Annotated in this window: 38 protein-coding genes and 3 tRNA genes (1 of these 41 running past the window's edge); 23 read left to right on the top strand and 18 right to left on the bottom strand. The window is 64.9% G+C overall.

Features of this window, described 5'->3' with window-relative positions; translation table 11 throughout:
- Positions 1 to 2306: replicative DNA helicase (dnaB, locus tag AC1HIY_RS14020; RefSeq protein WP_479577370.1), on the bottom strand; the 2306-nt coding region annotated here is incomplete at its 3' end.
- 27 nt (positions 2307 to 2333) lie between these two features.
- Entirely contained in the window at positions 2334 to 3131 is a 798-nt protein-coding gene (locus AC1HIY_RS14015) for a uracil-DNA glycosylase (RefSeq protein ID WP_479577368.1), read from the bottom strand.
- A 211-nt stretch (positions 3132 to 3342) separates the two neighbouring features.
- On the opposite strand from AC1HIY_RS14015, the gene AC1HIY_RS14010 reads away from it, so the two are divergent.
- Positions 3343 to 3786 carry a rhodanese-like domain-containing protein gene (locus AC1HIY_RS14010; protein WP_479577367.1) on the top strand — a complete coding sequence of 148 codons (444 nt, stop codon included), beginning with the start codon at positions 3343 to 3345 and terminating at the stop codon, positions 3784 to 3786.
- 19 nt (positions 3787 to 3805) lie between these two features.
- Here AC1HIY_RS14010 and coaBC read toward each other — a convergent pair whose 3' ends face one another.
- From coaBC to rplM, 10 genes are all read right to left on the bottom strand, one after another.
- A complete protein-coding gene (coaBC, locus tag AC1HIY_RS14005) occupies positions 3806 to 5050 on the bottom strand; it encodes a bifunctional phosphopantothenoylcysteine decarboxylase/phosphopantothenate--cysteine ligase CoaBC (protein ID WP_479577366.1) in 1245 nt (414 codons plus the stop codon).
- Positions 5051 to 5088: 38 nt separating this feature from the next.
- Positions 5089 to 5655, bottom strand: coding sequence for a guanylate kinase (gene gmk, locus AC1HIY_RS14000; protein WP_479577365.1), 567 nt, complete (start codon positions 5653 to 5655; stop codon positions 5089 to 5091).
- Positions 5656 to 5667: 12 nt separating this feature from the next.
- On the bottom strand, positions 5668 to 6549 hold the full coding sequence (locus AC1HIY_RS13995) for a YicC/YloC family endoribonuclease (protein ID WP_479577364.1): 882 nt from the start codon (positions 6547 to 6549) through the stop codon (positions 5668 to 5670).
- A gap of 102 nt (positions 6550 to 6651) precedes the next feature.
- Positions 6652 to 6741 (bottom strand) — tRNA-Ser (locus AC1HIY_RS13990).
- Between the two features lie 75 nt (positions 6742 to 6816).
- Positions 6817 to 7386 (bottom strand): ribosome recycling factor, encoded by a 570-nt coding sequence (gene frr / locus AC1HIY_RS13985; protein WP_479577363.1) that lies wholly within the window; start codon positions 7384 to 7386, stop codon positions 6817 to 6819.
- A gap of 60 nt (positions 7387 to 7446) precedes the next feature.
- Positions 7447 to 8232: a UMP kinase gene (gene pyrH, locus AC1HIY_RS13980; protein ID WP_479577362.1), complete on the bottom strand. Its 786-nt coding sequence runs from the start codon at positions 8230 to 8232 to the stop codon at positions 7447 to 7449.
- Positions 8233 to 8359: 127 nt separating this feature from the next.
- Positions 8360 to 9190 carry a translation elongation factor Ts gene (gene tsf, locus AC1HIY_RS13975; protein WP_479577361.1) on the bottom strand — a complete coding sequence of 277 codons (831 nt, stop codon included), beginning with the start codon at positions 9188 to 9190 and terminating at the stop codon, positions 8360 to 8362.
- Between the two features lie 104 nt (positions 9191 to 9294).
- Positions 9295 to 10275 carry a 30S ribosomal protein S2 gene (gene rpsB, locus AC1HIY_RS13970; RefSeq protein ID WP_479577360.1) on the bottom strand — a complete coding sequence of 327 codons (981 nt, stop codon included), beginning with the start codon at positions 10273 to 10275 and terminating at the stop codon, positions 9295 to 9297.
- Between the two features lie 141 nt (positions 10276 to 10416).
- Positions 10417 to 10815: a 30S ribosomal protein S9 gene (gene rpsI, locus AC1HIY_RS13965; RefSeq protein WP_479577359.1), complete on the bottom strand. Its 399-nt coding sequence runs from the start codon at positions 10813 to 10815 to the stop codon at positions 10417 to 10419.
- Between the two features lie 50 nt (positions 10816 to 10865).
- Positions 10866 to 11309, bottom strand: coding sequence for a 50S ribosomal protein L13 (gene rplM, locus AC1HIY_RS13960; RefSeq protein ID WP_479577358.1), 444 nt, complete (start codon positions 11307 to 11309; stop codon positions 10866 to 10868).
- Positions 11310 to 11809: 500 nt separating this feature from the next.
- Here rplM and AC1HIY_RS13955 point away from each other — a divergent pair, with 500 nt between their 5' ends.
- Both AC1HIY_RS13955 and AC1HIY_RS13950 read left to right on the top strand, forming a co-directional pair.
- Entirely contained in the window at positions 11810 to 12445 is a 636-nt protein-coding gene (locus AC1HIY_RS13955; RefSeq protein ID WP_479577357.1) for an RNA polymerase sigma factor, read from the top strand.
- Positions 12446 to 12716: 271 nt separating this feature from the next.
- Positions 12717 to 13712, top strand: a complete 996-nt coding sequence (locus AC1HIY_RS13950) for a tetratricopeptide repeat protein (RefSeq protein ID WP_479577356.1) — start codon at positions 12717 to 12719, stop codon at positions 13710 to 13712.
- Positions 13713 to 13795: 83 nt separating this feature from the next.
- On the opposite strand, the gene dnaN is transcribed toward AC1HIY_RS13950, so the two are convergent.
- Together dnaN and dnaA are read right to left on the bottom strand one after the other, a co-directional pair.
- Positions 13796 to 14926, bottom strand: coding sequence for a DNA polymerase III subunit beta (gene dnaN, locus AC1HIY_RS13945; protein ID WP_479577354.1), 1131 nt, complete (start codon positions 14924 to 14926; stop codon positions 13796 to 13798).
- Positions 14927 to 15140: 214 nt separating this feature from the next.
- On the bottom strand, positions 15141 to 16667 hold the full coding sequence (gene dnaA / locus AC1HIY_RS13940) for a chromosomal replication initiator protein DnaA (RefSeq protein ID WP_479577353.1): 1527 nt from the start codon (positions 16665 to 16667) through the stop codon (positions 15141 to 15143).
- An 825-nt stretch (positions 16668 to 17492) separates the two neighbouring features.
- Here dnaA and AC1HIY_RS13935 point away from each other — a divergent pair.
- From AC1HIY_RS13935 to AC1HIY_RS13885, 11 genes are all read left to right on the top strand, one after another.
- On the top strand, positions 17493 to 17984 hold the full coding sequence (locus AC1HIY_RS13935) for a YceD family protein (RefSeq protein WP_479577352.1): 492 nt from the start codon (positions 17493 to 17495) through the stop codon (positions 17982 to 17984).
- A 64-nt stretch (positions 17985 to 18048) separates the two neighbouring features.
- Entirely contained in the window at positions 18049 to 18240 is a 192-nt protein-coding gene (rpmF, locus tag AC1HIY_RS13930) for a 50S ribosomal protein L32 (protein WP_479577351.1), read from the top strand.
- Between the two features lie 188 nt (positions 18241 to 18428).
- Positions 18429 to 19436, top strand: a complete 1008-nt coding sequence (gene plsX, locus AC1HIY_RS13925; protein ID WP_479577350.1) for a phosphate acyltransferase PlsX — start codon at positions 18429 to 18431, stop codon at positions 19434 to 19436.
- A 65-nt stretch (positions 19437 to 19501) separates the two neighbouring features.
- Positions 19502 to 20536 (top strand): beta-ketoacyl-ACP synthase III, encoded by a 1035-nt coding sequence (locus AC1HIY_RS13920; protein ID WP_479577349.1) that lies wholly within the window; start codon positions 19502 to 19504, stop codon positions 20534 to 20536.
- 69 nt (positions 20537 to 20605) lie between these two features.
- Positions 20606 to 21565, top strand: coding sequence for an ACP S-malonyltransferase (gene fabD, locus AC1HIY_RS13915; protein WP_479577348.1), 960 nt, complete (start codon positions 20606 to 20608; stop codon positions 21563 to 21565).
- A gap of 2 nt (positions 21566 to 21567) precedes the next feature.
- Positions 21568 to 22317, top strand: coding sequence for a 3-oxoacyl-[acyl-carrier-protein] reductase (gene fabG / locus AC1HIY_RS13910; protein WP_479577346.1), 750 nt, complete (start codon positions 21568 to 21570; stop codon positions 22315 to 22317).
- A 126-nt stretch (positions 22318 to 22443) separates the two neighbouring features.
- Positions 22444 to 23964, top strand: coding sequence for a DEAD/DEAH box helicase (locus tag AC1HIY_RS13905; RefSeq protein ID WP_479577345.1), 1521 nt, complete (start codon positions 22444 to 22446; stop codon positions 23962 to 23964).
- A gap of 66 nt (positions 23965 to 24030) precedes the next feature.
- Positions 24031 to 25062 (top strand): ChaN family lipoprotein, encoded by a 1032-nt coding sequence (locus tag AC1HIY_RS13900; protein ID WP_479577344.1) that lies wholly within the window; start codon positions 24031 to 24033, stop codon positions 25060 to 25062.
- A 114-nt stretch (positions 25063 to 25176) separates the two neighbouring features.
- On the top strand, positions 25177 to 26904 hold the full coding sequence (locus tag AC1HIY_RS13895; RefSeq protein WP_479577343.1) for a dipeptidyl-peptidase 3 family protein: 1728 nt from the start codon (positions 25177 to 25179) through the stop codon (positions 26902 to 26904).
- A 285-nt stretch (positions 26905 to 27189) separates the two neighbouring features.
- Positions 27190 to 27459 carry a hypothetical protein gene (locus AC1HIY_RS13890; RefSeq protein WP_479577342.1) on the top strand — a complete coding sequence of 90 codons (270 nt, stop codon included), beginning with the start codon at positions 27190 to 27192 and terminating at the stop codon, positions 27457 to 27459.
- 636 nt (positions 27460 to 28095) lie between these two features.
- Positions 28096 to 30570, top strand: a complete 2475-nt coding sequence (locus tag AC1HIY_RS13885) for a S9 family peptidase (protein ID WP_479577341.1) — start codon at positions 28096 to 28098, stop codon at positions 30568 to 30570.
- A gap of 18 nt (positions 30571 to 30588) precedes the next feature.
- Here the strand turns inward: AC1HIY_RS13885 and AC1HIY_RS13880 are convergent, their stop codons facing one another.
- On the bottom strand, positions 30589 to 31677 hold the full coding sequence (locus AC1HIY_RS13880; protein WP_479577340.1) for a PP2C family protein-serine/threonine phosphatase: 1089 nt from the start codon (positions 31675 to 31677) through the stop codon (positions 30589 to 30591).
- A 401-nt stretch (positions 31678 to 32078) separates the two neighbouring features.
- On the opposite strand from AC1HIY_RS13880, the gene AC1HIY_RS13875 reads away from it, so the two are divergent.
- Together AC1HIY_RS13875 and AC1HIY_RS13870 are read left to right on the top strand one after the other, a co-directional pair.
- The gene (locus AC1HIY_RS13875; RefSeq protein WP_479577339.1) at positions 32079 to 33317 is read left to right on the top strand and encodes a T9SS type A sorting domain-containing protein; all 1239 of its coding nucleotides are present in this window, start codon (positions 32079 to 32081) and stop codon (positions 33315 to 33317) included.
- A gap of 50 nt (positions 33318 to 33367) precedes the next feature.
- The gene (locus AC1HIY_RS13870) at positions 33368 to 33544 is read left to right on the top strand and encodes a hypothetical protein (RefSeq protein ID WP_479577338.1); all 177 of its coding nucleotides are present in this window, start codon (positions 33368 to 33370) and stop codon (positions 33542 to 33544) included.
- A 110-nt stretch (positions 33545 to 33654) separates the two neighbouring features.
- On the opposite strand, the gene AC1HIY_RS13865 is transcribed toward AC1HIY_RS13870, so the two are convergent.
- Together AC1HIY_RS13865 and AC1HIY_RS13860 are read right to left on the bottom strand one after the other, a co-directional pair.
- A tRNA-Val gene (locus AC1HIY_RS13865) sits at positions 33655 to 33728 on the bottom strand.
- Between the two features lie 88 nt (positions 33729 to 33816).
- Positions 33817 to 33889: transfer RNA gene (locus AC1HIY_RS13860), tRNA-Gly, on the bottom strand.
- A gap of 191 nt (positions 33890 to 34080) precedes the next feature.
- Here AC1HIY_RS13860 and rpmH point away from each other — a divergent pair.
- The 7 genes from rpmH to AC1HIY_RS13825 all read left to right on the top strand — a co-directional run bounded on the left by rpmH (position 34081) and on the right by AC1HIY_RS13825 (position 42186).
- Positions 34081 to 34236, top strand: coding sequence for a 50S ribosomal protein L34 (rpmH, locus tag AC1HIY_RS13855; RefSeq protein WP_456426625.1), 156 nt, complete (start codon positions 34081 to 34083; stop codon positions 34234 to 34236).
- Between the two features lie 66 nt (positions 34237 to 34302).
- Entirely contained in the window at positions 34303 to 34704 is a 402-nt protein-coding gene (locus AC1HIY_RS13850; RefSeq protein ID WP_479577337.1) for a ribonuclease P protein component, read from the top strand.
- A gap of 117 nt (positions 34705 to 34821) precedes the next feature.
- Positions 34822 to 36645 carry a membrane protein insertase YidC gene (gene yidC / locus AC1HIY_RS13845; RefSeq protein WP_479577336.1) on the top strand — a complete coding sequence of 608 codons (1824 nt, stop codon included), beginning with the start codon at positions 34822 to 34824 and terminating at the stop codon, positions 36643 to 36645.
- Positions 36646 to 36717: 72 nt separating this feature from the next.
- Complete coding sequence (gene mnmE / locus AC1HIY_RS13840; protein ID WP_479577335.1) at positions 36718 to 38109, top strand: tRNA uridine-5-carboxymethylaminomethyl(34) synthesis GTPase MnmE; 1392 nt, start codon at positions 36718 to 36720, stop codon at positions 38107 to 38109.
- 306 nt (positions 38110 to 38415) lie between these two features.
- The gene (gene mnmG, locus AC1HIY_RS13835) at positions 38416 to 40335 is read left to right on the top strand and encodes a tRNA uridine-5-carboxymethylaminomethyl(34) synthesis enzyme MnmG (protein WP_479577334.1); all 1920 of its coding nucleotides are present in this window, start codon (positions 38416 to 38418) and stop codon (positions 40333 to 40335) included.
- Between the two features lie 47 nt (positions 40336 to 40382).
- Entirely contained in the window at positions 40383 to 41030 is a 648-nt protein-coding gene (locus AC1HIY_RS13830) for a 16S rRNA (guanine(527)-N(7))-methyltransferase RsmG (protein ID WP_479577333.1), read from the top strand.
- Between the two features lie 157 nt (positions 41031 to 41187).
- Entirely contained in the window at positions 41188 to 42186 is a 999-nt protein-coding gene (locus AC1HIY_RS13825) for a helix-turn-helix transcriptional regulator (protein ID WP_479577332.1), read from the top strand.
- 143 nt (positions 42187 to 42329) lie between these two features.
- Here AC1HIY_RS13825 and mfd read toward each other — a convergent pair whose 3' ends face one another.
- Positions 42330 to 45529: the 3' portion of a transcription-repair coupling factor gene (gene mfd, locus AC1HIY_RS13820; RefSeq protein WP_479577331.1), read on the bottom strand. 172 nt of this gene lie beyond the right edge of the window; only the last 3200 of its 3372 coding nucleotides appear in the window; its start codon lies off the right edge, out of view — the gene reads right to left on this strand; the stop codon is at positions 42330 to 42332.

Here is a 45529-nt window from a genome sequence, read left to right as displayed (position 1 = left end):
CCCGACTCGCGAAGGTCCGAGAGCTGGGGGCGCTTGTCGCCGCCGCGGGTTTCGACGGCGCGGCTGAGCTGGGAAAGGGCGATGACCGGCACGTTGAGTTCTTTGGCCAGCGACTTGAGCGAGCGCGAGATCTGGGCGATTTCCTGTTCGCGGTTGGCGTTCTTCGAGGTGTGTGTGCCGTGCATGAGCTGGAGGTAGTCCACCACGACCAGCCCGATGTCGTGCTCGGCTTTGAGGCGGCGGCACTTGGCGCGCAGTTCGAGGATGCTCAGCCCCGGCGTGTCGTCGATGAAGATGGGGGCGGCGGAGAGCTTGCCGGCGGCGCGGGCCAGGCGGGGCCAGTCGTCCTCGCTCAGCCGTCCCGTGCGCGCCGCCTGCGCGTCGACGCGGGCCTCGGCGGTGAGCAGGCGCTGCGCCAGTTGCTGCGCGCTCATCTCCAGCGAGAAGATCGCCACGCCGGCGGCGTGCTTCGGGTGAAGCGCCGCGTTCCGGGCGCAGGCCAGGGAGAAAGCCGTATTGTGGGTCACCGTGCCGTCGGCCAGCAGGAACAGATGGTTGCCGTCCAGCACGAACCCGTAGTACTCGTCCACCTGGTCCGGCTCGACCCGTATGCCGGAAACCGTCCAGTCACGGCCGTCGGTCCGGGGCGAGGCCTTTTTGCGGGCGATACGGACGGGAATTTCCTCGACGTTGCCGTTGAACCGGACCCGCCAGGCGATGCCCTCGAAGCCGGTCTGAGGGATGTGCGTACGTTTGGCTTTGATCGAGCAACGGTAGCCGAGCGTATCACAGAGGTACTTGATCTGCTGCGCGAACCGCTTGTTCGTCTGGGTGATCTCGTAGGTCCCCCCGTGCCCGGCATTGAGATGGCCGTCGCTGTCGATCAATCCGGCGAGCAGGCGGAGGCGGTTGGCGCGCGAGTTGGCAAGGTAGACGTGGGGGATGTGTTTGTCGTTGAGGACGCCGAGTTTGCAAAGGGCCGCTTGAACCGAGGAGAACCGTCCACGTCCGCGTCCGCCGGTGATGAGGTAGGCCGGGCCGGGCCGGTGGGTGTCGTAGACGCTCACGCGTTCCCCACGGGCCTCGGCGCGCTCGAAGAGATATTCGACGACCGCCGGATCCCTGGAGTATATGCGGGCGCTATCGCTTTTTCCGTCGCCGAGCCAGAGGCCGAGCAGGTACGGATCGAGCGGCAACGGCTGTTCGGGAAAATCAACGGCGACCTTGTAGCCCTTGTGATCGCTCTTCCACTTGTCGGAGCGCCGGAGGTAATCTCGCACGGAAATGTGGGTGACGGCGCCGCGCGGCTCGCGTCCTTCCCGGCAGCTTTTTTTCAACGAGAGGATGTGGCTCTCATTGACCCGATAGTCCATGCCGAAGGTCTGCCGCACCCAGTACATCATCTCGCGCCCGCGCGCCAGCGAGAGCACGGTGCGCGGGGTGGAGTCGTCGCCCATCAGCCGGTCGCCCACGCGGACGTCTTCGACGGGTTTGAGCGTGCCGTCGTACATCATCACGAGCGTGCCTTTGCCGAGGCATTTGCCCATGGACGGCCGGGCGGCGATGATGATGAGGTCGGAGTTCTGCCAGCCGCCGGTCATGTCGTCGAGGCGGGAGAAGCCGCTCGGCACGCCGGTGATGCCCCCCTCGCGCCCGTGGATGGCCTCGAGCTGCGCCAGCGTCGATTTGAGCACCTCGTTCATCGACGTGGCGGCCTTGCGAAGCTGCGTCTCCGAGATGCGGAAGATCTCGGACTCGGCCTGATCGAGCAACTCGAAGGCGTCCGCGCCGGGGTCGTATCCCTGCCCGATGAGCGCGGTCATCGTCTCGATCATCTTGCGCAAAAGCGATTTCTCGGCGATGATGCGCGCGTGATACTCGACGTTGGCCGCCGAGGCCACCTTCGTGGTCAGCTCCGAGAGATAGTACGCCCCGCCGACGTCGTCAAGCTCGTTCCGGCGTTTGAGCTCTTCCGTCAGCGTGATGAGATCCACCGGGTTGCCGCGCTCGAAGAGGCTCAGGACGGCCAGGTAGATTTTCTGATGCTTCGGGATGTAGAAGGCGTCGGGCTGCAGGATCTCGATGGCGCGGGGGATCGCCTCCTGCTCGATGAGCATCGCTCCGAGCACCGACTGCTCCACGTCGACGGCCTGCGGGGGGACGCGCCCGGACGAGCCGCCCGCTCCTCCGCCTCCCGGCGGACGCGTGCGACGCCGTCCGCTGCCGACCAATTTCTCGATCGGATAGGGCCGGCCCTCTTCGTCGATGTTGAAGGGCCGCTGCTGAAAATCGTCTTGATCCGCCATGCCGGAGTGCCTCTCACGTCGGATGCATCAGCCCACGAGCTGATCGTATCGGGTACGAAGCAGCTTAACGTCTTCCCACGTCGGACGTTTCCACTGCGGATTGCGAAGCAGCGCCGCCGGATGGTACGTCACCATGAGCGGCAGGCCGTGGAAGTCGTGGAACTTGCCCCGGAGCGACGCCAGCGACGCCTTTCGCCCGAGAAGCGCGTTTCCGGCCGTGCGGCCCACGGCGAGCAGAATTCTGGGCTTTACGAGGGCGATCTGTTTGTACAGGAGCGGGAGGTGAGCCGCCGTCTCCTCGGGCAGCGGATCGCGGTTGCCGGGCGGACGGCTCTTCAGAATGTTGGTGATGTAGACCTCGTCCCGACTGAAGTTGACGGCCGCCAGGATTTTGTTGAGCAACTGACCGGCGCGGCCCACGAACGGTTCCCCCCGACGGTCCTCGTCCGCCCCCGGCGCCTCGCCGATGATCATGAGGTCGGCGTGCGGATTGCCGACGCCGAAGACGAGGTTTTGCCGCGCTTCGTCGATGGGGGTGAGGACGTGGGTGCGGGCATATGCTTCCACCTCCTCGAGCGTCTTCATGGCGCGGAGCGGGGAGTCCTCCGGGATCAACGCCTCGATGCGTTCATACGGCGAGCGGGCAGGGTCCCGGCTCGGATCGATGGGGTTGCCGAAAAGGTCGTGCGTGGGCATGGCGGCTTCGGACGATGGGTGGGGAGATGCCGGCGCGACGTTTTCGGGCGCGACGAGTGGGACGAACGGACCCCCGAGGGCCATTTCGTATCGGAGGGCGGCGCGCAAGGTCTGCAGGGGCGTCGGCATGATGAGGCGCGGGGTGGTGGGGAAGGTCCGTAAACTAGGCGCGCGGCGGCGGTACCTCAAGGCCGCGCGCGCGCGGCGCAGCAATTTTTATGCACCACTTTTGCACGGCGTATCCACAGCTTTCGTGACTTCGTCATGGAAGCATCCGGCCCGTCCGGCGTATACTCGTCCGAATCCAACGTTTTATTTCCACCATACCCCGCCATCCACCATGACCAGACGACTCGTCCCTTTTCTGTTCCTCTCGATCCTCGTGCTCGGCACGTCGTGCCGCAGCGGCGCGAACTCCGGCGCACCATCGTCCGAAACGGCGACGGCGGAAGCGCCGGTCGTCGTGCGCGAAGTGACGCAGGAGCAGGTGCTCCAACTCCGCGAGACGCCCCGGGAGGACGTGCTCATCCTCGACGTGCGGACGCCCGCCGAGTTCGCCCAGGGCCACGTGCCGGGCGCGAGGAATATCCCGCACACCGACCTCCCCGCCCACCTCGACGAACTCGCGCCGTACAAGGACAAGGAAATCATTCTGTACTGCCGGAGCGGTCGCCGCGCGGGGATCGCCGCCGACATTTTGAAGAAGAACGGCTTCTCGAACCTCGCCCACATGGAAGGCGACATGATGGGGTGGATGGCCAAAGGGCTTCCGATGGAGCACTAAACGCCGGGCCCGAAGGGGCTCAGGAGTTTTCGGGGACGTCGGCGTGCATCGCTGCCGTGACGCGGTCGAGGATGGCCTCGGCGACGGCGCGTTTCGGCATCAGCGGCAGGGCTTCGGTGCGGCCGCTCCGGTGGAGGAGCGTGACGCGGTTCGTCCCCACGCCGAAGCCCGCGCCCTCCTCTTTCGGATTGTTGAGCGCGATCCAGTCGAGGTTCTTCCTTTCGAGCTTGCGTCGGGCGTTGGCGAGGCCGTCGTCGGTCTCGAGGGCGAAGCCGACGAGTGTCTGTCCGGGGCGCTTCTCGCGGCCGAGCGCGGCGAGGATGTCGGGCGTCGGGCGGAGGTGGAGCGTCATCGCGTCGCCGGACTTTTTGAGCTTCGAGGCGGCGGTCGTCTCCGGGGTGAAGTCGGCCACGGCGGCAGCCATGAGGACGAGGTCGGCGTCTTTGCGCGCCTGAACGGCGGCGTGCATCTCCTCGGCGGTGACCACGTCGACGCGGGTGACGCCGGGGGGGGTGTCGAGCGTCGAGGGGCCGCTGACGAGCGTGACGCGGGCTCCGCGCCGGGCGGCGGCTTCGGCCAGCGCAAAGCCCATGCTGCCGGTCGAGTGATTCGTGAGGAAGCGCACGGGATCGAGCGCCTCGCGCGTGGGCCCGGCGGTGACGAGCACCTCCATGCCTTCGAGCGAAGTCCCGCGCGCCGACAGCTTTTCCACGACGCGGGCGAAGATCTCTTCCGGTTCCGGCATGCGCCCGTGCCCGACGAGGCCGCTCGCGAGCGCGCCGAACCCCGGCGGCATCACCTCATAGCCGTACGAGCGCAGCCGCTCCAGGTTGGCCTGTGTGGCCGGGTGGAGGTACATGTCGTGGTCCATCGCCGGGCAGACGAGCATCGGGCAACGCGCCGCCAGCGCCGTCGCCGTGAGCATCGAGTCGCTGAAGCCGTGGGCGAGCCGGGCGAGGGTCTGCGCCGTGGCCGGAGCGACGACGAACAGGTCGGCCCATAACCCCAGTTCGACGTGCTTCGTCCACGTCCCGTCCTCGTTGTCGGGAAAGATCTCGATGAGCACCTCGCGCCCGGAGAGCGTACCGAGCGTCAGCGGCGTGATGAAGCGTCCGGCGTCCGGCGTCATGAGCACCTGCACGTCCGCGCCGGCTTTCTTGAAGAGCCGCACGAGCGTCGCCGCCTTGTACGCCGCGATGCCGCCGGTGACGCCGAGGAGGAGCTTCCGGCCTTTCAAGGGCTGATCTTCGACGGGGTCGGGCATGGCGTCTCTCGGAAAGGGGACAGGCGGCAAAACGGACGTCAGCGCTCCAAAAACGAGCGGATGAGACGGATGGTTTCTTCGGTGGCGCGGTCGAGGTCGTCGTTCACCACCACGGCGTCGAAACGGTCGGCGTACTCGAGTTCGTGCGCGGCGCGTTCGAGACGGTGGCGGAGCGTCTCCTCGGATTCCGTGTTCCGCCGCCGCAACCGCTCGGCCAGGACCTCCAGCGAGGGGGGACGGATGAAGATGACCAGCGCATCGTCGCCGAAGATCTTCTTCACGTTTTCGGCGCCCTTCACCTCGATGTCGAGCAGGACGGGGTTTTTCTTTGCGGCGTCCCGCACTTCGCTCGCCAGCGTCCCGTAAAAACGCCCCGGGTACACCTCTTCGTATTCGAGCAGATCGCCCGCGGCGATGTGGCGGCGGAACGCCTCTTCGGAGATGAAATGGTAGTGCACGCCGTCTCGCTCGCCGGGACGGGGCGGGCGCGTGGTGACCGACACCGAGAAGCGCATCTCGGGGAAGGCTTCGAGCACCCGTCGCGCAATGGTCGTTTTGCCGGATCCACTCGGCGCGGTGAGGACGATGATCTTTCTCTGACTCATGCGGGCGACGGCCTACTCCGTGTTTTCCACCTGTTCGCGGATCTTCTCGAGCTCCTCCTTCATCTCCACCACGAGGTGGGCGATGGCCGCGTCGTTTGCTTTCGAGCCGATGGTGTTGATCTCCCGGTTGATCTCCTGCGCGAGAAAATTCAACTTTCGCCCGACGGGCTCGTCGCTTCCGAGCGCTTCGCGGAAGAGCGCAAGGTGGGAGCGGAGCCGGACGCATTCCTCCGTGACGTCGAGCTTGTCGGCGAGGAGCGCGATTTCGAATTCGAGCCGTTCCCGGTTGAGCCGTTCGTCGTGAAAGAAGGCTTCGAGGCGCTCGGTGAGCCGCGCGCGCGCCTGTTCGATGCGTTCCGGAGCGGACGTTTCGACGTGGTCGAGCCGTTGCTCGATGGTGTCGATGCGGAGCCTGAGGTCGGCTTCGAGCGCCCGGCCCTCCTGCCGCCGCATGGCCCGCATCGCCGCGACGGCTTCGTCGAGCGCCGCGCGGATGACCTCCCATGCGCGTTCGGCCTTCGCGGGCGTCTCCTCGGGGGGCAGGAAGACCTCCGAGAACTTGAGCAGGTGCTCCATGCGGATGGGCTCGTCGATGCCGGCGGCGTCCCGGAGCGTCTCGAGGAGGCGTCCGTAGGCGCGGGCGGCCTTCGGGTCCACGCGGACGGGCAGCGCGTCGTCGAGCGCCTGCTCCACCTGAACGTTCACGCTCAGGCGTCCACGCGCGAAGGCCTTTTTGATGAGGTTCTGGATCTCGCTCTCGTATTCGGCGAGCGAGCGGGGCATGCGCACGGACACCTCACAATACCGGCTGTTCACCGAGCGCATCTCCACGGAGGCCGTGATGCCTTTCGCCTCGGCGGTTCCGCGCCCGAAGCCCGTCATGCTCGAAATCATAGGTCTGCGGTTCAAGGTTCGCGTTCGAAAAAGTCGGGCCGAAGCCATGCTCGGACCGGAAACGAAAGAGCCGGAGTGCGCGCGCATTCCGGCTCTTCGATGCGGAGAGGGTGGGATTCGAACCCACGGTACCGGGTCTGCCGGTACACACGCTTTCCAGGCGTGCCCCTTAAGCCGCTCGGGCACCTCTCCGGGAGGGGTCAGTCGCTGTCAGTATGCGCATTCGGGCGACTTGTTTCGCGAGGGGCGAGCGCCCGCCTCTGCGCTTCAGACCTCCATGATCTCTGCTTCCTTGTGATGCAGCAGCGTGTCCACCTTCTCGATGTAGCGGTCGGTCAGTTTTTGGAGCCGCTCCTCGCCCTCGAAGCGCATGTCTTCCGGGAGGTGCTCCTCCTTCTGGGTTTTCTTGATCTCGTCCTTGGCGTGACGACGGATGTTCCGGATCGCGATTTTGGCTTCCTCGCCCCGGTGGCGCGCCGTCCTGGCGAGGTCCCGCCGGCGCTCCTCCGAAAGCGGCGGCACGGGGATGCGGATCATGTTGCCGTCGTTCGACGGGTTGAGCCCGATGTTGGCCGCCATGATGGCTTTTTCGATGTCGTTGAGCGCCGAGCGGTCCCAGGGCTGGACCACGAGGAGGTCGGGCTGCGGCGCGCTGACGCTGGCCATCTGGTTGAGCGGCGTCTGCGTGCCGTAATAATCCACCCGGATGTTCTCGAGCATCGCCGGTGTGGCGCGCCCGGCGCGGATGGCGCTCAACTCATGACGCAGGTGCTCCAGCGTCTTTTCCATGTGCTCCTCGGCGTCTTCGAGAATCAGCTCGATGTCTTCGTGTAGCATGTGCGACCTCCGGACTACGGTTTCGTGGGCAAGGGCGGACGAACGGGTCAGCGGGCCGGGTCAGCGGGCCGGTTCGGCTTCCGTTCCGTTCCAGTGGACCAGCGTGCCGATGGGTTCGCCCCGAACGATCCGCATCAGGTTGCCCGACGTTTTCATGTTGAACACGATGATCGGTTTGCGGGATTCCTGGCACAGCGTGAAGGCCGTCAGGTCCATCACGCGCAGGCCCCGCCGGATCACCTCGTCGCCGTAGATCGTCTCGAACCGCTCCGCCGTGGGGTCCTTCTCGGGGTCCGCCGTGAAGATGCCGTCGACGCGGGTGCCCTTGAGGATGACCTCGGCGTCGATTTCGAGCGCGCGGAGCGCGGCGGCGGTGTCCGTGGTGAAGTACGGGTTGCCGGTGCCCGCCCCGAAGATGACCACGCGGCCCTTTTCGAGGTGGCGGATGGCGCGCCGCCGGATGAACGGCTCGGCGATCTCCTCCATCTTGATGCTTGACTGCAGGCGCGTCCACACGCCGGTCTGTTCGAGCGCATCCTGCAGGGCCATCGCATTGATCATCGTGGCAAGCATGCCCATGTAGTCGGCGTGGGCGCGCGTCATGCCCGCCGAGGCGTTCACGCCCCGGAAGATGTTCCCCCCGCCGATGACGATGGCGATCTCCACCCCCGCCTCGACCACCTGTTTGATCTCGGTGGCGTAGAGCGAGAGCATCTCCGCATCGATCCCGTAGGCTTTCGATCCCAGAAGCGCCTCGCCGCTGAGCTTGAGCAGCACGCGTCGGTAGCGCAGGGAGGGGTTCCGTTCGGTCGAGCCGTTGGGCATGTGCGACGTTTCTTCTTTCATGGATGGCGGGAAGCTACAGCCTGGGCGGGTTCTTTGCAAAAGGGCGCGCGGGATGTCGGCTTCAAAAAAGGGCGCGCCCCGCATGCTGCGAAACGCGCCCTTGTATGGTGTCGGCCGGGCGTCGGGCTCAGCCGCCGAGAGCAAAGCGGACGTATCGTTTCACCCGGGCGTTGGCCTGCTTGAGCATCTCTTTCACCGTCATCGAAGCATCCTTGACGAAGGGCTGCTCTATGAGGACGTTGTCCTTGAAAAAGCGCTTCAGCTTGCCCCGGGCGATGTTGTCGATGATGTGCTCGGGCTTGCCCTCGTTGCGGGCGGCCTCGCGGGCGATCTCCATCTCTTTCTCCTGCACGTCGGCCGGCACGTCCTCGGGCGTGAGGGCGATCGGGTTGAGCGCGGCCACCTGCATCGCCACGTCGCGGCCCGCCGTTTCCAGGTCGCCTTCGCCGACCACCTCGACGAGCACGCCGAGGCGCGCGCCGGGATGGATGTACGAGACTACCCGGCCCTCATCGGCGGCCACCACGGCAAAGCGCCGGACGTCGATCTTCTCGCCGATCTTGCCGGTGAGGTCCGTCAACGCCTCGCCGAGCGTGCGGCCGTCTTTGAACGGCAACGCGAGCAGCGCCTCGCGGTCGGCCGGGCGCTCGCGCAGCACGAGCGCGGCCACCTCCTGTCCGAACGCCTGGAAGTCCTCATTGCGCGCCACGAAGTCCGTCTCACAGTTGAGTTCGACCATGGCGCACGCGCGATGGTCGTCGGTGCACGCGGTGATGATGAGGCCCTCGTTGGCCTCGCGGTCGGCGCGCTTGGCGGCCACTTTCTGGCCCTTCTTCCGGAGAATGTCGATGGCGGCCTCGAAGTCGCCGTTGGCTTCCTGAAGCGCCCGCTTGCAATCCATCATGCCGACGCCGGTGATGTCGCGCAGGCGCTTAACGTCTTTTGCCGTGATAGTCATAGCTTCTATGGGAAATACGTTCTTGCGAGATCGAAGAGGCGGAAGGACCAGGCGCGGTTTCGCCCAACCCTCCGCTGTTTCAAGAAGTCGGGACCGTGTAAGGATCAGCCTTCTTTTGCGGGCTCGCCGGAAGCCTCGGCCTTTTTCGGAGCTTCGGCCTCTGCGGGCGTCGTCTCCGTGGGAGCTTCGGGCTGCTTCGGCGCGGCTGCTTCGGCGGTGGCTCCTTCTTTTTCTTTCGGCGCAGCGCCCTTCCGGGGTTTTTTCTTGGAGGAAGCCTTCTTTTTCGCTTCGGCTTCCTTCTGGGCTTCCGCCTCCATCTTGATCCGAGCCTTCTCCGCCTTGGCCGTCTCCTCCTGGATCTGTTTCTCCTTGTGCCCCTCGCTCACGGCGCCGGCAATGACCGAAGTGACCAGTTCGATCGACTTCAGGGCATCGTCGTTTGCCGGGATGGGATAGTCCACGAGGTCGGGATCACAGTTCGTGTCGACCATCGCGATGATGGGGATGCCGAGTTTGCGCGCCTCCTTGACGGCGATGTGTTCGCGGTTGATGTCCACGATGTACAGCGCGCCGGGCAGGCGGGCCATGTCCTTGATGCCCGTGAGCACCTTTTCCAGCTTCAAGCGCTCGCGATGTTTCATCAGGCGCTCTTTCTTCTTGAGCTGATCGAGCGTGCCGTCTTCCTCCATCTTGATGAGCTCCTCCATGCGGCGGATGCTCTGGCGAATGGTCTGGAAGTTGGTCAGCGTTCCGCCGAGCCAGCGTTCGACGACGTAGGGGGAATGACATGCCTCGGCCTGCTGGCGGATGATTTCGCGGGCCTGTTTCTTGGTGCCCACGAAAAGGATCTTCTTGCCCCGGCGGGCGAAGCGGGTGGCGGCATCGGCGGCCCTGTCGAGCAGCTTCTGCGTCTGGGTCAGGTCGATGATGTGGATGCCGTTGCGCTCCATGAAGATGTACGACTTCATCTTCGGATTCCAACGGCTGGTCAGGTGCCCGAAATGGGTGCCGGCCTTGAGCAGCTGTTCGATGGTGACCCGGTGGGTCGACGATTGGGCTTGCTGGACGTCCTGGGTATCGCTCATGAGGTCAGAGGGTTGGGTTAAGAGCCGCTACGGCCCTCGCCTGCGCCGTGAAACTGCCGGTGCAGTCACCCCACAGCGCATCAGGCCGTATGTGTGATAGCTACAGAGAGCCGGCCCGAATGACGAACCGGCTCCGTAGGATTAACGCTTCGAGAACTGGAAGTTCTTGCGCGCCTTGGGCTGTCCGTACTTCTTGCGCTCGACCATGCGCGGGTCGCGCGTCATATAGCCGGCGTCGCGGAGCGGTTTGCGCAGTTCTTCGTTGAAAGCCACGAGGCCGCGGGCGATGCCGAGCCGGATGGCCTCGGCCTGTCCCGTGAGGCCGCCGCCCTTCACGTTGACGACGACGTCGAATTGTCCCTGCGTCCCGGTCGCTCCGAACGGGGCCTGGATGACGTTGCGTCGCCACTTGAGCGGAAAGTACGTTTCGATATCGCGTTTGTTGACGATGATCTTGCCGCTTCCGTTCGGGCGGAGGTAGACGCGGGCGACGGAGGTCTTGCGGCGTCCAACGGCGTTATATTGAGCCAGTGCTGCCATTTTTTAGCCTGGAAGTATAACGTGATGGGTCAATGATCTTTGGAGAAAGCTCAGAGCGTGAGCTCCTGGGGCTGTTGTGCTTCGTGCGGATGCTCGGCTCCCGCGTAGACCTTCAGCTTCTTGAACATCTGGCGGCCGAGCGGACCTTTCGGAAGCATGCCGCGAACGGCGTTCTCCACGATGAACTTCGGGCGACGCCGGCGCATCTCCTTCGGCGTTCGCAGACTGACGCCGCCGGGGTACCCGCTATGGCTGAAGTACTGCTTCGCCGTCTCCTTCTTGCCGCTGAAGCGAACCTTGTCGGCGTTGATGACGATGACGAAGTCCCCCGTGTCGAGGTGCGGGGTATAGCCCGGCTTGTGCTTGCCGCGAAGGATCGTCGCCACACGCGAAGCGAGGCGACCGACGATCTGGTTCTCGGCGTCAATGATGTGCCAGCGACGTTCGATCTCGCCGGCTTTGGGGCTGTAGGTCTTGAAGCTGTTGGCATCCATGAGAATCTCCGGCTCATGCTGCGGGCGCCGTTTCCACCGAAAAGGCGGGGCGCCGGGCGCTCTATCATAAAAATATCCGGGCGAAATCGACCGGATGAGGATCTCTCGGTGAGGCGGACGGCCTCGGCGTTTCATGATCGGCGTCGAGAGGGACGCCAGTCTCGCAAAATACGACCTTCCGAGGCTTTTGTCAAACCCTGCCGGGGCGCTCCCGCATCCCTGACCGGGGCCCCGAATCGCTCGATGGCCGTAACACGCGGGACGGCCCCTTCAAGTTTTCCCCCGGGGGGAATATTCCCTCAATCTTGACGGAACGCCGGGGCTTTTGTCTGCCCCGAGAAGGCCCGGCGGGTGGTCTCCGAGGGTCTCGTCGCTGCCCGGGCGCTTCTCGGGAATGCCTGCGCACGATGTAGCCCCGTCTTTGTATATTGTGATGGCCCGGCCGGTTTCCCTGCTCCTACCCCACCCACTTTGACCGGCTCGGCTCTCGGTAGTAGCCTATGATTCCCTCGCAAGCACTCCGTTCGCTCGATGCCGTCGCTTCGCATCTACCCTTTCACCTGAACGACATCGTTCGGGCGAACGAGGCCTTCCAACGGTGGTGTGAAGACAAAGCGGAGCCCTCGCGCCGCATCATGGATCTGTGGACGTACTGTTACGTGCGGCGGTACTACCTGCTCAAGTTCATGCGCGATCCCGGCTACCACGCGTCGGATTTTGACACCCTCGTGGAATCGACGTATCAGAAGATCGAACGAAGCCGCGACCGCCTGGAGTGTGATGCCCCCTTCGCCAGCTGGGTGAGCGTGATCTGTAAGAACACGTACCTCAACTATGTGACGCGTCGCCGGAAACATCTCTCTATCGATGATCCGGATCGCACGGTCCCGCTCGTCTATCATGAGCCCTATGATCGGGGGATGATTTTACTGGCGATATTGGGGGCCATCGAGCGCCTGCCTCCGTCTTTGCAAGAGGTGGCCACCCTGCGTTTCGTCGAGGGACTGTCGTATCCCGAAATCGGCGCGGCAACCGACAAGGAGCTTCCCATCATTCGCGCGTATGTGAACAAGGCCCGCAGGAGATTGCAGGCCGACCCGGCGCTCCGCGCGCTGATGGAGGAGGAAGAAGTTTGAACTTTTGGTTAAGGAGGTTATGGCTGTATGATGCTTTGTGTTTTAGGGAGGAAAGACTTTTGCCACCGTATCCCTTACGCTCAACTCCATGCCGCGCACAAGATCGCGAAAGGACGCCGTCCCCCCCTGCGGCGCAGCGCATCGTGCCGGGGGAGAACGGATTTACGAACGGTTTCCCTGCCGTCGCATGTTTTGGACAACGGCACGGGCGCCCCGAAGAAAAGCCGCGCGCATGGATAGGCTCTGGGCCAATCAACCAGGCTCCTGAATCATGAAGCCAATCGAGGAAAGAATTCTGTTGTACAGCGAACTCTCGCCGGAAGAGCGGAGCGAAGTGGATGCCTACGTTGCTTCGCATCCGGAACTGTCCGAGTTGCTCGCGGGGGTTCGCGCCTTCGAGAACCTGGTGAAGGAGGCGCAGGCGTTCGCCGGACAGCCGCCCGGCGATTCGGTGCTGGCCTACTACGTGGCGATGCGTTTCCTGGAAAGCCATCCGATGCCCGAGGGCCTCCGAGGGGTTTTCGCTCGCCTCGAGGCCGCGCTGGAAAACGACGCCGCGCTCCGCGAACGGTATGGAATCTTCGAGCGGAGGATGCGGGAGTTAGAGGCGGCGAGCGATGCCGTTGCCCAGTTCGAGCGGCTGGCCGGATACACCCTGGAGCCGCCGGGCGAGGGCGAACGTCCCCCCGCGCTCCGCCCGCCGAAACCGCGCCGCGTGGCCGACCGCGCCTCCCGACGTCCGGCGCGTCTCCACCGGCTGGCCCGCCTCCCGGCGCGCTGGGCCGTGGCGGCGTCGCTGGCCCTCGTCGCGCTCTATGGTGTGCTCTTCGTCATCAGTGAAGCCTCGCGCCCTGCCCTGGACCGCACCCTTCACCTCGACGAGGATGCGGGCGCGTTCTATGGCCTCCACGTGCGCTCCGGAAACGGGGGGTTCATGACCGGCCCCGCCGACAGCCTGTACTTCCGGGCCATGGATGCGCTCGGGGAAGCGCGCACGTCTACCCTCGGGCTCTTTCCGCACTATGATGCGGAGCGGCTCCGCGAGGCCGCCGGCTACCTCAAGAAGGTGGTCGAAATGGAGGAGCCGAACACTTTCCTCTATCTGGAGGCGCAGTTCTTCCTCGGAAAGATTTATCTGGCGCAGGGCAACCTCTCTGAAGCCGAGGCGGCGTTCGAGGCCGTGGTGAACGGGCAGGGGAGCCGCATGGACGAGGCCCGCGAGATGCTCCGGAGGCTTCGCGCCTCGTCTGCCCGGGGCGCGCCGTGAGGCCGGTGCTTACGAGGACCCCACAAAAAACGCCCGGCCCCCGCGAGGCCGAGCGTTCGAAAGAAGGGACGGAGTGAGCGGGTTCAGGCATACGTGTTCAGCATCACCGGCATGATGAGCATCATCATTTCTTCGCCTTCGTGCTGCTCGTGCGGCGTCACCACCCCGGCGCGGTTGGGGGAACTGAACTCGAAGGTTGCCTCCTCCGAATCGATGTTGCTCAGCACTTCGGTCAGGTATTGCGCGTTGAAGCCGATCACCATGTCCTCGCCGTCGTATTCGCACAGGACCGTCTCGCGGGCTTCGCTGGAACGCTCGATGTCTTCGGCCGAAATTTCGACCTGATCGGACTTGAGCGAGAGGCGGATCTGGTTGGTCATGCTCGAGGAATAGAGCCCCACACGCTTGACGGCGGCCAGCATGGCGTCGCGGTTGACCACGAGCCGACGGTCGTTCTCGACCGGAATTACGGCTTCGTAATTGGGATAGGCCTCGTCGATCAGGCGGGCCAGCACGCGGGAGTGGCCGAAGTCGAAGCCGGCATAGCCCTCACCGACGGTGATGGTGCAGGCAGCGTCGGTGGCGATGCGCCCGGCCAGCGTCATCGCTTTTTCCGGCACGATGAACTCGACCGGCGCGGCGCTGGTCATCTCGCTGAGCGTCAGCTTCACCAGTCGGTGGCCGTCCGTGGCGACGGCCCGCCCCTGATCCGCGCCGATCTGGAAATAAATGCCCATCATGGCCGGACGCAGGGCGTCCTTGCTGACCGCGAAGTGGGTCTTCTGAATCGCCCGGCGAAGCAGCTTTCCTTCCGTCTCGATCCGCACGTTGCCCGAGAGTTCCGGCAGCGCGGGATAGTCCGCGCCATCGTGGCCGACCATCTTGTAGTGGCCCTGATCGGTGCGCAGCGTGACGTTGAACTGATCGTCGGCGGTGAACACGATGGGCAGGTCGGGCAAGGCGCGGAGGGTGTCGAGCAGGCGCTTGGCCGGCACGGCGATCCGGTTGCCGGCGGCGGTGCCGTTGCTCTCGAAAGGCACGCTCATGCGCTTTACAATCGAGATTTCCAGGTCGGTTGCGCTGAGCTGGAGCATGTCGTCATCCCGCTCGAAGAGGATGCATTCGAGGATCGGCAGCGTGCTCTTCGAGGGAACGGCTCCACTGACCGTGGTCAGCGCTTTGAGGAGTTCAGCACTGGAGGCGGTGAACTTCATGGCTTGCGTGTGGTCTCGTGAAAAGGGGGCGTAATTTACGCACGACCGGCCCCACAAATCCACCCGGGGCGCGAGCTTTCCGGCCGCGGCGCCCGTCGCCCGGCGCGCACGGCGACGAGGAGAGAGAAGGGCGCGCCTAAGTCTTAATCAAAAACCACTCCGAAGATCCTCAGACGTCCGAAAAAAGCAGGCTTCGCCGACGCCCGCGCTTCCGTCAGCGGCTGCGGACCTCGATCTTATGGTGAATCTCCTCGATCATGTCTCGAAACTTGGGGTCGGTCTCGATCTGATTCTGGACGCTCTGGCAGGCGTGGATGACGGTTGAGTGGTCGCGTCCTCCGAAGTGCAGCCCGATCGTTTTGAGGGAGTGCTGGGTGAGCTTTTTGCAGAAATGCATCGCCACCTGGCGCGCCTGCACCACCTCGCGCTTGCGCGTTTTGGCGCGTACGAGATCCTCCGGGATGCCGAAATAGTCGCACACCACGTTCTGGATCTGCTCGATGGTCAGGCTGACGCGCGCATCCTTGATCAGGTCGCGGAGCACCTCTTTGGCCAGGGGCAGGTCGATCTCGCGTTTGTGAAGCGTGGCATGGGCGAGCAGGCGAATCAACGCGCCTTCGAGTTCGCGGATGTTGCTCTTGATGTGATGGGCGACGAACTCGATGATCTCATCATTGATGACGATGCCGTCGTCTTCGGCCTTGCGTTTCAGGATGGCGATGCGGGTCTCGAGTTCGGGCATCTGGAGGTCGGCGGAGAGTCCCCACTGGAAGCGGGAGAGGAGTCGCTCCTCGATACCCTGGATGTCGCGCGGGGGGCGGTCCGCCGAGAGCACGATCTGCTTGCCGCTCTGGTGGAGCGCGTTGAAGATGTGGAAAAACTCTTCCTGGGTCTTCTCTTTCTTGCCGAAGAACTGCACGTCGTCAATGATGAGCAGGTCGATCTGACGATAGAAGAGAGAGAAGTCGCTGGCCCGGTTGTTCTGAATCGCCTGGACGAACTCCGTGGTGAAGCGCTCGCTGGAAACGTAGAGGACCGACTCGGCTTTTCGGTTGGCTTTGAGGTAGTTGCCGATGGCCTGGATGAGGTGCGTCTTCCCGAGACCGACCCCGCCGTAGACGAGAAAGGGGTTGAAGCTGGTCGCGCCGGGCTGCTGTGCGATGGCCAGCGCCGCACTGCGGGCCAGGCGGTTGCAGTCCCCTTCAATGAAGCGCTCGAACGTATAGTTCGGGTTGAGCTTGCTGTCGATGTCGGCCTTGCGGATGCCCGGGATGACAAAGGGGTTTGCAATGGGCTCGGTGGGGGAGCCGGGCACGGCGCTGAAGGACGGGGCCGTGCCCGGGGCCGAGTACCCCGGCGTGACCGGCGGAAGGTCCGGCGGCGGAGAAGAAGAGGATGGGGCCGCCGGTTCGTTGGCGGGGCGACGCGCGGGCAATTGCATCGACGCGCCCTCATAGCCCGTCTCGGCGTCATCTTTCTCGATGACGATATCGTAGAAGAGCCGGCCCTGGGGACCGAGGACCTTCGTGATGGTCTTGCGAAGCAGGGCAAAATAGTGCTCTTCCAGCCATTCATAATAGAACTGGCTGGGAAGCTGGACCGTCAGCTTGGTCAGCTCGCCTTCCTGCTCGAGACCGACCGCCTTGAGAGGGGCGAACCACGTCTTGAAACTTTGCCTGCTGATGTTGTCGCGAATGATCTCGAGACACTGTTTCCAGACCGATTCAGGGCTTTGCTCCATACTTGTGAACCTGCCTACGCAAAAAACCGGGCGCACAGGCGCCAGGCTCGGTACAACGTGCCAAGGATTGAAGCGAGGAGCGGCAGCCTGGAAAACGAAGCTCCGAAAAAACACCTACGGGTGACATATTCACCAGTTATCAACATTTCGACACAGGCAGCCCTGTGGAGCGCCGGGCATGATGAAAAGAAATCCACATCCATGCACAGGTTTTCAACAGGGCGCGATTGTGCGCAAATACCGTGCTATAAAGAACTTACCGTAGGGTTTCCGGCGCGGCATGGTAGGTCCAATGCCCGGCGTGCTTGAGCCCCGACGTTCCCCTGGTACACCGCGTGCGAGTAAGGTTAGGTTATTAACAACTTACCCACATTTGTGGCGGACGAAGGATGAAAGGTCGGTGAGCTACTTTGAGGTCGGCAATGCCTGGCGGCGCAGAGACCGGGCGCAGGGCAGAAGAACCCAGCATACGGCATCGACGCGCACATGGCGGGGCAAAAGCACAAAAAACCTGATCTAGGACTCAGGTTTTCGAGGGGCGGCTGTGGGTGTTCAGCAGGAGGCCATACTTCCTCGCAACGCGGTAGCATGGTAACCATTCCGGGGTATAACTTCAAGCGCTTTGGGCGCGATTTCACAGAAGAAACGGAAGGGGGACGGCAGGCTTTTCGGGCGTGTCCTTCACGTACTTTTCGGTAAAAGGTTGAGATTCTTCCGGTTGAAAAGGAAACCTCTGTTTTCTAACTTGGTTGATGCTTCTCTGCGATGCGAAAGACACGAGTAGGCTGCCATCCGGCAGCCTGCTTTTTTACCGATAGAAGCATTATGTTGCGGATCAACGTCGCTGCCTTGAAACCCGGCGTGCACCTCCTGGAGGCGCGCCCGGAGGCCGAAGCGCTCGGTCTCGAGCCGAAGGCGTTCCGGGACGTCCGGGTGGAGATGCGGCTGGATGTGCAGCGGGATCGCCTGCTCGTGCGTCTGACGGCCCGTGCCGTCGCTACGCTGGAGTGTGATCGAACCCTGGTGCTCTTTGACCGGCCCGTAGAGGGTGCGTATACCGTGCTCTTCGCGCCCCCCGACATGGTGGCCGAACTCGAAGCCTCCGGCGAGGACGTGCGGCCATTGTCCCCGGCGGACACGGAGATCGACCTGACCGACGTGGTGCGCGACACGCTTTTGCTGGCCGTGCCGGTGCGCAAAGTGGCGCCGGGCGCCGAGGAACTCGAACTGCCCGTGCAGTTCGGCTTCGAGGGCGAGGTCGATCCCCGCTGGGAAGCACTCCGGCAACTGCGCTCCGACGACGTCCCCGAGCCCTGATGGGCCGACCGTTGCCTCGACCACCTTTTTGGCATTGCATACATAAATTTTTTGAGGTATAGCCATGGCTAATCCGAAACGAAAGCATTCGAAGGCGCGCTCGCGCTCGCGCCGGGCGCATTACTACAGCCGCCTGAAAGCGCCTGACCTGATGGAGTGCCCGAACTGCGGCGACACGAAGATGATGCACCGTGCCTGTCCGAGTTGCGGGCATTATCGCGGGCGTCAGGTGATCGAACGCGAAGAGATCGGTTAACGACTCCGAGGCTGTGTTTGGCCTCCGGCACGCTCTCACGGCGGTTGCGCGACACCGGGCGCAGCCGCCGTGAGAGCGTGTTTCTTTATCTTTCAACCGGCGGCGTCGTATCTTGCCGCCGGCGCGCGCGGGCGCTAAAGGCCCCGCCGTGAAGTCAGAATCAGATCGTTTAGCGAACCGAATCGTTTATGAGCATTCGAGTTGCGGTCGATGCGATGGGCGGGGATCAGGCGCCGGCGGTGGTCGTCGAGGGGGCCGTGGCGGCGTGCCGGCGCGAGCCGGACGACCTCGACGTGTTGCTGTTCGGCCCCGAGGCGCGCCTGCGTGAAGAACTCGGCCGGTATGAGGACGCCCCGGCACTGAAGCTCACCGTGGTCGATGCGCCGGAAGTCATCGGGATGGCCGAGGCGCCGACGGCGGCGGTCAAGAGCAAGCCGCGCTCGTCGATCCACCTCGGCCTCCGGGCGATCAAAGAAGGGCGGGCCGACGCCTTCGTCAGTGCGGGCAATACCGGCGCGGTGATGGCGGCGGCCCTCTTTATCCTGGGCCGCCTGCCCAACGTCGCGCGTCCGACGCTGCTGACCCTCTACCCGAATCTGGAGCGGAAGCCCGCCGTGGTGCTCGACGTCGGCAGCAACGTCGATTGCAAGCCCGAGCATCTGGTGCAGTTTGCGCAGATGGGCGCCATCTATGCCGAGCGCACGCTTCATCGCGAACACCCCACCGTCGCGCTGCTCAACATCGGAGAGGAGCCGGGCAAGGGCAACGAGCAGGCCAAGGCCGCCTATAAGCTCCTCGCCGAGACGCCGGGACTCCGCTTCCGGGGCAACATCGAGGGGCGCGACCTGCTCACGTACACCGCCGACGTGATCGTATGCGACGGCTTCGTGGGCAACATCATTCTCAAGCTCGGGGAGAGCGTGGCCTCGGTTTTGCCGAAGCTCATCGGGGGAGAGATGCAGCGGCAGAAACTCGCCCCCGAGGAACAGGCCCTCGTCGCCCGCGTCGTGCGCGGAGCGTTCCGGTCCTTCGACTACGAGGAGTTCGGCGGCGTGCCGTTGCTCGGGGTGGCCGGCAACGTCCTCGTCGGTCATGGCGGATCGTCGGCGCGCGCCGTCGAGCGCATGGTCCTCGCCGGCGCCGAGGCCGCGCGCGAGGACGTGGCCGGGTTCATCGCCGCCGCCTTCACCGGCTGAGGCCGCCCGCCGAGGCGCTCGCTCCCTCCTTTGCTCCACCCACCCACCGTAAACCCGTCGAAGACATGGCACGCGCAGCAATCACCGCCGTCGGGCGCTTCCTTCCGGAAGATCGCCTGACCAATGCCGACCTCGAAAAGATGGTCGACACCAACGACGAGTGGATCCGCAGCCGCACCGGCATCCGGGAGCGACGCATCCTCTGGGACAAGGATAAGGCCACCGCCTACATGGCCGCCGAAGCCGCAAAGGATTTGCTTCGCAAACGCGGCATCGACGCCTCCGAGATCGAGGCCGTCATCGTCGCCACCGTCACGCCGGACATGTTCTTTCCCGCCACGGCCTGTCTCGTGCAACACGCCATCGGCGCAACGAAGGCCTGGGGCTTCGACCTCTCGGCGGCGTGCAGCGGCTTCCTCTTTGCCCTCTCCACCGGCGCAAGCTTCATCGAGAGCGGTCGGCATGAGAAGGTGCTCGTCATCGGCGCGGACAAGATGAGCAGCATCACCGACTATACCGACCGCACCACCTGCGTGCTCTTCGGAGACGCCGCCGCCGCGGTGCTCCTCGAGCCCGCCGACGAGGGCTACGGCATCCTCGACACCATCGAGCAGATCGACGGCGCGCAGGCGGATCTGCTGTGCATGCCCGCTGGTGGAAGCCTCAACCCGCCCACGCATGAGACCATCGACAAGAAGATGCATTTTCTCCATCAGCAGGGGCGGCAGGTCTTCCGGTATGCCGTGGAAGGCATGGCCGACGTGTCCGTCGAGGTGATGGCGCGCAACGGTCTCACGGGCGACGACGTGCGCTACCTCGTGCCGCATCAGGCCAACCTCCGCATCATCGACGCCACGGCTCGCCGCATGGGCCTGACGAAGGACAAGGTGATGCTCAACATCGAGCGGTACGGCAACACGACGGCGGCCACCATCCCGCTGTGTCTCAACGACTGGGAGCACGAACTCCGGCGGGGTGACAACCTCGTGCTCTCGGCCTTCGGCGGCGGCTTCACGTGGGGCGCGATGTACGTGAAATGGGCCTATGACGGCGACAAGGTGGCGGCGTCGGCGGAAGCCGAGATGGTCGCCGAAGGATAATCCCGCGCCGGGAGATCACCCGGTTCGCAGCCCGCAATCATTGGACGCAACCGCTTCAAAACCTTCACCATGTCGAAGACGGCTTTTCTCTTTCCCGGTCAGGGCTCGCAATACGTCGGAATGGGGCGGGATCTGTACGAACGCTTTCCGGAGGCCCGTGCCCGCTTCGAGGCCGCCGACGCGGCGCTCGGCTTCCCGCTGAGCGAGCGGATGTTCGGTGCGGGCGGCGATGCCGAAGCCGAAGCCGAAGCGCTCAAACAGACCGACGTGACGCAGCCCGCCCTCTACGTGCACAGCCTCGCGGCGATGGCCGTGCTCGAAGCCGCCGGCCGCTTGCCGGACATGGCGGCCGGGCACAGCCTCGGCGAGTACAGCGCGCTGGCCGCCGCCGGAGCGATCGCCTTCGAGGACGGCTTGCGGCTCGTGCGCCTGCGCGGGCGGCTCATGGCCGAGGCCGGGCAGAAGCGCCCCGGCACGATGGCCGCCATCCTCGGCATGGACGACGCAAGCGTCGAACGCGTGTGCCTCGAGGCTTCCGAAGACGGTCAGGTGGTGCACCCGGCAAACTTCAACGCGCCCGGCCAGGTCGTCGTCTCCGGCGACGTCCGGGCCGTGCATCGCGCCATTGCTCTGGCGAAGGCGCGCGGCGCGCGGCGGGCGCTTCCGTTGCCCGTGAGCGGCGCCTTCCACTCGCCCCTCATGGAGCATGCCCGCGACGGGCTGGCGCAGGGGCTCATCCACCTCGAGATCCGCCCCCCGCGTTGCCCCGTGTATCTGAACGTGACCGCCGCGCCGACGACCGACCCCGAGGAGATCCGGGCGCGCCTCCTCGATCAGTTGACGGCTCCCGTGAAGTGGGCGCAGACGCTCGTGCGGATGCGCGAGGACGGCGCCGCCCGTTTCGTCGAAGTCGGCGCGGGAAAGGTGCTCACGGGCCTCGTCCGCCGCACGCTCGGGCGCGACGTCGAGACGGCCCCCGCCGGCGCCGCCGAACAAGTCCTCGCCCTTCTCGATCATCAGGAATCGTGATCATGCAGCTTGATCTGACCGGAAAGAACACGCTCGTCACCGGCGGCACGCGCGGCATCGGCCGCGCCGTCGTCGAAGCCTTCGCCGACGCCGGCGCGCGCGTCGCCTTCACGTACCGATCCTCGACCGAGACCGCCGAAGCGCTTCGCGCCGACCTCGAAAGCCGGGGCGTCGAGGTCCTCGTTTTTCAGGGCGACGCCGCCGAAGCCGCCTCCGCCGAAGCCGCCGTCAAGGGCGTCCTCGACGCCTGGGGATCCGTCGATGTGCTTGTCAACAACGCCGGCATCACCCGCGACAACCTCATGCTTCGGATGAAAGAGGAGGACTGGGACGCCGTCATCGCGGCGAACCTCAAGAGCGTCTTCAACTTTTCGAAGGCCGTCTATCGCCCGATGATGCGGCAGCGCGGCGGCAAGATCGTCAACCTCTCGTCGGTCGTCGGCGTCGTCGGCAATGCGGGGCAGACGAACTATGCAGCCTCGAAGGCGGGCATCATCGGTTTTTCGAAGAGCCTCGCCAAAGAACTCGGCAGCCGGGGCGTGACGGTCAACGTGGTCGCGCCGGGGTATGTGGAGACGGACATGACGGCGAAGCTCACCGACGCCGCCCGCGAGGCCATGCTCGGCACGGTTCCGCTCGGACGGCCCGCCCGCCCCGAAGATGTGGCCGCCGCCGTGCTCTTTCTCGCCTCATCCGCCGCCGACTACGTCACCGGGCACGTCCTCCACGTCGACGGCGGCCTCGCCATGTGATCGTGTGTCTTTTGCGAAGGCGGATCGTTCGGCGACCGGCGGCGTTCTCTCTCTGACCTTGGACTTTTAAAGGGAAACAGCGACGTTATGCCGAACGATTCGAATTCGGGAAGCCCGTATACACGGGTGATTGACCTCACCACACGCGGACAGGAGCTCGCCAAGCAAAAACAGGCCGAAAAAACCTACGTGGAGCCGGAGGCGCCGTTGCCCGACGCCACGATCGACACCTTGCCGGAACGGGTGCGCGCCGCCGTCGACGCGGCGGGATGGGACCGCCTGATGCCGGTTCAGCAAAAAGCCATCCCTTACCTGCTCGACCGACGCGACCTGATCGTGCAATCGCGCACGGGTTCGGGAAAGACGGGCGCGTTTCTGCTGCCGCTCTTCGAACTGCTCGACCCCGAGCTCAAAGCTCCTCAGACCCTCATCCTGACGCCCACACGCGAACTCGCGCGGCAGATCCACGAGGAGTTCGTGCGTATGAGCGGCGCCGAGCCGAGACTGGAGGCGGCGCTCGTCTACGGCGGCGTCCGCTACGGGCCGCAGATCCGCGCGCTCGAAGACGGCGCACAGGTCGTCATCGGCACGCCCGGCCGGATCCTCGACCACCTCGAACGTCGCACCTTCCGCCTCGACGCCCTCCGGCTGCTCATCCTCGACGAGGCCGACGAGATGCTCTCGATGGGGTTCTATCCGGCCATGCGGCAATTGAAACGGTACCTGCCGGAGAAGCGGCAATCGTACATGTTCAGCGCCACGATGCCCCCGAAGGTGCGCGCCCTCGCCCGCGAGTTTCTCCGCGAACCCGGCTTCCTCTCGCTCAGCGCCGGTCAGGTCGGCGTCGACGCCATCGAACACCGGTATTACAAGGTGGACCCGATGGAGAAGGATCGCGTGCTCGTCCGGCTGATCGAGATAGAGAACCCGGAGTCGGCCATCATCTTCGCCAACACCAAGCGCGAGGTCGAGTACCTGGCCCAGTTCCTCAAAAATTACGGCTACGACGCCGACAGCATCACCGGCGACCTTCAGCAGCGCGCGCGCGAGCGGGTGATGGACCGCATCCGGCGGGGGCGGCTTCGCTTCCTCGTCGCCACCGATGTGGCCGCGCGCGGCATCGACATTTCCGATCTGAGCCACGTCTTCATGTACGACGTGCCGAACGATCCGGAGTACTACATTCACCGGTCCGGGCGCACGGCGCGCGCGGGAAAGACCGGCACGGCGATCGTCCTGGCGACGTTCGAAGACGAACGCGCGTTGCTGGCCATCGCACATCGATATGACCTAGCCCTCGAAAAAATGAACGTCCCCAGTCAGGAAGACGTCGAGAAGCGCGTGTCCGAGCGCATGATTGCCGTCCTCGAAGAACGTTTCCGCACGAAAAGCAACCTCGAACGCGAACGACTTCAGCGGTTCGTGCCCCTCGTCGAAGAACTGGCGCAGGAAGAGCCCGAACTCTTTGCCATGCTCGTCGACGACGTGTATCACCAGCTCATGCACCGTGCGCCGGAGCAGCCGCAGGCGGAAGAGGAGCCGGCGGAGGAGGCTGAGGACGCCGGAGAAGGCGAGCCGTCTCGACCCCACGGGAGCGGAGATCGCCGGGGCGGCCGCCGCCGCGGGGGCCGCCGCCGGGGGCACTGAGGCCCGAGCCTGACCCCGGACGCGAACGCATTCCCCTTTCCTTCCCAAACAGCGACCAAACTCCCCATGCGCACGGTGCTATTGCTGAGCCTTTTTCTGACGCCCTTTTTCACGGCTCTGGCTCAGAACGTCCCCGCCGACTCGGTCGAGATCACGCCGGATCATTACCGGGTGTACCGGGCAGACGGCACGCCCGCCACGCTCGAAGAGGTCTTTGCCGCCATGGACACGGTCGACGTGGTGTTCGTCGGTGAGGAGCACAACGATCCGGTGGCGCACTTTCTTCAGAAACGGCTGCTCGAAGAGGCGTATGCCCGGTATGGGGCCTCTCGTCCCGTGGCGCTCTCGCTCGAACAGTTCGCCCGCGACACGCAACTCATCCTCGACGAATATCTGGCGGGGCTCATCACGGAGAAGACGTTTCGGGCCGAGAGCCGTCCCTGGAAGAATTACGAGACGGACTATCGCCCGCTCGTCGAGCTGGCCCGCGCGCACGGGCTCGACGTCATCGCGGCGAATGCGCCGCGCCGGTACGTGAATCGCGTCACCCGGCTCGGCCCGGCCTCGCTCGACTCGCTCTCGGACCGGGCGAAGGCCTACCTTCCGCCGCTTCCGTACATGCCGGCGACGCCCGCGTACAAGGCGAAGTGGGACAGCCTGATGGCCGCTTCGATGGCGGAAATGGCCGCCATGCGCGACACCGCCCGGCACACGAAGCCCACCGAAGCGCCCACGGCCGGGGCCACGCACGCCGACACGACGCGCGCTTCGAAGTCCGCTGCGCCCATGCACGCGCCCATGGGATTCATGCTCGACGCCCAGTCCCTCTGGGATGCAACGATGGCTTACTCCATCGCCGACTACCTCACGCGGCATCCCGGTGCGCTCGTGCTCCACATGGTTGGCGGCTTCCACGTCGAAAAGGGCACCGGCACGCCGGATCACCTCCGGCGATACCGCCCCGGCGTGCGCATCCTCAACATCGCCGTGCGTTCGAGCGAAGACCTCCACACCTTCGACGCGAAGCAATACGGCGGCCTCGGCGACTTCGTCATTCTGACCGACGAAAGCCTGCCGCGCACGTTCGAGTCGATGTGAGGCGCCGTCCTCCGGAGTTTGCCGCGTTTTCGTTCGCTCGGCCTTGATAGGAGGCTCCGGCGGCGGTAATCTGCCCACACCCACACGACGTTCTCGCCTCATTCCCCGACGTTCATGATGAAACACCTCCTCAGCACGGTTTGTCTCTCCGGCGCGCTCTTGCTGGCCGCCTGCGAGGCGACGCCCCCCGAAGATACTCCCGAAGACGCGTTCTCGTGCCGGGAATTTCTCGCCGATCAAAACCTTCCCGAACCCACCGGTATGTACGACGTCACGCAGGGCAGCCCCGAGGCGCAGGCGCTGCTCGCCAAGTACACGAGTTTTCGGTTGACCACCGACCTGAGCGCGCTCTCGGAGGCCGAGTGCCGGATGATCCCCCGCCTCATTGCCGCGGCCCACGAGATGGATGCCGTCTTCTGGCAACAGGCATACGGCGACCGGGACGCGCTGCTCGCCTCCATCGACGACCCGGCGCTCAAGCGGTTCGCCGAAATCAACTATGGACCGTGGGACCGCCTCAACGGCAACGCGCCGTTCATCGAAGGCGTAGGGCCGAAGCCGCCGGGCGCGAATTTCTATCCGAAGAACATGACCCGGGAGGAGTTCGAGGCCGCCGCCGAGGCGAACCCGGCTCTCAAGAGTCTGTACACGGTGGTCGTGCGCGATGAGGACGAGCAGCTCCGCCCCGTGCCCTATCACGAGGCCTATGAGCCGCACATGAAGGCGGCCTCCGAGCAGCTCCGCGCCGCCGCCGCGCTCGCCGAAGAGCCGGGCCTCAAACACTACCTCGAACTCCGCTCCGAGGCGCTCGTCAACAGCGAATATCAGCCGAGCGACTTCGCGTGGATGGACATGAAGGACAACACGATCGACGTGGTCATCGGCCCCATCGAAACGTATGAGGATCAGCTCTTCGGATACAAGGCGTCGGCGGAGGCGTACGTGCTCGTCAAGGACCGGGAATGGAGCGAGCGCCTCGCCCGGTACATTCAGCTCCTGCCCATGCTTCAGGAGCAATTGCCCGTCCCGCCCGCGTACAAGCAGGAGACGCCCGGTTCCGAGTCCGACCTCAACGCCTACGACGTGATCTATTATGCGGGCGACTGCAATGCAGGTTCGAAGACCATAGCCATCAACCTGCCGAACGACGAGGAGGTGCAGCTTCAGAAGGGCACGCGCCGGCTTCAGCTCAAAAACGCGATGCGGGCCAAGTTCGACAAGATCCTCGTGCCGATCGCCGATGTGCTCATCGCCGAGGATCAGCGCGATCACATCACGTTCGACGCGTTCTTTGGCAACACGATGTTTCACGAAGTGGCCCACGGGCTCGGCATCAAAAACACGCTCGACGGCGCGGGAACCGTGCGGCAGGCGCTTCGCGAGCACGCTTCGGCGCTCGAAGAGGGCAAGGCGGACATCCTCGGGCTGTATATGGTCTCGAAGCTCAAGGAGGCGGGCGAGCTCGACGTGGATTTGATGGACAATTACGCGACCTTCCTCGCCGGCATCTTTCGCTCCGTGCGCTTCGGCGCCTCGAGTGCGCACGGGCGGGCGAACATGATCCGCTTCAATTTCTTCAAGGAGATGGGCGCGTTCGAGCGCGACGCCGACACGGGCACGTACCGCGTCAACTTCGACAAGATGACCGACGCGATGAATGCGCTCTCGGAGAAGATCCTCCGTTTCCAGGGGGATGGCGACTACGAGGGCGTGGCCGCCTTCGTCGCAAAGTATGCGCAGGTCGGTCCGGAGCTTCAGGCCGACCTCGACCGGCTCTCGGAGGCCGGCATCCCGGTCGATATCGTCTTCGAGCAGGGGCTCTCGGTGCTCGGCTCCGAGTGACGGCCATTGCGCTTCTCGCTTCCGATACGGCGGCGGCTTCCGACAGGGAGTCGCCGCTTTTTTATGGCGGCTCGGCGGCAGCCTTTGCCGCGTCCCGGGCGAAACTGCCGCACGCCGGGCGGCGCGTCCGGGCGAGAAACCGCGGCGGAGCCGTCTCGCGGGTGTGGCATCATCTTCGTTGACCTCGCTTAAAGAAATCGGCGGAGCAGCCGATACCTGCAAAACGACTCGCGCCTCGCGCGCTTGGCCGGTTCCCCTCCACCTTCGTTCAGGGATCTTTCGATGATGACGACCACGACGCTCGACGATTATACGATGGCGGCCTTTATCTCCGGCACGTTGCCCGAGGACGAACGCCGCGCCGTGCTCTCCACGCTGCTCCACGACGATGACGCGCGCCAATGGCTCCACATGGCCTGCGAAGCGCTGGCGGCGTCGAAGGAAGAGTCGGAGCCGGTATCGGGGTCGTGGATGTACGTGACGCCTCGCCCGCCCGTGCGCGGCGCCGACCGACCCGCGAGCCGGTACGCGCCCTCTCCGCGCGGTTTCTCATGAGCGCCCTCGTCGCGTCGCCCTGATGCGGCGCTGCTTTCGCCTGTGCTCCTCCCGCATGACGCTCGTCGCATGCCGTCCATCGGCAACGCGGCGAGCGTTTTTTTAGGGATGACCGAACCGGGGGCGCAAACCTCATAAAAATACAGAATGGGTCCGCCCCGAAGGACGAACCCATTCCGATCACCCATTATTGAAACCCCCTTACCCTACATCTGCAGGGTGTGATAAATATATCGCCGGAGGGAGCGGTTCGTAAATGGGGATTCGGCCCAACCGGGCATGGGGTTTTTTCCCAGACCCCGGCAGGAAGCATGGACGCGGGGCATTTCCCTACATTCGAATTCAAGAAAGCCCGGCATATTTCTCCCGCGGCAATCCCGATACTGGACCCACGCGACGACAGGATCTTCTGTTGTTACGTAGTAGCTCAGATCAAGACATCCGGCTTTGCGGTGGGGCCGGATGTCTTTTTTTGTCCTTTCCGCACTTCTCTTCGACCGCGCGCGGCTTCTTTCGCCTGGTTTCCCTTCGGTTGCGTGCTCCTTTCAAACCGGTGTGTTTTCTCTATATTGTGGAGAATGCGTCGTCTCTGATGCTTTTTCTGACAGGACTCTCCTCACTCAGCCTCTCCGTGTCATGAACCGTCTTCTCCCTTTTTTCCGGCTGTTTCTCGTTTTCGCGGGTTTGTGGTGGCTCGTCGCCGGGGCGTCGGCGCAGGAGCGGTACCGGACGCCGCCCGAGGCGCTGGCCCGCCTGGTTGATGCGCCGGTGACGCCGCAGGTCGATCTCAGCCCGGATCGCGCGCATCTGCTTTTGATGGAGCAGCCGAGCCTGCCGTCGATCGAGGAACTGGCGCAGCCGGAGCTCCGGCTGGCGGGGTTGCGCATCAACCCGCGCAACAGCGGGCCGAGCCGGGCGCGCGCCTTCAACCGCCTCACGATCCGGAGGCTCGCCGACGGGCGCGAGCAGGTCGTCGGCGGGCTGCCCGAGAAGGCCCGCATCGGCGACGTGGCGTGGTCGCCGGACGGGCGACGCCTTGCCTTCACCGTGAGCGGCCTCGACCGCATCGATCTGTACGTGGCCGACGCGGCAACGGGGCAGGCGCGGCGGCTCGCGGACGTGGCGGTGAACAACGTCTATTACGGCGCTCCGTTCGCGTGGGTCTCCGACGGCCAGGCGCTCATCGTCCGCGCCGTGCCGCCGGGGCGGGGGGCGCCGCCGCCCGCGCCCCTCGTGCCCGAAGGGCCGGATGTTCAGGAAAACGTGGGCAAGGCCGCGCCCGTGCGGACGTACCGGGATCTGCTCAAGGATCGGCATGACGAAGCGCTCTTCACCCATTTCATGACCTCGCAGGTCGTGCGTGTCTCACTCGACGGCGAAGTGACGCCGCTCGGTGAGCCGGGGCTCATCGCCGAGGCGATGCCCTCTCCGGACGGGCGATACGTGCTCATCGAGACGATCCACGAGCCGTTTTCGTATCTGGTGCCCGCCTACCGCTTCCCTCGCCGCATCGAGGTGCGCGACCGTGACGGAAGGCTCGTCAAGACGCTCGCCGACCTGCCGCTGGCCGAAGAGGTGCCCCGCGGACGCGGCTCGGTCCCGACGGGCGTGCGCGACGTGGCCTGGCGCGCCGACGCCCCGGCTACGCTGTACTGGGTGGAGGCCCTCGATGCCGGCGACGCCCGCGCCGAGGCCGCCGTCCGCGACCGCGTCTTCATGCTCGAAGCACCCTTCTCCGCCGGGCCGACGCCGCTCATCACACTGCCGCTTCGCTATGACGGAGTCCTGTGGAGCGAGAACGGTTTCGCGCTCGTCTCGGAGTCGTGGTGGGCCACGCGCCGCCGCCGGGTCTACGCCGTCCGGCCCGATGAGCCGGGGGCCGAGCCGCGCGTGCTGCTGGACTATTCCTTCGAGGATCGTTACCGCGACCCCGGCCGTCCGATGACGGCGCCGACGGCGCGCGGCACGCACACGCTCGTCACGGCGGACGGAGGGCGCGCGATCTTTCTGACCGGCAACGGCGCCTCGCCCGAGGGAAACCGGCCGTTCGTCCGGAAGATGGACCTCGCCACGGGCGCGACGGACGAGCTTTTCCGCTCCGAGGCGCCGTATTACGAGCAGCCCCTCACCTTCCTCGATGCCTCCGCGTCGAAGCTCCTGACCCTCCGTGAATCCGCCACGGAGCCGCCGAACTATTTCGCGCGAAGCCTTCGGGACGGTGCGCTCACGGCGCTGACGAGCTTCCCTCACCCGTATCCCGAACTGATGGACATCCGGAAGGAGTTCATGGTCTATGCACGGGAGGACGGCCTTCAGCTCAGCGCGACGCTTTACCTCCCGGCGGACTATGACGCCGAGCGCGACGGGCCGTTGCCGGCGCTCGTGTGGGCGTATCCGCGCGAGTTCAAGAGCGCCGCCGCCGCCGGGCAGGTGGCCACCTCGCCGTATCGCTTCAAGCGCGTTAGCTACTGGGGCGCGGTGCCGTACGTCACGCAGGGCTATGCCGTCATCGCCGGGGCGTCCATGCCCATCGTGGGCGAGGGGGATGCGGAACCGAACGACACGTTCGTCGAACAGCTCGTCATGAACGGCAAAGCCGCCATCGAGGAGGGCGTGCGGCGCGGCGTCGTCGATCCCGAGCGCGTCGCCATCGGCGGGCACTCGTACGGCGCGTTCATGACGGCGAACCTGCTGGCGCACTCGGACCTCTTCCGCGCCGGCATCGCCCGGAGCGGCGCGTACAACCGCTCGCTCACGCCCTTCGGCTTTCAGAACGAAGAGCGCACCTTCTGGGAAGCGCCGGAGGTGTATTTCCGCATGTCGCCCTTCATGAACGCCGACAAGGTGAACGAGCCGATCCTCCTCATCCACGGCAAGGCCGACAACAATTCGGGCACGTTCCCGATGCAGAGCGAGCGTTTTTATCACGCGCTCAAAGGTCTCGGCAAAACGGTGCGCCTCGTCATGCTCCCGCACGAGAGCCACGGTTATCGCGCCCGCGAGTCGATTCTGCACATGCTGTGGGAGACGAACCGCTGGCTCGAGACGTACGTCAAGAACGCGCCGCCGCGGGTGGATGGCGTCGGCGTGCGGAAGTCCTCCGGGAAATGAGGGCGGATCCGCCGGGCGTCACGATTCGAGGCGTTTGAGGATGATGAGCGAGAGGTCGTCGTGCGGGCGGGCCTCGCCGATGAAGCGGTCGACGGCGTCGAGGATATGGCGCCCGGCGTTTTCCGCCGAGCGTCCGCGAAGTTCCGGAAGCAGCGCGTGGAGTCGGTGGTCGTCGAAGAACCACCCGTGCTCGTTGCGCGCCTCCGTCACGCCGTCGGAATAGACGACGAGGAAGTCGCCGGGGTCGAGGTGGATGCGCTGCTCGGTGTGCTTCACGCGGGGCATCAGGCCGAGGGCGGGCGCGCCGCGCGGCATCTCCTCGACGCTTTCGGGGCGGACGGCGATGGGCGGCAGATGCCCGGCGTTGAGCACGCGCACTTCGCCTGCGTTCGGTTCCACTTCGAGGTAAACGAGCGAGGCAAAGCGCCCCGGCAACCCGTCGCGATAGAAGATGGCGTTGAGCTCCGCACCGAGCTTCGCGAGGGCGTCGGAGCCGGGCGCAAGGGCGCGGAGCGTCGCCTGAAGCTGCGCCATGAGAAGCGCCGCCGGCAACCCCTTCCCCGCGATGTCGCCGAGTCCAAGCCCGAGGCGCCCGTCTTCGTGTTCGAGGAAGTCCACCATGTCGCCGCCGACGTCGTTGGCGGGGCGGGTGAAGAGCCACACCTCCCATCCCGGCACGGACGGCGTGCGATCCGGCATCAACGCCAGCTGCACGGCGCGTCCGGCAGCAAGCTCATCCTGCGCCAGGAGCTTGTCCTTGACTTCGAGGAGCAGGATGAAGAACAGCACGATGAAGCCGATATAGAGCTGAGCCGGATCGCCCGTGGAACCGTTGAGGACGAAGAAAAGGCTGAGCACGAGGAAGAGGCGGCGCGCCGGCGTGAGCTTGAAGAACATGCTCTTGAGCAACCACCACGTCGCCACGATCCACCGTTTCACCTCCCCCATCGTGGAGAGCTCTTCCCGGCTCGCGTCGTCGAGGTAAAACCGGTAGGTCTCCTGCAGATCGTGCCGGAGCGAGCGCCGAAGGTCGCCGCTGCGGAGGTCCTCCATCAAGGTCCGGCCGAATTTTTGGGACGTATCCTGTTTGGTGGGGGGCTTTTCCATCGTGAGGGTGAGGGCTGGAAAGGAATATCCCCGGGGTATACCGTTCTCACGGCAAAAGGTTAAACTTGCGAACGCTCTTTTTGCCTGCAGCCTGACGGCACGCCGGCCGCGGGTAACCAATCGTAACCCCTGGAGAAGAAGACCCGGCCATGGCATCTTTCTCCATGAGTCGGCGCCTCCGGCTTAAACGGGGGAATGTGTAAAGTGTTAAGATAAAATGATAAGAGGGAATATCATGAAAGGGAGGGGACGTTTGATATAAAGTGAAAATCATTGATTCCTGTCGAGTATTGGACGGCGTGCTCGCTGGTGTGAATTTTTTCGGGGAATGAAGTGAAGGGCGCGCGTTTCCTTTCTTGCCGATTTATACGAGTTTTTTGTGACAAAACAGGAGGGTGTCGATGTATAGAGGGCTGCCGATTCTCGCGTTTCTCTTTCTTGTGAGCCTGCCCGTTCAGGCGCAGAATGCCTGGATTAACGAGTTTCATTATGATAACGCAGGCGCAGACACGGGCGAGTTCGTCGAGGTGATACTCGAAGACGCCGGGAGTTTTGCGCTCGGCGACTTCACGGTGACACTCTATAATGGAAACAATAGTTCGAGCTATGGCACGCATGGTTTGGATACGTTTACGAGCGGAGACGTCGCGGCCGGCTTCACGGTGTTTTCCAAGGCGATCTCGGGCATTCAGAACGGCGCTCCCGACGGGCTGGCGCTCGATTACCAGGGCACGCTGATCGAGTTCATCTGCTATGAAGGCGCCTTTACGGCATCGGGCGGCGTGGCCGACGGCGTGACGTGCGCCGACATCGGCGTCTCGGAGAGCGGCAGCACGCCCGTGGGCTCTTCGCTTCAGCGCACCGGCACGGGCGCGACGGGCGCCGACTTCACGTGGACCGGCCCGAGCGACGACTCTCCCGGCGCGGTCAATGCCGGCCAGACACTCTCGCCCGCCGCCTGCTCCGACCCCGGCACCGTGCCGATGTGGGACGGCGCCATCACGGTGCTCTCCGGCGGCCTCGGCGAAGTGCCGATGACCTCCGGTGTCGGCTTCGGCGCGTTTGCGCTCGACCTCGGCGCCTCCTCGAACATCGCGCTCATCGACGTGCGGGACGCCGGCGGCGCGTCGCTGCCCGGCTATACCGGCTCGGGCTCGATCACCGGATCAAAGAACAGCGGCTTCGAACGCTTCGATTACACCGGCGCGCCGGGCGGGGAAGCCACCGAGGTGAAGCTCATCATCGGCGCGCCGGAGGAGACGGGCTCGGCGTTCTTCCTCGACGTCTCGGACGTATGCCCGACGCCGCGTACGCTGCACGTCGACCCGCAGTTGTCCCTTCACGCCGCGACGACCGGGACCGAAGAGCCTCTCCCCACTGCCTTCGCGCTGGAGCCGAACTATCCGAACCCGTTCAACCCGGTCACGACGATCCGTTTCGCGCTGCCCGAGGCCTCGGAGGTGCGGCTGGCCGTGTACGATCTGCTCGGTCGCGAGGTGTCGGTGCTCGCCCGGGGGGCGTTTCCCGCCGGCGCGCATACGGTGACGTGGCGGGCGGACGAAGCGCCGAGCGGCGTCTATCTCTACCGGATCGAGGCGGGAGCCTTCGTCTCGGTGCGTCGTATGCTTCTGATCAAATGAGCCGCGCGCACCCCTTCATCGTTTTCATGAATCATGACAAGGTCATTCCGATGAAATCCACGTCTGAGCATCCCGAGCATCCTTCGCGCCGCGAGGTCTCGAATGCCGCCGAATCGCCGCTCTCTCCTCCGGATTCGCCGCGCAAAGCCTATACGCCTCCCGCGCTCGTTTTGCAGGGGCGGCTCACCATTCACGCAGGCTCGCTGAACCTGTGGTCGGGACCGTGAGCATGGGGGAGAGAAGGGCAGGTAAAGGACGGTGGCCCTCTTAAGCGGTGGCCCTCTTAAAATAGACGAGCCTCGAAATCGGTGAAGGGTCCGATTTCGAGGCTTTTCCGTGGGCGGTACTGGATTCGAACCAGTGACCTCCTGCTTGTAAGGCAGGCGCTCTAACCAACTGAGCTAACCGCCCCAAAACAACAGTTGGATTTCAGACGTCCGGATCGGCGACCGAGTGGGCGTTCGGTTCGGGATCCGCGCTCTGAAATCCAAAGTCGTTGAGCGGGAAACGGGACTCGAACCCGCGACCCTCAGCTTGGGAAGCTGATGCTCTACCAACTGAGCTATTCCCGCGATCAGGCCGTCATATTAGCTCGACTTCGCATGAAAGTCAAGGTATCGACGTTGCTTTTAACCAAACGTTCCTTATCTTAATCAGCCTTTGCCTGAAGGGAAGATGAAATCCGCAACCGGGGCCGAAACCTGCTTCCGGGCGTGCGGTAAGAGCGCCTTCTATTTGGAAGATAAACCGTTTTGAGGTTGATATGAAACGTACGTACCAGCCGAGCCGTCGGAAGCGGGCAAACAAGCACGGGTTCCGGTCGCGTATGGCATCGAAGAACGGGCGACGGGTGTTGGCGCGCCGCCGGGCCAAAGGGCGTAAGAACCTGAGTGTCACCGACACCCGGAGCGGCAAGTAATCCGCCGTGTCTTCGCCTGCCCGTACCCCGGAGCACCCGCCGCGTGCATATCCGTTCCCGCGCCGGATGCGGCTCAAGCGCCGGCGGCTCATTCGGCCGCTCTTCGACCGGAACCGGCGCGACGTCCACTCGCTCGCCGTCGGGTGTGTGCGGCTGATCTACCGGTGGGCGCCGCGCGAGGAGGCGGGCGCGGATGCCCCCGTTCAGGTGGGCTTTGCCGTCGGACGCGGCGTGCGGAAGGCGGTCACGCGCAACCGGCTCAAAAGGATCATGCGAGAGGTCTACCGGGTTCATCAGTACCTCCTGGTAGACCTCTTTTCGCAGCGCCCGGACGCCCTCACGGTGATGGTGCTCTTTCGGGGCAATCCGAAGCAGGGCCGCGCGTGCATCCCTCGCGATTTGCCCGAAGCGCTGCGACGCCTGGCCCGGCGTCTGAGCGCCTCTTCCCCGCCTGAAAACAGGCCGTGAAACTTCCATGAGCCCGGAACAGCCGAAGGCTCCTTCCGTACTCTCCGCCATTCCGAAAGCCGCCTAAAACGCTCATTCTTTTTGCCTTAGGCAACCCCTCTTGCCGGAGCATCGACCGTGGATCGAAACGTCGTCATTGCCACCATTCTCATTGCCCTCATCATGATCGTGTGGCTGACGTGGCTGTCGCCGACGCCGCCTCCGCCGGGCGAAGCGCCGGCAGGCGACACGCTGACCACCGCCACGGAGCCGCCGCCGGATACGATCAAGCAGACCGCCCCGGTTCTCGAACCTGCCCGAGACCCGCTGGCGGAAGCCATCGACACGACGCTCATCAGGGTCACCGAAGGCGAAGAGCGCCTCATCACGGTGGAGACGGATCTGTATGAGGCGCGGCTCTCGACGAAGGGCGCCACGCTCGTCTCGTTCAAACTGAAAGCGTACAAACGGGCGGACACCGGCGCTCCCGTCCAGATCGTCGACACGACGAAAGCAGGCGCGCTTTCGCTCGTCTTCACCACCCCCCACAGCCGCGTCGTCGATACGCGCAATCTCTACTTCGAGCCGAGCGCCTCCGCCGACCGAATCGTGGTCTCCGACAGCCTGACCACTCTCGCGTTCTCGACGCAGGTGGGCGAAGGGCGCATCATCCAGACGTACACGTTCCACCCGGACAACTACGAGGTCGACCTGACCATTCGTCAGGAGAACGCGGCGTCCTTCGCGACGAACCGGGGCTATGAGGTCATGTGGTCCGGCGGAGTGCCGTTCACCGAGGCCAACATCGAGCAGGAAGCGCGGCGTTCGGGCGCGTACGCCCGGAGCGGCGGCGAGGTGGAATACATCGATCTCTCCTCCGATGCCTACGAAGAGAAGACCCTCCGTGGCTCCGTGGACTGGGTGGCCGTCAAAAACACGTACTTCACGGCGGTGATGATGCCGGCGGGGCTGGCGCGCGGCGCCGAGCTGATCGGCGAGCGTTTCGGGGAACCGAACACGCCTTCCCTCAAGGAGGACTACACCATGAGCCTGCTCATGCCGCCGCCGACGGCCGAGCCTGACTCCTTCATCTTCTACATCGGCCCCCTCGATTATCTCCGGATCGCCAAGTATGACCGCGACCTCTACGACATGGTCGATTACGGGTGGGATGCCTTCGAGTGGATCACACGCCCGCTGGCGAAATACGTGTTCATCCCGGTGTTCGACCTGCTCGGTTCGGTGCTCCCGAACTACGGGCTCGTCATCATCATCATGGCGTTTCTGATCAAGCTGCTGGTCTACCCGCTGACGAAGTCGTCCTACAAGAGCATGGCGAAGATGCGGGAGCTTCAGCCGAAGATGGAGGCCATCAAGGAGAAGTACGCCGACAATCCTGCGAAGCAGCAGGAGGCCATGATGAAGATGTACAAGGAGACGGGCGTCAATCCGATCGGCGGCTGTCTTCCGATGCTTCTGCAGTACCCGATCATCATTGCGCTGTGGCAGTTCTTGCCCCAGGCCATCGAGATTCGCCAGCAGGGATTTCTCTGGGCCACCGACCTCTCGGCCCCGGACGTGATCCTCCATCTCCCCTTTACCATCCCGCTCTACGGCAACTTCGTGGCGGGCTTTACGTTGCTCATGGGGCTTTCGATGATCGTGCAGATGCGCATGCAGATGACGCCCACCACGTCCAATGCGCAGGCGAAGATTTTCACCTACCTCTTCCCGGTGATGATTTTCGGCATCTTCAACAAATTCGCCTCGGGCCTGAGCCTGTACTATCTGTGCTACAACGTGCTGACGGCCATCCAGCAGAAGTACATCAACAAGTCGATTCATGAGAAGGCCGAAGCCGAGGCCGCGCAAGGCAAGAATGGCGCGGGCAAGAAGAAGGCCGTCAAAGCCGGGGGCAAGGGCGCCGCGTCCCGGAAGGGTGGGAAAAAGATTCGCTCGTGACGCCGCCGTTTGATCGTAACGGTGGTCTAACTCGCCGTGGCGGCGTTCCGAATGGCATGATTCCGATCCGAGATGAGAGGCGCTGAGGATACGATAGCCGCACCGGCCACCGCGCGAGGCCGCGCCGCGCTCGCGGTCCTTCGGGTCTCGGGCCCGGAAGCCGTCGCGGTCGTCAATGCATGCTTTCGGGGGCGCGACCTCGCGGCGGTCGATTCGCACACGGCGCATGTCGGCTACCTTCTCGGTCCGGAGGGAACCGCCATCGATCAGGTCGTCGTCACGGTGTTTCGCGCGCCGCGTTCGGCCACGGGCGAGGACGTGGTGGAGATCTCGTGCCACGGCGGCGACTTCGCCCCCCGCCTCATCCTCTCGAGCCTCCTCGCCCACGGCGCGCGCATGGCTGAGCCGGGCGAGTTCACCCAGCGCGCGTTCCTCCACGGCAAGCTCGACCTCGCGCAGGCCGAAGCCGTCGCCGACCTGATCCACGCCTCCTCCACGCTCGCGCACCGCGTCTCTCTCGCACACCTCCAGGGTCGGTACTCCGAACGCCTCCACCGCCTCCGAGACGAACTGCTCGAGCTCTGCGCGTACGTCGAACTCGAACTCGACTTCGCCGAGGAAGACGTCGCCTTTGCCGACCGGGGGCGCCTCGAACGGCTGCTCGAACACAGCGAATCGCTTCTCGCCGAGCTCCTCGACTCGTATCAGCTCGGCGCGTTGCTTCGCGACGGCGTGCGCGTGGTCATCGGCGGGCGGCCCAATGCGGGCAAGTCGACGCTTCTGAACGCGCTTCTCGGGCGGGATCGCGCCATCGTCAGCGCCACGCCCGGCACGACGCGCGACGAGATCGAGGCCGAGGCGGAAATCCGGGGGCTGCGCTTTCGCTTCGTCGACACCGCCGGGCTTCGCGCGGCCGCCGACGCCATCGAAGCCGAAGGCGTGCGTCGCGCCCGCCGCTCCATCGAGACGGGCGATGTGCTCCTGTACGTGTACGACCTCACGCGCGGCATGGACGACGACGAGCGCGCCTTCCTCCGGACGCTCTCGGCGTCGCATGCCGGCCTTGCGGTCCTCCTCGTGGGCAATAAACGCGATCTCGTCCCCGGAAAGGCTTCCCCGCCGGAAGGTATGGAGGCGGCCTTTCTCCCGATCTCGGCGCGGGAAGGCGTCGCGGATCCGGGCGCGCTCGAAGCGCTCGTCGATACGCTCGTAGAGACCGTCGCCGACGGGTTGAGCCGCGCCGACGCCTCGCCCGTGGTGATGAACCAGCGTCATCGCGCGCATCTCCGTGCGGCCCTCGACGCCGTCCGCGCCGCCCGCCGCGCGCTCGCCGCCGACGCTTCCGGCGACGCCCTCGCGCTCGACCTCCGCATCGCCCTCCACGAACTCGGCGCGATCACCGGCGCGATCACGAACGAGGACGTCCTCGACCAGATCTTCTCGCGCTTCTGCATCGGGAAGTGAAGGCCGTCGGCAGCCCCCGGCGGACGTTCGGCATTCCCGACCACATCGCGGCCGTGCGCGGGCCGTGCGGGATGTATGGGTGATGCGCGGGGGGCGATCCTCGTTCCCATGCTCCGGCGCTCGTTTCCGGGTGGTCCGAGCGAAGCGCGGTCGGCAACCACGCCCTCTGGTATGGGAAGAAGGGACGTACTAATTTGCTACTAATTTCTTTAAAATTAGTAGTTGGGCCTGCCTGTCAGATGGTATTCGGAGGAACGTTCCCCTTCTCCGATCATTGACAGGGCGGGTCTAAAGAGGAGCCATGCTATGGAGCACGTCACATACGATGTCATCGTGGTCGGCGGAGGGCACGCCGGGTCCGAAGCGGCGGCGGCGGCGGCGCGCATGGGTGCGCGCGCGTTGCTGATCACGATGAATCTCGACGCCATCGGGAAGATGTCGTGCAATCCGGCCATCGGCGGCATCGGCAAGGGGCAGATCGCCCGAGAGATCGACGCGCTCGGCGGATTGATGGGACAGGCGACCGACCGGGCGGGATTGCAGTTTCGAATGCTCAACCGGCGCAAGGGGCCGGCTGTGTGGAGCCCGCGCGCCCAGTGCGACCGGATGCTCTATGCCGCTGCCGTGCGCGAGGCCCTCGAAGCCGTGCCGAACCTTTTCATGCGCGCGGACATGGTCACCGAAGTGCTCGTCGAGGGCGGGCGGGTGGCGGGGGTGCGCACGCAGCTCGGGCAGACGTTCCGCGCTCGCGCCGTCATCCTCACGAGCGGCACATTCATGAACGGCGTCATCCACATCGGCGAACGGCAGTACGGCGGCGGGCGCATGGGCGAGCGCGCCTCGACGGGCCTCACCGCCTGCCTCGAACGCCTCGGCTTCGAAAGCGACCGCCTCAAGACCGGCACGCCGCCCCGCATCGACGGGCGCACCATCGACTATGCCGCCCTCGAAGAACAGCCCGGCGACCCCGACGCGACCCCCTTCTCCTTTCTGACCGACCGCCTGCCTGCCGAACAGCGAAGCTGCTGGCTCACGTACACCAGCCCCGCCGTGCACGAGATCCTGCGCACCGGCTTCGACCGCAGCCCCATGTTCGTCGGACGGATCCGGGGACGCGGCCCGCGATATTGTCCCTCCATCGAGGATAAAATCGACCGGTTTGCCGCGAAGGACCGGCATCAGCTTTTCCTCGAACCCGAAGGGTGGCGCACGGACGAGGTGTACGTCAACGGCTTTTCCACGAGCCTGCCCGAGGAGGTGCAGTACGAGGCCCTTCGGCGCACGCCCGGGCTCGAGCGGGTCCACATGCTCCGGCCCGGGTACGCCATCGAATACGACTATTTCCCGCCGCATCAGGTGCGGTACAGCCTGGAGACGAAGCGCGTCGAGGGGCTCTTTTTTGCCGGTCAGATCAACGGGACGACGGGCTATGAGGAGGCGGCGGCGCAGGGGCTCCTCGCCGGCATCAACGCGGTGCGGCGGCTCGGCGACGAGGAGCCGCTCGTGCTCCGGCGCTCACAGGCGTACCTCGGCGTGCTCATCGACGACCTCGTGGCGAAGGGGACCGACGAGCCGTACCGGATGTTCACCTCGCGGGCCGAGCATCGCATCCTCCTCCGTCAGGACAACGCCGATCTCCGGCTCACGGAGACGGGCTATCGCCTCGGGCTCGCCTCGCGCGAGCGGTACGAGCGGATGCTCCGAAAACGCGAGGCGCTCGCCGCCACCCGCGCCGCCCTCGAAGCGACCACGGTGCGTCCCGAGGCCGTCAACGGCTACCTCGAAGCCGTCGGGTCGTCGCCGATCACGCGGCCCGAACGGCTCGTGCGGCTTGCCCTGCGGCCCGAGGTGAAGCTCGTCGACCTCCTCGCGCACACCGGCCTCACCGGCGAAGTCGTCACGCCCGCGCCGGGTATGGAACGCGCCGAGACGCTCGTCGAGGTCGAACTCAAATACGAAGGCTACCTCGCCCGCGAGCGCGACATGGTGGAGAAGATGACCCGCCTCGAATCGTGGACCATCCCCGCCGATTTCGACTATGATCGGGTGGCGAACATCACGATGGAGGCCCGCGAAAAGCTCGGAAAGATCCGGCCGGACAACCTCGGACAGGCCTCGCGCATCAGCGGCGTCAGCCCCGCCGACGTGTCCGTGCTCATGGTGCTCCTGAAGAAGAACGGCGCCGCCCCGAAGCGTGAAGCTCCGGCGCAGACCCCCGAATTATGATTTGGTTTATCTTGTTTTTAAATAAATAGTTATATTTGCAAAAATCGATGGCATCGACGGCGTGGAATCCTCTTGAAGCCCTCAGCGAGCGGCCGCGTGAACAGCTCCGCGCCTTCGAGCGGATGCTCCTCGATTTCAACCGAAAGCTGAACCTCGTTTCACGTGAAACATCGGCGTTCTTCGAGGAGCGGCACGTGCTCCATGCCCTGGCGCTCTCGGTGCGGCCCTTCCCGCCGGGCGCGGTGGTGGTGGACTGGGGGACGGGCGGCGGGCTGCCCGCGATCCCCCTCGCAATCCGCTTCCCGGACGTCACGTTCCACGCCGTCGATGCGGTCGGGAAGAAGATCCGGGCGGTGGCGGTGATGGCGCGGCGTCTCGGGCTCGACAACCTGCACGTGTGGCACGGCCGCGCCGAGGACTGGCCGGGGCATGCCCACTATTCCGTCTCCCGCGCCACCGCGCCGCTGGTCGATCTCTGGCGCTGGCACGTCGCCGTCCGCGAAGATCTGGCGTTGCCGCGCCCGGAAGAGGCCTGGCCGCCGGGGCTGATTTGCCTCAAAGGCGGCGACCTCACCCCCGAGATCGAAACTTTGCGGTCGGCCTTTCCGTCCGTCGAGGTGGAGACGCAACCGCTGGAACCCCTCCTCGGCCGCGCGTATTTCGCGGAGAAGCATCTCGTCGGCGTGCGGTCGTGAGGCAAGGCGCGGAAGGGGCCGGCCGCATGGCGCGCCGCCGTTCTCGATTCGTGTGAAGGATTTGCCACACATATGCCCCATCTCGTATTTTGCGTAATATCCCCCGAAATCGGGAGCGCTTGCACATATCCGCACCCACACGCCGTCGAGGTCACTCATGAGCAACGCCGAACGGAGAGTCAACCGGACCGAGCGTCTTTTCGCCACGATCCTCCTTTTGCAGAACCGGCCCAACATGAGCTCGCGCGACCTGGCCGAGCACTTCGGTGTGAGCCGGCGGACGATCTTTCGGGACCTCCGCGCCCTCAGCGAATCCGGCGTGCCGTTGACCTATGCCGAAGGGGGCGGGTATGAGATCCTCGAAGGCTATCAACTCCCCCCGCTCATGCTCTCGGCGCGGCAGGCGGCAACGCTCCTCATCGGCACCGAGTTCATGAAGCTCCAATCCGACGCCTCGCTTCGGGGGGATGCCGATCAGGTGGCGCTGAAGATCCGTTCCGTGCTCCCCCGCGAAGTGCGCGAGTACATCGACCGGCTGAAGGATCGGACGGTGCTCGATCCGTACTGGCTTCACGCCGTACAGCTCGAAGAGGAAGAGGAGGGGCGGTGGTATAAACTCAGTGAGGCGGTGGCCCGGCAGCGCTCGGTCCTCATGGAGTATTACGTCGAAAGCCGGGACGAACTGACCCGGCGGCAGGTCGATCCGCTCGGCCTCGTCTATTATACCGACCACTGGAACCTCATCGCGCACGACCACCTCCGAAGCGACATCCGAAATTTCCGCCTCGACCGCATCCGCTCGATGCGCGTGCTCATGGAGCGCTTCGAGTGGCCGGAGGATTTCGACCTCGCGCGGCACCTCGAAGAGCGGGGGGCGGGCACGGCCAACGCGCGCATCCGCCTTCGTTTCACGAAGCGCGCCTACCGGCGGGCGCGCCAGGCCATCCCGGCGAAGATCGAGGAGGAACGCGCGCGCGGCGACGAGGTGGAGGTGACGTTTTATTTCGAGAACCTGGAGTACCTGGCGTCGTGGTTGCTCCGGTACGGTGCGGAAGCGTACGTCGTCGAGCCGACGGCCCTTCGGAGGCAGGTCCGCGCACTCGTGGAGCAGATGGCGGTGCGGTACGAAGAGGCGGGGAGCGCCGTGAAGGACTGAGGCGCTCAGACGCACGGAATCGGCTTCTGACGCACGCAGCCGGTTTTTGGGGTTAGGACCCGCGATGGCGAGAGATCGCGCCCGAGAACCGTCATTGCGGTGTCCACTTTTTGAACACTTTGGCCCCGGTGGCCGGACCGCCGTTAGGAGGGCACGGACGTTTCTTCCTCCTCCGCGAGTCGCTTCAGGAGGGCGAGCGCCGTCGTCAGATCGGGCACGTTCTGGATGATGGCGCGGAGCTTCTTCTGCTTCGTGTCCTTGAGCACGTACCGGCGGTCGAGTCGGCTGAGCTTTTCGAGGAGCGGGTGGAAGACGTGCTCGTAAAAGTACGGGTCCTTTTCCTGAGGCGGCATCTCGAGAAAGAGCCGCTGGTTTTTGAAGAGCACCTTCGAGAGACGGAGCGTCTCGGCGAGTCGCTTGAGCCGAACCGCGGCGAGGAGATGGTCGACCTCGGGCGGCGGGGGGCCGAAGCGGTCGGTCATCTCCTCGCGGATCGTGGAGAGGGTTTCGTTGTCGACGGCTTCGCTGATGCGGCGGTAGAGGTTCAGGCGCTCCACATTGTTCGAGAGGTAGTGCGGGGGGATGTATGCGTCGGCTTCCACGTCGACGGCGGCGTCGGAGCCGGGCGGCACGGGGGACTGCTCGAAGACGTCGCTGAATTCCTCCGCGCGAAGCTCGTGCACCGCCTCGTCGAGGATCTTGTGGTACGTCTCGAATCCGACGTCGGCGATGAAGCCGCTCTGCTCGGCTCCGAGGAGGTTGCCCGCGCCCCGGATGTCGAGGTCGCGCATGGCGAGGTGGAAGCCGCTGCCGAGGTCGCTGAATTCCTCGACGGCCTGCAGCCGCTGCCGGGCTTCGCGGGTGAGGCCGTGGATCGAGGGGACGAGCAGATAACAGAACGCCTTCTGGTCGGAGCGCCCGACGCGCCCGCGAAGCTGGTGAAGTTCGGCAAGCCCGAACCGGTTGGCGTGGTTGATGAGGATCGTGTTCGCGTTCGGAATGTCGAGGCCGTTCTCGATGATATTCGTGCTCACGAGCACTTCGAACTTTTTCGCGATGAAGTCCGCCATCACGCGTTCGAGCTCGGGACCCTTCATCTGCCCGTGGGCCGTTCGGATGCGCACATCCGGCAGGAGGGCGCGGAGCATGGCGGCGATCTCGTCGATGGACTGGACGCGGTTGTGGATGAAGAAGACCTGCCCGCCCCGGCTCGTTTCGTAGAGGATGGCGTCGCGGATCAGGTCTTTCTCGAACGTGTGGATCTCCGTGACGATGGGTCGGCGGTTCGGCGGCGGCGTGGCGATGATCGAGAGGTCGCGCGCGCCGAGGAGGGAGAACTGGAGCGTCCGGGGGATGGGCGTCGCCGTGAGCGTGAGCGTGTCCACGTGCACCCGGAGCTTCCGCAGCTTCTCCTTGACGGCCACGCCGAAGCGCTGCTCTTCGTCGATGATGAGCAGCCCGAGATCCTTGAACGTCACGTCTTTCGAGAGCAGCCGGTGGGTGCCGATGATGAGGTCCACCTCGCCATTTTTGAGCCGTTCCAGGGCGGTTTTCTGTTGCGCTTTGGTTCGGAAGCGCGAGAGCACGTCGATGTTGACCGGGTAGGCGGCAAGGCGTTTTCGGAAGGTCTCGTAATGCTGTGCGGCGAGGATGGTCGTCGGCACGAGGAGGGCGACCTGCTTGCCGTCCTGTGCGGCTTTGAAGGCGGCGCGCACGGCGATTTCGGTTTTGCCGAAGCCCACGTCGCCGCACACGAGCCGGTCCATCGGGGTGGGCGATTCCATGTCGGCTTTGACGGCTTCGGCCGCAGACGCCTGGTCGGGCGTGTCCTCATACCGGAAGGATGCTTCGAGCTCGCGTTGCCACACCGAATCCGGGGAGAAGGCGAAGCCCGCCGAGGCTTTTCGCCGCGCGTACAGCTTGATGAGGTCGCGAGCGATGTCCTTGACCCGCTTCTTCGTGCGCGCTTTCGCCCGCTCCCATTGCCCGGAGCCGAGTTTCGTCAGGCGCGGCTGATGGCCTTCCTTGCCGGTGTACTTGTGCAGCTTGTGGAGCGCCTGGACGTTGACGTACAGCACGTCGCCGTTCTGATAGATCAGGCGGGCGGCTTCCTGCTGTTTGCCGCGCACGGTGATGTGCTCCATTCCGGCAAATTTTCCGATGCCGTAATCGATGTGGACCACGAAGTCGCCGGGGGAGAGGTTTTGAAGCTCCCGGAGACTGAGGCCCCCGAAGCGTTTCTTTTGTTTCCGGGCCGTCGGGCGGTGGTACCGGTTGAAGATCTGGTGGTCGGTATAGACGGCGAGGCCGAGTGCGGGGATTTCGAAGCCCTGGTGGAGGGAGGCGACCTGGAGGCTGACGCGATGCGCGTCGAGGTCGTCTTCGAGGAGTTCGCGCAGGCGTCCTTCCTGGCCCCGGCTGTCGCACAGGATGAGGGTGTCGATGTCGGCGGCTGCGTTCTCGGCGAGCCGCCGGTGGAGCACTCCGAGGTTGCTGTGGAAGGCCGGTTGCGGGCGCGCTTCGAAGGAAAAGACCTCGGTCTCGGCAGCGAGCGAGAAGCCGCCGAGGCACAGACGGGCGTGTGTGAGCAGGGCGCGTTCGAGCGTTGCGCCGTCGAGGAAACGATCCTCGGGAGGGGCATGGTCGGCGCGCGTCTCTGCCGGCAGGTGCGCGAAGGCCTCGCTCGCCTGCTCGAAGAGGGCGTCGAGACGGGCCGGCGCCCGGGCCTCGTCGAAGGTGACGAAGAGGGCGTCGGCGGGGAGGAGGTCGAAGAAGGGGCGGCGCGCGGCCGTCGTCCCGGCGGGCCGTTCGAGGTTGGGCACGAGCCGCGCGGCGGATCGGCGGCTGATGGAACGCTGCGTGCTCGCGTCGAACTCTCGGATCGAGTCGATCTCATCGCCGAAGAACTCGATCCGCACGGGATAATCTCCGGTGAAGGGGAAGACGTCGAGGATGCCTCCACGGAGGGCCATCTCGCCCGGTTGTTCGACGAACTCGACGCGCTCGAAGCCGTGATCGGTAAGGCGGGCGACGAGGCGCGCGGGGTCGATCGCCTGCCCGACGGCGAGGGTGATGGTTTCCCGCTGGAGGATGTCCGGCGGTGGGACGCGTTCCGCCACCGCCGGTGCGCTCGTCACGATCAGTCCCGAAAAGCCGTCCGCGACTTGTTGCAGCACGTCGGCGCGCTGAATGAGCGGCGCGGGGTCGGCGACCTGTTCGTCGTCGTACGGCTTGTGTCCGGTGGGAGGCAACAGAAGGATTCCCGCGTCGCTTCCGGCGACTTGCTGGAGATCGCTGAAGAGGTAGGCCGCCGCCTCCGGTTCGTCGCAGAGACACAGGGTCG

Source organism: Rhodocaloribacter sp. (assembly GCF_056451265.1).
Note: the sequence above shows the minus strand (reverse complement) of the source record. Positions and strands in the feature narration are given on the sequence as shown.

Excerpts from the sequence above, each read along its gene's own strand:
- AC1HIY_RS14015 (WP_479577368.1), bottom strand. The coding sequence starts at position 3,131 with ATGCCGACGCCCCTGCAGACCTTGCGCGCCGCCCTCCGATACGAAATG.
- AC1HIY_RS14010 (WP_479577367.1), top strand. The coding sequence starts at position 3,343 with ATGACCAGACGACTCGTCCCTTTTCTGTTCCTCTCGATCCTCGTGCTC.
- coaBC (WP_479577366.1), bottom strand. The coding sequence starts at position 5,050 with ATGCCCGACCCCGTCGAAGATCAGCCCTTGAAAGGCCGGAAGCTCCTC.
- gmk (WP_479577365.1), bottom strand. The coding sequence starts at position 5,655 with ATGAGTCAGAGAAAGATCATCGTCCTCACCGCGCCGAGTGGATCCGGC.
- AC1HIY_RS13995 (WP_479577364.1), bottom strand. The coding sequence starts at position 6,549 with ATGATTTCGAGCATGACGGGCTTCGGGCGCGGAACCGCCGAGGCGAAA.
- frr (WP_479577363.1), bottom strand. The coding sequence starts at position 7,386 with ATGCTACACGAAGACATCGAGCTGATTCTCGAAGACGCCGAGGAGCAC.
- pyrH (WP_479577362.1), bottom strand. The coding sequence starts at position 8,232 with ATGAAAGAAGAAACGTCGCACATGCCCAACGGCTCGACCGAACGGAAC.
- tsf (WP_479577361.1), bottom strand. The coding sequence starts at position 9,190 with ATGACTATCACGGCAAAAGACGTTAAGCGCCTGCGCGACATCACCGGC.
- rpsB (WP_479577360.1), bottom strand. The coding sequence starts at position 10,275 with ATGAGCGATACCCAGGACGTCCAGCAAGCCCAATCGTCGACCCACCGG.
- rpsI (WP_479577359.1), bottom strand. The coding sequence starts at position 10,815 with ATGGCAGCACTGGCTCAATATAACGCCGTTGGACGCCGCAAGACCTCC.
- rplM (WP_479577358.1), bottom strand. The coding sequence starts at position 11,309 with ATGGATGCCAACAGCTTCAAGACCTACAGCCCCAAAGCCGGCGAGATC.
- AC1HIY_RS13955 (WP_479577357.1), top strand. The coding sequence starts at position 11,810 with ATGATTCCCTCGCAAGCACTCCGTTCGCTCGATGCCGTCGCTTCGCAT.
- AC1HIY_RS13950 (WP_479577356.1), top strand. The coding sequence starts at position 12,717 with ATGAAGCCAATCGAGGAAAGAATTCTGTTGTACAGCGAACTCTCGCCG.
- dnaN (WP_479577354.1), bottom strand. The coding sequence starts at position 14,926 with ATGAAGTTCACCGCCTCCAGTGCTGAACTCCTCAAAGCGCTGACCACG.
- dnaA (WP_479577353.1), bottom strand. The coding sequence starts at position 16,667 with ATGGAGCAAAGCCCTGAATCGGTCTGGAAACAGTGTCTCGAGATCATT.
- AC1HIY_RS13935 (WP_479577352.1), top strand. The coding sequence starts at position 17,493 with ATGTTGCGGATCAACGTCGCTGCCTTGAAACCCGGCGTGCACCTCCTG.
- rpmF (WP_479577351.1), top strand. The coding sequence starts at position 18,049 with ATGGCTAATCCGAAACGAAAGCATTCGAAGGCGCGCTCGCGCTCGCGC.
- plsX (WP_479577350.1), top strand. The coding sequence starts at position 18,429 with ATGAGCATTCGAGTTGCGGTCGATGCGATGGGCGGGGATCAGGCGCCG.
- AC1HIY_RS13920 (WP_479577349.1), top strand. The coding sequence starts at position 19,502 with ATGGCACGCGCAGCAATCACCGCCGTCGGGCGCTTCCTTCCGGAAGAT.
- fabD (WP_479577348.1), top strand. The coding sequence starts at position 20,606 with ATGTCGAAGACGGCTTTTCTCTTTCCCGGTCAGGGCTCGCAATACGTC.
- fabG (WP_479577346.1), top strand. The coding sequence starts at position 21,568 with ATGCAGCTTGATCTGACCGGAAAGAACACGCTCGTCACCGGCGGCACG.
- AC1HIY_RS13900 (WP_479577344.1), top strand. The coding sequence starts at position 24,031 with ATGCGCACGGTGCTATTGCTGAGCCTTTTTCTGACGCCCTTTTTCACG.
- AC1HIY_RS13895 (WP_479577343.1), top strand. The coding sequence starts at position 25,177 with ATGATGAAACACCTCCTCAGCACGGTTTGTCTCTCCGGCGCGCTCTTG.
- AC1HIY_RS13890 (WP_479577342.1), top strand. The coding sequence starts at position 27,190 with ATGACGACCACGACGCTCGACGATTATACGATGGCGGCCTTTATCTCC.
- AC1HIY_RS13885 (WP_479577341.1), top strand. The coding sequence starts at position 28,096 with ATGAACCGTCTTCTCCCTTTTTTCCGGCTGTTTCTCGTTTTCGCGGGT.
- AC1HIY_RS13880 (WP_479577340.1), bottom strand. The coding sequence starts at position 31,677 with ATGGAAAAGCCCCCCACCAAACAGGATACGTCCCAAAAATTCGGCCGG.
- AC1HIY_RS13875 (WP_479577339.1), top strand. The coding sequence starts at position 32,079 with ATGTATAGAGGGCTGCCGATTCTCGCGTTTCTCTTTCTTGTGAGCCTG.
- AC1HIY_RS13870 (WP_479577338.1), top strand. The coding sequence starts at position 33,368 with ATGAAATCCACGTCTGAGCATCCCGAGCATCCTTCGCGCCGCGAGGTC.
- rpmH (WP_456426625.1), top strand. The coding sequence starts at position 34,081 with ATGAAACGTACGTACCAGCCGAGCCGTCGGAAGCGGGCAAACAAGCAC.
- AC1HIY_RS13850 (WP_479577337.1), top strand. The coding sequence starts at position 34,303 with ATGCGGCTCAAGCGCCGGCGGCTCATTCGGCCGCTCTTCGACCGGAAC.
- mnmE (WP_479577335.1), top strand. The coding sequence starts at position 36,718 with ATGAGAGGCGCTGAGGATACGATAGCCGCACCGGCCACCGCGCGAGGC.
- mnmG (WP_479577334.1), top strand. The coding sequence starts at position 38,416 with ATGGAGCACGTCACATACGATGTCATCGTGGTCGGCGGAGGGCACGCC.
- AC1HIY_RS13830 (WP_479577333.1), top strand. The coding sequence starts at position 40,383 with ATGGCATCGACGGCGTGGAATCCTCTTGAAGCCCTCAGCGAGCGGCCG.
- AC1HIY_RS13825 (WP_479577332.1), top strand. The coding sequence starts at position 41,188 with ATGAGCAACGCCGAACGGAGAGTCAACCGGACCGAGCGTCTTTTCGCC.